General features: G+C 39.8%; 41 protein-coding genes and 1 tRNA gene (2 of these 42 cut by a window edge). 16 read left to right on the top strand and 26 right to left on the bottom strand.

Annotated elements, in window-relative coordinates:
- From M23134_RS23155 to M23134_RS23130, 6 genes are all read right to left on the bottom strand, one after another.
- Positions 1-554 carry the 5' portion of an Rpn family recombination-promoting nuclease/putative transposase gene (locus M23134_RS23155; protein ID WP_004156604.1) on the bottom strand. The gene continues 379 nt to the left of window position 1, outside the view, so the window shows 554 of its 933 coding nt (coding positions 1-554); its start codon is at positions 552-554; its stop codon lies beyond the left edge, outside the window.
- Positions 555-927: 373 nt separating this feature from the next.
- Complete coding sequence (locus M23134_RS23150; protein ID WP_004156602.1) at positions 928-1,779, bottom strand: DUF7281 domain-containing protein; 852 nt, start codon at positions 1,777-1,779, stop codon at positions 928-930.
- Positions 1,780-1,791: 12 nt separating this feature from the next.
- Positions 1,792-5,466: an ATP-binding protein gene (locus tag M23134_RS23145; protein WP_045114156.1), complete on the bottom strand. Its 3,675-nt coding sequence runs from the start codon at positions 5,464-5,466 to the stop codon at positions 1,792-1,794.
- Positions 5,450-6,028: a condensin complex protein MksE gene (locus tag M23134_RS23140; RefSeq protein WP_004156585.1), complete on the bottom strand. Its 579-nt coding sequence runs from the start codon at positions 6,026-6,028 to the stop codon at positions 5,450-5,452. Before M23134_RS23140 ends, M23134_RS23145 begins: the two co-directional genes overlap by 17 nt.
- Before the next feature lie 9 nt (positions 6,029-6,037).
- The gene (locus tag M23134_RS23135) at positions 6,038-7,234 is read right to left on the bottom strand and encodes a hypothetical protein (RefSeq protein WP_004156577.1); all 1,197 of its coding nucleotides are present in this window, start codon (positions 7,232-7,234) and stop codon (positions 6,038-6,040) included.
- A 12-nt stretch (positions 7,235-7,246) separates the two neighbouring features.
- Positions 7,247-10,402 (bottom strand): AAA domain-containing protein, encoded by a 3,156-nt coding sequence (locus tag M23134_RS23130; protein WP_004156576.1) that lies wholly within the window; start codon positions 10,400-10,402, stop codon positions 7,247-7,249.
- Positions 10,403-11,168: 766 nt separating this feature from the next.
- Here M23134_RS23130 and M23134_RS23125 point away from each other — a divergent pair.
- The 3 genes from M23134_RS23125 to icd all read left to right on the top strand — a co-directional run bounded on the left by M23134_RS23125 (position 11,169) and on the right by icd (position 18,036).
- A complete protein-coding gene (locus tag M23134_RS23125) occupies positions 11,169-13,748 on the top strand; it encodes a tetratricopeptide repeat protein (protein WP_004156574.1) in 2,580 nt (859 codons plus the stop codon).
- Positions 13,749-14,012: 264 nt separating this feature from the next.
- Positions 14,013-16,502 carry a tetratricopeptide repeat protein gene (locus tag M23134_RS23120; protein WP_004156573.1) on the top strand — a complete coding sequence of 830 codons (2,490 nt, stop codon included), beginning with the start codon at positions 14,013-14,015 and terminating at the stop codon, positions 16,500-16,502.
- Positions 16,503-16,770: 268 nt separating this feature from the next.
- Positions 16,771-18,036, top strand: a complete 1,266-nt coding sequence (icd, locus tag M23134_RS23115) for an NADP-dependent isocitrate dehydrogenase (protein WP_004156571.1) — start codon at positions 16,771-16,773, stop codon at positions 18,034-18,036.
- 49 nt (positions 18,037-18,085) lie between these two features.
- On the opposite strand, the gene M23134_RS23110 is transcribed toward icd, so the two are convergent.
- From M23134_RS23110 to M23134_RS23095, 4 genes are all read right to left on the bottom strand, one after another.
- Positions 18,086-18,778, bottom strand: coding sequence for a hypothetical protein (locus M23134_RS23110; protein ID WP_004156569.1), 693 nt, complete (start codon positions 18,776-18,778; stop codon positions 18,086-18,088).
- A 72-nt stretch (positions 18,779-18,850) separates the two neighbouring features.
- A complete protein-coding gene (locus M23134_RS23105; protein WP_198145080.1) occupies positions 18,851-19,384 on the bottom strand; it encodes a DUF5655 domain-containing protein in 534 nt (177 codons plus the stop codon).
- A gap of 140 nt (positions 19,385-19,524) precedes the next feature.
- On the bottom strand, positions 19,525-20,373 hold the full coding sequence (locus M23134_RS23100) for a DUF4249 domain-containing protein (protein ID WP_004156565.1): 849 nt from the start codon (positions 20,371-20,373) through the stop codon (positions 19,525-19,527).
- Positions 20,374-20,379: 6 nt separating this feature from the next.
- Entirely contained in the window at positions 20,380-22,725 is a 2,346-nt protein-coding gene (locus M23134_RS23095; protein ID WP_232296829.1) for a TonB-dependent receptor, read from the bottom strand.
- A 151-nt stretch (positions 22,726-22,876) separates the two neighbouring features.
- On the opposite strand from M23134_RS23095, the gene M23134_RS38745 reads away from it, so the two are divergent.
- Positions 22,877-23,773 carry a CHAT domain-containing protein gene (locus tag M23134_RS38745; RefSeq protein ID WP_157558609.1) on the top strand — a complete coding sequence of 299 codons (897 nt, stop codon included), beginning with the start codon at positions 22,877-22,879 and terminating at the stop codon, positions 23,771-23,773.
- Positions 23,774-23,853: 80 nt separating this feature from the next.
- Here M23134_RS38745 and M23134_RS23085 read toward each other — a convergent pair whose 3' ends face one another.
- Entirely contained in the window at positions 23,854-24,249 is a 396-nt protein-coding gene (locus tag M23134_RS23085; protein WP_004156561.1) for a hypothetical protein, read from the bottom strand.
- A 237-nt stretch (positions 24,250-24,486) separates the two neighbouring features.
- Here M23134_RS23085 and M23134_RS23080 point away from each other — a divergent pair, with 237 nt between their 5' ends.
- On the top strand, positions 24,487-25,527 hold the full coding sequence (locus tag M23134_RS23080) for an FKBP-type peptidyl-prolyl cis-trans isomerase (RefSeq protein ID WP_004156560.1): 1,041 nt from the start codon (positions 24,487-24,489) through the stop codon (positions 25,525-25,527).
- A 100-nt stretch (positions 25,528-25,627) separates the two neighbouring features.
- Here M23134_RS23080 and M23134_RS23075 read toward each other — a convergent pair whose 3' ends face one another.
- The 6 genes from M23134_RS23075 to mutY all read right to left on the bottom strand — a co-directional run bounded on the left by M23134_RS23075 (position 25,628) and on the right by mutY (position 29,860).
- A complete protein-coding gene (locus M23134_RS23075; RefSeq protein WP_004156559.1) occupies positions 25,628-25,930 on the bottom strand; it encodes a type II toxin-antitoxin system RelE/ParE family toxin in 303 nt (100 codons plus the stop codon).
- Positions 25,924-26,157, bottom strand: a complete 234-nt coding sequence (locus M23134_RS23070) for a hypothetical protein (RefSeq protein WP_004156558.1) — start codon at positions 26,155-26,157, stop codon at positions 25,924-25,926. The genes M23134_RS23075 and M23134_RS23070 overlap by 7 nt, the downstream gene beginning before the upstream one ends.
- A gap of 144 nt (positions 26,158-26,301) precedes the next feature.
- Positions 26,302-26,931 (bottom strand): gliding motility lipoprotein GldD, encoded by a 630-nt coding sequence (gldD, locus tag M23134_RS23065; RefSeq protein ID WP_004156557.1) that lies wholly within the window; start codon positions 26,929-26,931, stop codon positions 26,302-26,304.
- A complete protein-coding gene (locus M23134_RS23060; protein ID WP_004156555.1) occupies positions 26,915-28,255 on the bottom strand; it encodes a gliding motility-associated protein GldE in 1,341 nt (446 codons plus the stop codon). The genes gldD and M23134_RS23060 overlap by 17 nt, the downstream gene beginning before the upstream one ends.
- Positions 28,256-28,272: 17 nt before the next feature.
- Positions 28,273-28,731, bottom strand: a complete 459-nt coding sequence (locus M23134_RS23055; RefSeq protein WP_004156554.1) for a single-stranded DNA-binding protein — start codon at positions 28,729-28,731, stop codon at positions 28,273-28,275.
- 52 nt (positions 28,732-28,783) lie between these two features.
- Complete coding sequence (gene mutY, locus M23134_RS23050; protein ID WP_004156553.1) at positions 28,784-29,860, bottom strand: A/G-specific adenine glycosylase; 1,077 nt, start codon at positions 29,858-29,860, stop codon at positions 28,784-28,786.
- Positions 29,861-30,483: 623 nt separating this feature from the next.
- Here mutY and M23134_RS23045 point away from each other — a divergent pair.
- The 5 genes from M23134_RS23045 to mazG all read left to right on the top strand — a co-directional run bounded on the left by M23134_RS23045 (position 30,484) and on the right by mazG (position 35,652).
- The gene (locus M23134_RS23045) at positions 30,484-30,801 is read left to right on the top strand and encodes an HU family DNA-binding protein (protein WP_004156552.1); all 318 of its coding nucleotides are present in this window, start codon (positions 30,484-30,486) and stop codon (positions 30,799-30,801) included.
- A gap of 8 nt (positions 30,802-30,809) precedes the next feature.
- Positions 30,810-31,649: a tetratricopeptide repeat protein gene (locus M23134_RS23040; RefSeq protein ID WP_045114155.1), complete on the top strand. Its 840-nt coding sequence runs from the start codon at positions 30,810-30,812 to the stop codon at positions 31,647-31,649.
- Positions 31,650-31,856: 207 nt separating this feature from the next.
- Positions 31,857-33,416, top strand: coding sequence for an Rne/Rng family ribonuclease (locus M23134_RS23035; protein WP_004156549.1), 1,560 nt, complete (start codon positions 31,857-31,859; stop codon positions 33,414-33,416).
- A gap of 256 nt (positions 33,417-33,672) precedes the next feature.
- Positions 33,673-34,731, top strand: a complete 1,059-nt coding sequence (locus tag M23134_RS38740) for a gliding motility protein GldB-related protein (protein ID WP_004156548.1) — start codon at positions 33,673-33,675, stop codon at positions 34,729-34,731.
- A gap of 129 nt (positions 34,732-34,860) precedes the next feature.
- Positions 34,861-35,652: a nucleoside triphosphate pyrophosphohydrolase gene (mazG, locus tag M23134_RS23025; protein ID WP_045114154.1), complete on the top strand. Its 792-nt coding sequence runs from the start codon at positions 34,861-34,863 to the stop codon at positions 35,650-35,652.
- Between the two features lie 257 nt (positions 35,653-35,909).
- Here mazG and M23134_RS23020 read toward each other — a convergent pair whose 3' ends face one another.
- From M23134_RS23020 to M23134_RS23010, 3 genes are all read right to left on the bottom strand, one after another.
- A complete protein-coding gene (locus M23134_RS23020) occupies positions 35,910-38,057 on the bottom strand; it encodes a 7TM diverse intracellular signaling domain-containing protein (RefSeq protein WP_004156546.1) in 2,148 nt (715 codons plus the stop codon).
- 168 nt (positions 38,058-38,225) lie between these two features.
- Positions 38,226-40,358, bottom strand: coding sequence for a 7TM diverse intracellular signaling domain-containing protein (locus M23134_RS23015; RefSeq protein ID WP_157558608.1), 2,133 nt, complete (start codon positions 40,356-40,358; stop codon positions 38,226-38,228).
- Between the two features lie 264 nt (positions 40,359-40,622).
- The gene (locus M23134_RS23010; RefSeq protein WP_004156544.1) at positions 40,623-42,944 is read right to left on the bottom strand and encodes a tetratricopeptide repeat protein; all 2,322 of its coding nucleotides are present in this window, start codon (positions 42,942-42,944) and stop codon (positions 40,623-40,625) included.
- Positions 42,945-43,578: 634 nt separating this feature from the next.
- On the opposite strand from M23134_RS23010, the gene M23134_RS23005 reads away from it, so the two are divergent.
- Entirely contained in the window at positions 43,579-45,159 is a 1,581-nt protein-coding gene (locus M23134_RS23005) for a bifunctional metallophosphatase/5'-nucleotidase (RefSeq protein WP_157558607.1), read from the top strand.
- 61 nt (positions 45,160-45,220) lie between these two features.
- On the opposite strand, the gene M23134_RS23000 is transcribed toward M23134_RS23005, so the two are convergent.
- Positions 45,221-45,916, bottom strand: coding sequence for an arylesterase (locus tag M23134_RS23000; RefSeq protein ID WP_004156542.1), 696 nt, complete (start codon positions 45,914-45,916; stop codon positions 45,221-45,223).
- Between the two features lie 568 nt (positions 45,917-46,484).
- Between M23134_RS23000 and M23134_RS22995 the strand changes: the two genes are divergently transcribed.
- Positions 46,485-46,557, top strand: a tRNA-Met gene (locus M23134_RS22995).
- Positions 46,558-47,061: 504 nt separating this feature from the next.
- On the opposite strand, the gene M23134_RS22990 is transcribed toward M23134_RS22995, so the two are convergent.
- The 3 genes from M23134_RS22990 to M23134_RS22980 are packed head-to-tail and all read right to left on the bottom strand — an operon-like array spanning position 47,062 to position 50,673.
- The gene (locus M23134_RS22990) at positions 47,062-48,918 is read right to left on the bottom strand and encodes a DUF4153 domain-containing protein (protein ID WP_045114153.1); all 1,857 of its coding nucleotides are present in this window, start codon (positions 48,916-48,918) and stop codon (positions 47,062-47,064) included.
- A gap of 41 nt (positions 48,919-48,959) precedes the next feature.
- Positions 48,960-50,072, bottom strand: a complete 1,113-nt coding sequence (locus tag M23134_RS22985) for a YihY/virulence factor BrkB family protein (RefSeq protein ID WP_004156534.1) — start codon at positions 50,070-50,072, stop codon at positions 48,960-48,962.
- A gap of 22 nt (positions 50,073-50,094) precedes the next feature.
- On the bottom strand, positions 50,095-50,673 hold the full coding sequence (locus M23134_RS22980; RefSeq protein ID WP_004156533.1) for an NUDIX domain-containing protein: 579 nt from the start codon (positions 50,671-50,673) through the stop codon (positions 50,095-50,097).
- Between the two features lie 154 nt (positions 50,674-50,827).
- Here M23134_RS22980 and M23134_RS22975 point away from each other — a divergent pair, with 154 nt between their 5' ends.
- The gene (locus tag M23134_RS22975) at positions 50,828-51,415 is read left to right on the top strand and encodes a ribonuclease HII (RefSeq protein WP_004156532.1); all 588 of its coding nucleotides are present in this window, start codon (positions 50,828-50,830) and stop codon (positions 51,413-51,415) included.
- A 2-nt stretch (positions 51,416-51,417) separates the two neighbouring features.
- On the opposite strand, the gene M23134_RS22970 is transcribed toward M23134_RS22975, so the two are convergent.
- Both M23134_RS22970 and M23134_RS22965 read right to left on the bottom strand, forming a co-directional pair.
- Positions 51,418-52,158 (bottom strand): hypothetical protein, encoded by a 741-nt coding sequence (locus M23134_RS22970; RefSeq protein WP_004156531.1) that lies wholly within the window; start codon positions 52,156-52,158, stop codon positions 51,418-51,420.
- Positions 52,159-52,175: 17 nt separating this feature from the next.
- Positions 52,176-52,892, bottom strand: a complete 717-nt coding sequence (locus M23134_RS22965; RefSeq protein ID WP_004156529.1) for a class I SAM-dependent methyltransferase — start codon at positions 52,890-52,892, stop codon at positions 52,176-52,178.
- Between the two features lie 2,113 nt (positions 52,893-55,005).
- Between M23134_RS22965 and M23134_RS22960 the strand changes: the two genes are divergently transcribed.
- The 3 genes from M23134_RS22960 to M23134_RS22950 all read left to right on the top strand — a co-directional run.
- Positions 55,006-55,428, top strand: a complete 423-nt coding sequence (locus M23134_RS22960; RefSeq protein WP_157558606.1) for a hypothetical protein — start codon at positions 55,006-55,008, stop codon at positions 55,426-55,428.
- A gap of 270 nt (positions 55,429-55,698) precedes the next feature.
- Complete coding sequence (locus tag M23134_RS22955) at positions 55,699-56,562, top strand: universal stress protein (RefSeq protein WP_004156526.1); 864 nt, start codon at positions 55,699-55,701, stop codon at positions 56,560-56,562.
- Positions 56,563-56,895: 333 nt separating this feature from the next.
- A protein-coding gene (locus M23134_RS22950) for a DUF6089 family protein (RefSeq protein WP_075164066.1) crosses the window boundary here: on the top strand, positions 56,896-57,671 show its 5' portion. Its footprint extends 229 nt past the window's final position; the window shows 776 of its 1,005 coding nt (coding positions 1-776); its start codon is at positions 56,896-56,898; its stop codon lies beyond the right edge, outside the window.

The following is a 57,671-nucleotide window of genomic DNA, read 5'->3' as shown; positions in this document are numbered from 1 at the left end:
CAGACAAGTTGTTGTGCATCCGTCAAGTTTTTTTTATACAACGCTTTTTTGGCAGTCAACATTACTACCGAAAACGGATTATTGGGTACTTGGAGTGCTTGCTCGGTTTTTTGCAATATTTTGAAGCAAGGAAACTCATAACTGCACCGAGTATTTTCGTACTCATAATAGTAACGTTGCGGGTGATACTGGGCATTACTGTCAGTCAGTATCGACAATGCCATTACATTTTGCTGATACCTGTCTAGTATCCGATAAAAATAAATGAACATTCTTTCGGCAAAGGTAGGATCCTCATAACCTTGTACTTCTACATGCACCAAAATCCATTGCTCTGTGCCTTGTTTGGTAAACACTTTCACCAGCTTGTCGGCATAGCGTTTTTGGGTGGCGCCTTCTGGAAAAATTGACTCTAGCTCTTTGTCCAAAAACTCTACTGGCTTAGACAAATCAGCCACTTGAGTTGCCCAAGTAGGGAAAAAGTAAGCACAAAAATCTTCGAACAAGTCTTCAATGATGCCCTTCCATAAGGTGTCTTTAGAGATGTTTTTCATAAACAGTTTTTATTTGATCATTTAGTTGCCTGGTCCCTTTGTTTGTTGGGTAAGGCAAAGATGATTGAAAACAAATATTAAACAAAATGTTTAAATGACTATTTGAAATAAAGCAATGGAAGGAAAGACGCTTGACGCTAATAATGGAGCGAAATGCTTTGATGTTAAGGTAAGGGGGATGATACCAGAAGCATAAGGGATTTAGATTTCAATGCCTCTATAGCTCAATTAAAGCCCATCGAAAATAGAGAAAAAAAGATGGATGACAAGCCTTAAACACACTTTTAACCTTGCAAAGCTGGAGAAAAAAGTCGTTGCCCTTCAATCATACGATTTACCCCCGATTTGCAATGAACAATCGTTGTTTGCCCCATCAAAGGCGAATGAATACCTCTTGATCTAGCCCTTTTCTTGCTTTATGAATGCATTGGATGAGGTCTAATAGTGGCGCTTCTGTAACCAATTGGGTATCAAAGTTTTCTTTTTGCTTGTTGTACCTTTCTCTTGAGCCATGGGCAGATAATAAACTCTCGAGGTTGTTGGGGATAAAAAAACGCGCCCTTTCGCCCAAATTCGCCTTATATTCGTGGAGATAAATGCCCACCCCAGCCAAGTCAAAATCGCCAAAGTGTAAGTAATTGTTCGGGATGCTTTGCAGCCATTTCATCAGGTCTTTGCTTTGGTTTTGAGGATAACGGCTTACAAAAAGAGGGGTGATACCTTGAAAAAGGTAGGCTTGTTCTTTCAAATGTCTAAAATTCTCGGCATTTTCTACCCCCACAATGGTCACGTTTTTGTCGGGCACAAACTCCTCAAAATCATAGATAAAAGTAAAAGTTCCTTCGGTGGGTTGTATGGTCATGTTTTCACCCTTAAACACGGCTTTAATGGGGGCGTAGCTGTTCACCAAAAAACCTTGAAAAGTTCTGACACTTCGCAGTTTAGAGTCACCGCTTGCCTCTACAAGCTCGGCGCGGGTGGTAGCTTCGCCCTCTGCTACTGCTATGAAGTGAGTAAGGCTGGCAATGGCATATTGATTTTTAAGAAAAGTTTGCAAGGCGGCAGGGTTCATCAATTGAATGGTTTGCCTCACCCTGCCCCTGCGCGACAAAATGCCTTCATTGATCAAGCGCTCAACCAAAGCCCCCTTGAGCGAGCTGGCGGGCACGGTTTGCCCCTCTATCAATACAAGTAACTTTTTGGCGGTGGCTAGCTTTAGACTCATGGGCGACTGGGTTTAGTATTTTTGGACAAGGGTTTTTACCGAAGTAATGTTTCGCTCATCCTTCGAGAGCAAGTAAGTATATTTATAGTCAATGGCGTTGTAGCTAGTGGGCGAGCCGTTGATCAATAGGATGTTTCTTTGATTGGCAAATTTGAGAATCCCCGCTACATTATTGGGGTGCAATTTGCCAATCTCATCCATCATACAATGCAACTTAAAGTCTTTGAACCTGCGCGAAGCACTTTCCTTAAACACGTTCAAAAGCGTGATATTGATCATTGCCTTGGCGAGTATGTCGGTGCCCTCAGAGCCCACATTGGCGAGTTTTTGCACCCAGCCCGAATCGTTGTCGTTTTCTATGATCTTAAACCTCAAATCAAACGAATCTGAAAGCTTCAATTGATCACTTTTGCTCTGGTTGAGCTCCTTCACCAAACGCGTAAGCAAGTTGATCGCCTTTTGGTTGTCTTGTTGGGCATGGTCGCCCGAAAACAAATTAGGCGCGCCCAGTGTTGCACCTTTTTCCTCGTTAAAATCTTTGATCTCCACCATTGTGCGCATAATCTTATGGTCGCTCTCAATCACCTTCATCTCTATGTGTTTGATTGCCTTCACAAAGATTTTATTATCCGCAAAATCGTTGTTGATCTTGCCAATGATTTTGCTGATTTCTCCCGCCTTTGCGGTCAGCTCGCCCACTTCTTTGCCTATTTGGGTGATGATGTTGGCAAAGCGGTCATTGATTCGTTTTTCGTAGGTAGCTATTTTGTTTTCATTGATAAACTCCTCCAGGTCTACAGCAAAATTGAGCAAGGCTTCATCCTCTTGAGGGGCAAATCTGACCCTAAAACTAAATACATTCTTTTCGTCAAAGTGGCTTATAAAGTCATGCACCGCGCGGCTTAAACCTTCGAGCAAGTCCCGTGCTTCGTAGTGCTTGGCGTTGATCAATCGCATCAACTCTGTACCCCTTTTGTGGCTGGCGTCATCATTGTTAAAACTAGCAATTTGCGCCAGCACCTCTTCAGTGCAAACCCTTCCTTTTTTAAAAGCCTCATACTCCTCCTCATCCTTTGCCACCAAGTCTTGTTCCTGGCGCAATTGCGCCACCCGTTGTTTGGCCTCCGCCAAGTCTTCTTTCAATTTTGCCAACGCTTGCTCGTACTGGGCAGTTTGTTGCCAGAGTTTTTCGTCCAAGCGTTGCCTCTCTTCTTGCCACCCCTCTACCTTGTCAAACAACTCCCTCTTGTCCTTCTCATACTCGGTTACCTTGGCTTGGTGAGCATCTATAAAATCTAATTCTTGAGCAATCTTCTTCAGTTGCTTGTCAATAGCCCCAATTTTTTTGACATTCGCCCCTTCCGACTCTAGTCGTTGGTTTTTCTCTGCGTTGATTTTTGCCATTGCCTCGCTAATCAATGCATTGCTTTGCTCAAAGGCGGCTTGTAGCTGCTCTTGCTTGCTTGCTTTTTGCTGGGTCATCTCTGCCAGTTCCTGAGCCTTTGCTTCTTGCTTGCGAGCAATGTTGTTCTTTTGGGTTTGCTTAAGTTCACTCAATCGCTGCACAATTTCTTGCGCTGCTGCCTTGGCTTTGCTCTCCTTTTCTTCTGCCTCTTGGGTAGCTACTGCCTTTGCATTTGCGGCTTTTTGGGCAAGCTCATGTATTGCCACTTCAGCCGCCTTTATCTTTTGGGTGGCTTGCGCCAAAATGTGCGTGTTTTGGGTAATCAGTTTTTCAGCGTTTTTTATCTCAGTTTGGTATTTTTTGCGCAAACGGTTTATGTTGTCTTGCAAAGTTTTCGCGCACTGGTTTGCTTTCGCTGCCAATGTTTGCCGTGCTTGTTCGTTTTTTTTGAGTGCTTGCGCATAATCCTCTACGCTTTTTACTTGCTTGTCTATCTTACCCAAATCTAGTTTTATCCCATACACGCTTTGACTATCTTCGTTGATCAACTGAGGTTCTAAATCTTGGGCAAACAATACCCAATCTTCGTTGATCACTTTGCCTATGTTTGCTTGCCAACCAGGTTTGTTTTCTTCTAGCCAATCATACAAACTGCCCGCTACACCCGCAACCTTTGCCTCTACCCTCTCCTTTTCAGCCTCAAGCGGTTGCTGTTTTCTTTTGATGTCATCAGTTTCATTTTTTGCCTTACTCTCCACCTTTTCTTTCTCCCAACCCCACTCTTTCCTTAAGTCATTGATGGTTGCTTCGCTATCGCTGATCGTTTGCTGGGCATTGGCTTGTTCTTTTTGCAAGCCTTCCAACTCTTTTTGTTGCAAAGCCAGTTCTTCGGCAAAAAACTGGGTGTTTTCTATTTTGATTTTTTTCACCTCCCACTCCTTCACTTGCTCACGTTGGGCATTCAGCATGTACTGGGCATCGTCCATCATTTGCTGCCCTTGTTGTCTCACTTCTTCAATCAAGCGCTCATACTTGGCATTCAATTCGTTTTGCGCCTTCAAAAATTGCGCATTGAGCTCGTTTTGTTTTTTGCCTTGATTATTTTTGAGCGCTTCCTGCTTGCTCTTTTGCAGTGCCATCAATGCCTCGTATTGTGTTTCTATTTCCTGAAATTTTGAGGTAAGAATATCTCTCTCCGCTTGCCACTGTTTTTGCTCGGCAAGTTGCGCCCCTTTGTTGCCTACCCTGGCAATGATTTGTTCAATGTTTTGTTCTTTATAATGAGCTTGTTGCTTTGCCGCCGTATCAAGTTTATCATCAATCACCGCCTGCCTGTTCTTTGTCCTAGACTTGCCAGCGTCAAATTTCTCCTTGGTTGTGCCTATTGTTTGCTCAAGCTTTTGTTGGGCTTGAGTTGCCCCACGCATGTGTTGTGCCAACATGGGTTTTTGTTGGGTATTTTTATGCAACACCCAGCCCAAACTAGCCGCTAGTTTTTTCTTTGCTTGTTGTTCGGCTTTGTATGTGATGCGTGCATCTATCACCGCACGCGCTTGTTTTTCTAATAGGTTTGCTCCTGCCTTGTCCAACTTTTTCCATTTTTTTACATCATTCAGCTCAAGGTCAAAATCCCGCAAATGCCCCTTGTCATAAGTGTCCAAATCTATGCTGAGTTCCTCTTCGTTGATAGACTTAATGATGGTGGCTTTGATAAAGGCTGCCTCTAGCTTTGAGTTCAAAAATACGTTTTGTATTGTTCTGGGAATGTTCTGATATTGGGCACTCTCCAGCATGGCATATTTTTTAAAATCGCTAGACAAACCCTTGTTGTTGCCATAAATAATATTGCGGTACTCCTCATAACTATTGATCACCTTAGAGTAGCCAATTTTGCTGCCCAAGGCATCCCTTATCCCTGCCCAATCGCGGGCGTGGTTGAGCGCATCGATAAACAATGTTTTTTGGTAAGCCGAATCGATGAAACGGAAACAGGTCTTGGCTTGGTTTTTAAAAGCCAGCACACAAAAAGAGGCGTTTTCTTTGGCTACCTCAAACACAATGTAAGAGTTTTGATAAGGGAAATAGTACTCGTCGAAGCCCTTTTTCTCGCGTGGAATGCCCAACTTGGTTTTGTCGGCATTATAAAAAAACAAGATTGCCCGCAACAAGGTACTTTTGCCCGCCCCTTGGGTGCCAATCAAATGCACGTTGCCATCTACCCCCACCTCGGCATAGCTCATAGAGGCACTATTGATAAATACCACTTTATTCAGGAATCTCATTTTCTATGTCCTCCTCTATGTTTATTTTCAAAATCAACTCCTCTAGGTATTTAAAAGACGACAACACCTTATAGGTCTTTTCTATTTCGTTATGCAACTCTACAAAACCCTCTTTGCGCAACGACTCGGCAAGTTTGCCCACCGCTTCGTCGTAAGAGATGTTTTTGGGATAACGCTTTTTCAAATTGTCCAACTTGTATTTCAATTCCGCATTGGTGCTCAACCTCACCCTTATTTCGGCAGGGCTAAACCTCCACCCCACCCCAAAAGCCTGGTCATAAGTTTTGAAAAAATCAAGCAAATCAATCCACTGGTGGGCAGTCTCTATCTTTCTCTCCAAGCCCGCCTTCGACTCCTCCCTGCTGAAATAATAATATTCGTCTCCTGCCTCAAGGCAAAAGTTGATTTGCTTGAAATAGTCAAACAACTCCTCAAAATTACCCTCTTGGCTAATCACGTCATAGAGCTTTTGCATGGAGCGGTTCGAGCTATTAGAACATATAAATTGCCCCTTGCTCAATATCTCAAAAATGGGGGCGATGTGTTGGTGAATGTGGCTCATAAATAAAGGTTATTTAGGATAAACCAAGGCATAAGAAATGTTTTGGCTGTTGCCAAATTGGTGGGTAATATTAAACTCGTGCTCATATTGAGAAATGAGTTGGCAATAGATGGTAACCAACCGATCAAACGTGAGTTTTTCGGGGAAATCATATTTCATCAAAAAACCAAATAAATCGTTGCTCCCTGCCAAAAACCCATTTTTGATGCCATCTAAGTCAATAAACACCTCTTCTTTTGCTTGGCTGTTCAAGTATTTTGCCTCAATGCGTTCGGCTCGTTGCAGCTTGGGCTTTGCCTTGGTTTGGGCTTTTTTGGCAACCTTGCAAATCAACTCAAAAGCTTCGTCCGAAGTGCTCAAAGTGTTGAGCGATGCCTTAAGCGCATATTGAGGTTTTTTTTCAAAGGCAACCAAGCGTTCTTCGCTGAGCACCGCCCTTAGGTTGCTGTGGGTGTCGAGCGTAAACTGGTCTTTCAGATACTTCACCTTGCGCAACTTTTCTATCACTTGGTTTTGGTGTTTGATTTGGTTCAAAAAATCAATGATTTGCTTTTCTATCTCAAGCAAACTGTGTTGGCAATGACCGAGGCTTTTCTTTAGGTCGACAATGATTTGGTCTAGTTCAACATCTAAGGCTTTATGAAAAAACAGCTCGTGTTTGTCATTTACCAAGCTGGTGGTTTGGTTGATCAAGTTTTCAATGTCTTCCCGTTTTTTATCCAGATGTTCGAGCTTGGCTTTTTTGTTTTTGTAGTTGGGTTCGTGTTTAAAAGTCGTTTCTATGTTTCGGCGCAAGTCCATCACATTGCGCAGCGTAGTCATCCCAATCGTTTTTAGAGTACCCTTGATCACCTTAAGGTAGCCATACTTAGCGCTCTCGCGTTTTTCGTTGCCAAAATACTCTATGTTCTCCTCAATCTTCTGAATGTTGCTATGAATGAAGGCAAGGTTGACCTCTTCGTTTACTGCCAGTATTTGTTCAAAAAAATCTAAAAACTGATTGTTTATTTCCAAGTAACTCCCGTTTTGGTTGAGCACGGCATGGCTAATCAAAGACTCAATCCTTGCTGGTTGATCGTCGACCAACACCAAGGCATCGTCGTATTTGAAAGCATTGTTTTTTCGGTGGGCAAACATCTCACCGAGCAAGCTGGCTTCGCGGTGCAGTGCCTTGAGTAGTTCTTTGATGGAGGTGAAGGTTTGCATGGGGGGATTATTTTATGCTATTACATCAACTTCATTCAACTTGCTTAGTTGCATAAAGTAAGGCTGCTTCAACCAAATATCTTTATCGCCAATTGCCACAAACCTGTATTTAGCTCTTGTAAGAGCAACATTCAACAAGTTGGGTTTTTGAGATGCCCATGTGGCAGCTCCTTTTATGCGATCATCTAAACCAAGACATAAAATTACCGCATCAGCTTGCTTACCTTGGAAAGTATGCACAGTGCCAATATGGGAATCTAACCATTCAGATAACTTATCTCCATTTTCGGAAGAAGAATTGACTCTGTTGAGCCATTGAATCAGCGGATTAAACAAATCACCTTTTAATTTATAACCTATTTCGGTAAAAGGAGTGATAACAAATACATTGGGCAGGTCTCCACAGAAAGATGTTTCTCGTAATAACAACTCTTTTACTAAGTTGGCTTGTTCTTGCACAAAATGCCTACCTTGTACCTTGCCTGTGCAATGTATAAAGTTACTTTCCATCTGTAAGTTTACTTGTTTTGGTGTAGCAGTAGACAAAACCATGGTACCTTCATAAGCAATATTGTTGGCAATGCTAAACATTGGTTCAATACACCTGCGATGTACCCGCAGTGGCATCCCTATCCAAGTGGGAGGTCCTTGTATTTCGCGATAAGTACCTAAATAATTCATGCGATCTGCCATAGATTGTACAGAAAGTTCAGTACTTATTTGTTGCTCATGCAATCCAAAGTATTCTCTGAGATTATTGGTAATAACATCAGGGATAGTTACTACAGGTTCTATTTGAAACGGATCACCCACTACCATTACTCTTTTAGAACGCCAGATGGCTCCTGCTGCTGCTTGAGGAACAGCCTGACCTGCTTCATCTATAAATAACCAGGGTAAATCTTCTTTATCCAAGCCTTGGAACATACGATGAACTGAGGCAAACGTGGTAGATACCACTGGGATTACTAAAAAGAAGGTATCCCACATGGCTTTAATCATTTTGCGAGAATATGTATTGTTACCTCTCAAGTATTCAAAAAAGCCAGCAAGAGTAGTTGATATTCTACTTGATTGAGTATTGGCATGAAGAATAAATGATTCGTTAAGCTTCAACGCTGCAATAAATAACTCAGATTGTAATTTTTTGAGTTTTGGAGAATACCAAGGGCAAGCCTCTTGAGATGTTTTGGTTTCAATATTTTGCCAGAAATCATCATCAGCATAATTATTTCCTAATTTGTCTTTATCTGACTTTATTTTTGGAGAAAGTCGATTGATGGTGTTGATTTGTTGGTTGATAGATTGCTGAATTTGATTTACTTTGGCGCTCTGCTCTTGATGTTTTTGTTTGAGATCATCCAGTTTTTGTGCTGTATCTCTAAGCCTATTTTCTTTTTCTAATAAGCTGTTTTCGGTAGCTTGAATGCGTTGTTTGTAGGTGTTACGGCGTTCTTTATTAAACCAGTAGCTAAAAAAACCAGGCTTGTGTTTTTTTATCATTGCCAAATCACTGTGCAACTCTGTTCTTGTTTTTTTTAATTCTTGCTCCTTACTGACATATAGCTTGATTTCTTCTTCTAATTGAACTTTTACTTCTTTGACCTTTACTAGTTCAACTTGTTGTATTTTTTCTTGAGCCTTAGCTGTTGTCAAGGCTATATAATCTGTTCTGCATTGTTCCAAATGTTCTTTTTCGGTAGCTACTTCCTGCAATTTTAGGTTAAATGCTTTGATTGCCTCTCGCCAAGATGTATTGGTTTCAGGTTTGTTCTCTTTCAGGGTTTCCCTGAAGTCTTTACCACCTTCTTTTTTATTAAACCAAAGTTTGTTTACCAAAGTACTTCTCTTTTGTTTATTGCCTAATACAACCGAAATCAACCCCCAATTTGATGGATCAATGCAATGCTGTGCTACTTCTCTGAAGTAACCAATTTCATCTACAAAAGAACCTACTTCACTCTTTAAAGGTAATTCTTTGGAGATATTTTCTACTGCACCATTGTTGGATGAAGCCACCACCATACCCCCTTGAGTTAAACTTGAATCAGGGGAGTAAATATATAGCGAGTAATTGTCATTAATGTATACTTGACCAACATATTCAAAAGCATTGGCTGGATTAGTAATCCCTGAAAGTACTTTGGCTCTTTTAACTATGATGGCAGCAATGACATCTCGTAGAAGGGTTGTTTTACCTGTACCAGGAGGTCCATTTACAGAATAAATCCCGCTTTGGTTTCCATCAGAAAGACTATTAAAGGTATGAGTAACCGCCAGTTGCTGCATCAAACTCAGGGAGTAATCAGAAGGCCAGCATCCATCAGGATATTTAAGAGGTTGTAAGTCATCCTTTAGTACTTGAATATCTTTAGCTAAATCAAATCGTTTTTGTTGTTCGTTTAGGCTTCCTCTGATGTAGTTTTGAAAAGCGAATGGCATTTCTACATCACTTTTTAAAGCTCTTGAGATAGTTTCCAAATCATTGATGTAAAAACTATTCAACAAATCAGCATTAGAGCTATTTTCATCTAAACTCTTTTTTGTTTTTTTATATTTTTCTTCAGCTTTGATATAAATATCTTTCTTGATATTGCTTCCAAATTCCCACCCTATTGTGTCTATGACGAGTTTTTGAAAACTTAACAATAAATTACAGCTTAAAACCTTTGGGATCTTGATAAGCCTCCTTTCTTCATCTTGATGAATGGCATTCACCAATGATTCTAATTCTTTTTTTAGCTCATCATTTAGTGCCTCAAAACGTAAAGCCCAATTATCATTATTAATTTCATTTTTTCCCAACTGATTCAAGGCCCATGGAAACGTTGGTATGCCTAAAGATTCTTCCACATAGTGACCAGCTTCGTTTATTTTGAGTGAAGCATAGCAAATGTTACCTCCTTTATTTTGGTTTGGGTTATCTGATTTTGTACCAAAAAAATCTTCTACAAATTTATTTGCATGGGAAAGCTCAAATACTCCCAAGTAAATGGTGTATTCTATTTCTTTTTTACTATTCGAAGCACGAAGGTTGGCTTTCCAAGGCTCTATACCTTCAAACTTTGAAGTATTTTTGCCTCTTGGAATATTTGATGGGCTAAAATGCTCTAACTTATGCCAACAAGAAAGTAGATTTTGAAAGTTACTTAGTTGATTTGTATGCATACTCATTGCTAAGGATAAATTCGCATAAAAAAACAATATACGCCTAAATAACATATTCGCTCAAAGAAATATAAGAGCCTGAGTCTTAAATATATGGCTAGTAAAATTATTGCAAAATATAACCTTGCAAAAATAGATTGAAAGCCAATTTAATTTGTATTATTGCTACATTTGCATTTTTGATAACATCAACCAAGCTTTAAAGATTGTCACCAAAAAGGCAAAGTATACCAAGGTTTGGGTACGCTCTACAGGCAAACAGGAAGCCTTGAGGTCACCCGCGAATACTTGCTACTTGTTTGGCTTCCAACAATTTTGGGTTTTGCTGTACTGCTTTTAGGGTTTCCAATGTGTCAATCAGAATATAGCTTTTCAATTTGTTTTTGATCTTACCTGCTTCTAACTATCAAATTTATAAACAACTGAAAATAAACGCTTTACAAACTTGATAAATCCCTATGGAATACGGAATAGCACCGATATTCATCGGTATCTAAGGACTTGTCGCTTGAAGCTTGCCCCCGCAAGCGCTATCTACCACAAAACAAGGTTTAGAAAACGTATTGGCAGATTTAGAATAATCCAATGATATTTTATTAGCTAAAGATAAAATTGTAAATTTATTGTTGTGGTTGGTGTAGTAAGGTTTTTGATACTTTGATTGAAGTTTCCTGACAGAAGTTGCATTGCCTCATGTTGTGTATAACAAAAAAGCAGTTGGCTTTTATGCCCATTATATGATGTTTATCAAACCCCAATTAAACCCATGAAAACCTATGTTTTGTGTATACTGCTTTGTCTGACCACATGTAATGTATTTGCCTGGCAAACACGCAAACTGGACTCTTTGCTCAAAGTATTGGAAACTAATATTATCCATGAGCAAAAAGTAAAGGTATACGTCAAAATCGCCCGCCGTTACAATGCACTTTCCGACTCTCTCAATACTGCCCTGTATATACAAAAAGCCATTGCCTTGGCACAAAAAACAAATTACCCAAAAGGAGAAGCAGACGCTTACCACAGGCAAGCCTGGATGTTGCGACGCAAAGGGTACTATACAGCAGCCAATACTCTGTTTAAACAAGCACTCAAAATATCAAAAAAAGCAAGTTATGACAATGGCATAGCCAACGCTTATAATGGTTTGGGAGCAGTACACGACGATCAGGCTCATTATGAGGAAGCTTTGAAATATTACCAGAAAACACTGGCGATTGATCGCAAAATGGGCAATAAACGAGGGCTATCCAGCGACTATAACAACATAGGCATTGTATACCAAAAGCAAGGCAAGTACCGACTTGCCCTGAAGTACTACCAAAAGTCGATGCAACTGGACAAAGTACTGGGCGATAAAAGTGGCATGGCGTATGGCTACAACAACATAGGTATTGTATACAGTAAATTGGGCAACTACCCTCTTACGCTAGAGTACTACCGTAAGTCGTTGGCTATCAAGCAAGCGCTGGGCAATACACAAGGAGTCGCAAATAGTTACCACAATATGGGAGCAGTATATCGCAAACAAGGCAATTATCCCAAAGCATTGGAGCATTATAAAAAATCGTTGAAAATCAACGAAAAAACCGGCAGTAAAAAAAACGTTGCAAATAACTATACCAATATAGGCTCGGTGTTTCACGCATTAAACAACGACTCGCTTGCCCTGGCGTACGTAACACGTGCACTTAGGGTGTATAAGCAACTGCAAAATCGCCAAGGCATTGCGAACAATTACAAAATGATTGGAAACATTCACCAAACCGCAGGAAGGTTTCAACAGGCAGAGGTATACTATCAAAAATTTTTGGCGATGGAAAAAGAGATAGGCAACAAAGAAAGCCTGGCAGATGGCTACCTCAACCTGGGAATGTTGGCAATAGAAACAAAGCAGTACGTTCAAGCACAAAACTACCTTGAAATAGCTCTTACCATGCACAAGGCACAAGGGCGAAAAGACCCTGTATCGGAAACACAAGTGGCATTGGCTGAGGTGTTTTTTTTGCAAAAAAATTACCCAAAAGCAATACATTATGCTACTCAGGGGGTGGCCAAGGCCGAAGAGGTGGGCAACCCGGCCACTATAAGAGATGGTGCAGCCATACTTGCCAAATCCCATCATTTACAAGGTCAGCCTGCCAAGGCATATCAATACCAAGTGATTTTCAAGCAAATGTCTGATAGTCTGATTAATGTGGAAAATACCCGTAAAATAACCCGCATGGAGGTAGAGCTAGAATTTAGACAAGCAAAAGACTCTATGCAAAAAGCCAATACTTTGCAACGGGCCCAACTTGAAAAAGAGCAATTGACCAACCGCTTTCAACGCAACATCAACTGGTTGGTGCTGACGGTTTTAACTATTGTACTGGTGTTTATGTTTTTTGTATACCGGAGCCGTCAACAGCAAAAGCGCTTGAATGTACAACTGCAACAACAAAAACAAGGGTTGAAAGCTCAAAGCGAAGAACTTACCACACTCAACGAAGAGCTACTACAAAATAAAGAAGAAATAGCCGCCCAACGCGATATTCTTGCCTTCAGAAATACCGAGCTGTTGCACCATCAATACCGTATAAATAAAAGCTTCAAGGCAGCCCAGGTGATCCAACATACGTTGTTGCCTTCCGACCAACTCCTCCGGAGGTTGTTCAGCGACTATTTTGTGTTGTACCAACCAAAAGATGTAGTATCGGGTGATTTTTATTGGATAGCCGAAGTAGGCAAACGATGGGTAATGGTGGTAGCCGACTGTACCGGACACGGGGTGCCAGGGGCTTTTATGACCTTGATTGGCAGCAAGTTGCTAGACTCTATTGTAAAAATAAATCAAGTAGTGCAGCCTGCGGAGATATTGACCCAACTCAACGAAAGTGTTTTACATACCATGAAACGCAACACCGGGCAACAGCAAGAGATAGACATGATAGCCGGAATGGATGCTGTGGTACTCTCGGTGAGCAGCAAAGACAATCATTTTGAGATTGACTTTGCCGGAGCCAAAAATGACTTGTTGTACTTTGATCCTCTCACCCGCACTTTTGGCGAATTAAAAGGCTCCCGAATGTCAGTAGGTGGCTTTCAGACAAAAAGGAAAGTATTTACCCAACAACACATTTCATTGCCTGCCCATAGTATTTTGTATGCAGGCTCAGATGGTTTTCAAGATCAAAACAATGAGCAACGCAAACGTTTTGGTTATGATGCCTTGAAACAACTGCTAGAGCAGAACGTGGCTTACCCGCTGACACAACAAAAAAACTTGTTGGAAGAAGCGCTCAAAACACATATGCAATACAGCGAACAGCGTGATGATATTTTGTGGTTGGGGTTGAAGCTGTAATTTTATTTTCTTAGGAATGGTACCAAAATAAATTTACATTTTTAACGTCATCTTTCGCTGACAGAATTCGTTAAAAAAACTTGTCGTAGCGCTGCTATGCCGCGTTTTTTTGCCTCTCCTGCCAACAAAATATTTTGGCGTTACTATAGAACTTTATTTTTACACCATTCCTTAGTTTTCTTTCCAAAAATTAAAATCGCGATTAAAGTACAATGTTTGCTTGTTATTACAACAAGGTTTTACTTTGTATAAACAAAGGAGTGCATGAAAATAAGAATTTGGTTTTGGGTGTTTTTGGGGTGTATTACAGGTCAGGCTTTTGCCCAAAAAAAAGCGCGCATAGACTCCTTGAAACAGGTGCTCCAAAACAACCTCGCTGACACCCAGCGGGTAAAAGTATACAACCAACTCGCCCTTAAGCATACCCCCCCCCAACTATCTAAAATTGAACATTATACCTCGTTGGCAATCAAACTTGCTACCCAGATAAAATACCCCAAAGGCATCGTAAATGCTTATGAACATCTTGCTTACTTTGCAAAAAACGAAGCCAACCATGCTAAAGCAAAAAACATATTTGATCAAATACTCACAGTCAGCGATCAATACCAATATATTCAAGGGAAAATCAGTGCTTTTATTGGCTTGGGTTCAGTGGAGGTGGCTCAGGCAAACTACCCCACCGCTTTGCAGTATTATACCAAAGCACTCAAGATAAGTAAGGCTCAAAAACTACCCAGTTATACCGCCACAGTATATAACAACATAGGCATACTCTCTGCTAACCAGGGTAACTATGCCAAAGCCCTTGAGTATTATGGAAAAAGCCTTGAAATACGCAAAAAAGAAAAAAGCAAAGCAAATGTAGCAAGCCTCTACAACAACATGGCAACGATACATTTGCGACAGGGTGACTATGCCCTGTCGTTGCAAAAGCACCTTAAAGCATTGCAAATAAGAATCAAATCAAACGATCAATCGAACATATCAGCTAGTTACAATAACATTAGCCTGGTATATGTACGGCAAGGCGATTATGAGAAAGCCATCGAATACCAACTAAAGTCGCTCAGGCTAAAAGAAGAGTTGGGGCAAAAAATGCTCATAGCGACCAATTATACCAATATAGGTTTTGTATACAGTAAACAACATCAATACGATAAAGCTCTCAAGTATTACTTTAAGGCACTAAAGATAGAGCAAAAAAAGGGTGACAAACGTAGGCTGGCCAATTGTTATGACAATATAGGAGAAGCATACCTGGCAAAAAAAAACTATGAAAAAGCCTTGGGCTATTTGAACAAATCATTGGCTATGTGCCTAAAACTCAACGAAAAATCGTTGGCTTCTACTGTATTGGTAGCTTTGGGCAAGACACACCTGGAGCAGAAAAAATATGAAAAAGCCATTCAGTTTCTGGACCGGGGAGTAACATTGGCCAAAGAAATAGGCAAACCAGCCACACTGCAAGACGGTGCCGAAACCCTTGCCAAAGTATACAAGGCCAAAGGTGACTACAAAAAAGCTTATGAAGCGCATGTGGTGTTTAAGCAAATGACCGATAGCTTGCTGAATGCCGCCAATACTAAAAAAATTACCCGCCTGGCAGCCAATCACGAATTTCAACTTGAAAAAGATTCTCTAAAGATTCAACAAGTTGCCCTCAAAGCAAAGTTTGAAAAAGAAAAATTGACGAGTAGCTTCCGACGCAATATGAGCATTGTGTCATTATCAGCGCTTGGGTTGGTGTTGATTCTTGCTTTTTTGATTTACCGTAGCCGTCAGGCGCAAAAAAGAGCCAATGGATTGTTGATGCAACAAAAACGAGCGTTGCAAGACCAAAAATCGGCTTTGCAGAGGCAGAAAAAAGAGCTACACCAACAAGGTGAAGAACTGCTTACAATGAACGAAGAGTTGTTGCAAAACCAGGAAGAGATTACTGCTCAACGTGATGATATTGAAGAAAAAAAGAGTTTGCTTGACATCCAACACCACCAACTCACCCAAAGTGTAAGGGCTGCCCTCACCATTCAACAGGCGATTTTGCCTGCTACAGAGCATATCGCCAGGTCTTTTGAAGAACATTTTGTGGTTTACCACCCTAAAGATGTGGTATCGGGTGACTTTTATTGGTTGGGCACCATTGATAACAAAAAGGTAGTGGGCGCTATTGACTGTACCGGGCATGGGGTACCAGGAGCATTTATGAGTATGATTGGCTTTACTTTACTCAATGATATTGTGAACACTAAAAAAGAGTCTGACCCAGCACAAATACTGGAAATGCTTAGAACCAGGGTGCCCAAAGTACTTAAGCAAAGTAAAAGTGGGGACAAAAATGGCATGGATGCCGCATTTGTAGTAACAGAAGAACTGGAAAACGGGCAGGTAGAACTATGCTTTGCAGGTGCCAAACGCCCTTTGTGGTATGTAATACCTGGCAGCAAAACCTTGGGAATTATTAAGGGAGCCAATGTGTCTATCGGTTTCTCATCAAACAATACCCGAAGTATAGCGTCTCACTCTATGTGGTGTGACAAAGGTACTGTGTTTTATATCGGCTCTGATGGCTTTGCTGACCAAAACAACGAGCAAAGGGCTAAGTTTGGGAGCCACCGCCTACAACAATTGATCTACAAAATTCATTTGCATACAATGAATGCCCAAAAAGACATACTGGAACAAGCCCTTAGTGAACATATGAAAAATACCGAACAACGCGACGACATTTTGTTGCTGGGGCTAAAGGTATAAACACCATTTGAGCAATACTTGCAAACTTGACCACTGCAAGGGGTGTACGCTCACCTAAGGGAGTCATTTAGAGGGTAAATGCGTTACTTTGCTCTCCTGCTTGCAATCTGAAAGCAGGATATTGTTAAAATATAACACCGTGCTTCTTATCGCCTGTCTGATGCCCCTCCCGGTTATAATAAATCTCTGATTTGTGCAACCATTTTTGGCACAATGTTGTTACTTTTGTGCGAAACAAGAACAAATTAAATTTTAGATCCCGTAGACAATGAGTGAACAGAAAATAACCATTCAAGACGGGGAATTGAACGTTCCCAACACTCCTGTAATTCCTTTCATCGAAGGTGACGGAACTGGTCCAGATATTTGGTCAGCCTCTCAAAAAGTTTTAGACAATGCTGTAGAAAAAGCTTATGGCGGCGCTAAAAAACTTGCCTGGAAAGAAGTACTTGCCGGACAAAAAGCATTTGACCAAACTGGCGAGTGGCTACCACAAGCTACTTTAGATGCTTTCAACGAATATTTGGTAGGAATCAAAGGTCCTTTGACTACACCAGTAGGTGGTGGAATCCGTTCGCTGAACGTGGCACTGCGTCAAAAACTGGATTTGTATGCTTGTATACGTCCTGTTCGTTGGTTCGACGGAGTACCTTCGCCTGTAAAACGTCCGGAACTTTGTAACATGGTCATTTTCCGTGAAAACACAGAGGATGTATATGCTGGCATAGAATGGATGCATGGAGAAGAAGGTACCCAAAAAGTAAAAGACTTTTTGATCAAGGAAATGGGTGTAGATAAAATCCGTTTCCCTGAAACAGCCTCTTTTGGTATCAAACCTATCTCTAAAGAAGGTACCGAACGTTTAGTTCGCTCAGCCTTGGAATACACCATTAAGCAAGGACGCCCTTCATTGACGCTGGTACACAAAGGTAACATCATGAAGTTTACTGAGGGTGCTTTCAAAAACTGGGGGTACGAGCTTGCCGAACGCGAGTATGGCGACAAAGTGTTTACCTGGGCTCAGTATGACCGCATTGCCGAAAAAGACGGTAAAGACGCGGCCAACAAAGCACAAGCTGACGCTGAAGCAGCTGGTAAAATCATTGTAAAAGATGTAATTGCTGACGCTTTCTTACAGCAAATCCTTACCCGCCCTGCCGAGTATTCGGTCATTGCTACTATGAACCTCAACGGTGACTATGTATCAGATGCTTTGGCGGCTATAGTAGGAGGTATTGGTATTGCCCCAGGCGCCAACATTAACTATGTAACCGGACGTGCCATATTTGAAGCTACCCATGGTACTGCTCCCAAATATGCTGGTTTGGACAAAGTAAATCCTGGTTCAGTGATTTTGTCAGGTGCTATGATGCTTGAACATTTAGGCTGGCAAGAAGCTGCCGACTTGATCTACAAAGGTTTAAGCGGAGCCATTGGAGCCAAGCGAGTAACTTACGATTTTGAGCGTTTGATGGAAGGTGCTACCTTGTTAAAAACTTCAGAATTTGGTGCAGAAGTAAGTAAGCATATGTAATCAATCATTGATTACTCCCTAAGATAAAAAGCCAGTTATTGAATACTTTTCAACGACTGGCCTTTTGTATTTTTATTTGTTGTTCTATATAAGCTTTATACTCCGCAAAAACCTTTATATAAGAATTTTTGTCAAAATAAAAGTTTAAAGGTAGCTTCCACCAACTTTGGTAAGCACTCCAATCCCAAACAATCTTGTTTCCTTGGTGGTGTATTTTTACTTCAAAATTACCACAATCCCTATCTCCACAAATAGGGCAACAATAGAGTTGAACTCCTCTTGCCAACTCTTCTTGGTATTGGTTTTTCGCCCACGCCTCGTCGCAGTTATCAAACCAATACATATCATTGACCGAAAAAGGTTTGCCTAAAAACTTTTTTATAAAAAAATTTGCCCAGTCATAGGCTTGATTATGTGCTACAAATTCGGGAACACTTACGTGCCCTTCCAAAAACAGGTAATACTGCTCTTGCTTGTCTTGAAAGCAAATCATTTTATCTAGGTATCGTCCATTAATGACAAACCGAACCCTCAGGCGAATATCCTCTACAACATTTTTTTTTAGATACTTTACTTCTGAAATAAAACATTCTAATGTTTGGTCGGGTGCTTTCTTTTTGATGAGACGAAACTTTACATGCTCATTACACCATAACTTATTTTTGCCAGCTTGACCTGCCTCAGCATACGCTTTCGAGTAGGTCAGTTTTTGCACCGACCACTCTAGCTCAAATGTATCCATCTTTTTTACTATCCAAGACGTTTACTGAATCTTGATATCACCCCAACACAAGGAATCTCCGAATAAAATCAACTATCCCGCCTTTTCATACGCCTCTTTGAGCCAATCAATCAACTCATCGTCTACCTCATTTATATCAATGATTTTTACCCGATGGGTACACATAGTACCAAAAGGTCCAGAACCTTGCAGTCGTTCGCCGATAGGTTTATCTTTAATTTTGAGCCCCAGGTCTATCCGGGTTTTAGTAGCGGGCTTTATCAAAGCAAACTGCTTTTTGCGAATAATACTTACCCCTGCCTTTTTGGGAGTTTGGGTAATGTCGTTGCCCAAAGTCTCTATCACCTCAATCAACTGTTCATAAATAGGCAACAAAGCTTCTTTGCCCTTGTATTGTGCAGCAAGCAAATCGGTATCTTCCATAGAGCCTGCATCAGCTTTACGGGCTTTGAGCGCCACAAAGTTGGCAAAACCATGGGTAAAGCCGTGTTCCGACTTGAGGTAATCCATCATCGCTTTGTGCTTGTCTATGCCTGTTTGCTCAAGCACTCCTATCCAGTGTTCCAACGACTTCCCTGTTTTGTCTAATAATCCTTGTTCCATCATCGTTTTTGATTTGTTATTGACTAATAATACAAGTATAGCAAAGGCATTGGCCAATGTATTGTAAAAAATTAACCACTTGATGGATAAGGTTCAGCCAGGGACAATTAAGTATACCACACTTTATTGCTAAACAAATTAACTCACTCTTTTTTCAGGATTATCCGTTGCCTGGCATACGCCAAAGCAGTAAAGACCCCTACCCCCCCGGTAATGGTCGACTTTACTACTGCAGGTTGGGCAAAGGGGTTGCCATTTGCCTGACGTGCATCTTCTATGGTTTCCAAAAAATCGTAATAATCACGCTTAATGTGATATATAGCAACAAAAACAGTATCTTCACTTCTGAAGTCATAACCTGTACCTATAGTGATCTGGTTGCCTGTTTTGAACCGACCTTCAAATGAAAACTCGGTGGTAAGCTCTCCCCCTAAGCTATCTTTATTGATTATAATTCGGTAATAGTTGGGTTTGTCAGAGTCATTGTCCTGAAACTTGGTCAGTAAAAAAGCAGTGGTATCTTTATCTCTAAAGCGAGCCTCGATGGTATCTAGTTGAGGAGCTGGCAAAAAACTGGTGACACCCGTCACCAAACGCCCCTTGAGGACATCTTCTACCTTGAGCGCATAGTCGCCCCCTGCAGTAGAATCTACTATAGTACTACCTACATAGTTATAAAATTTACGGCTGTTGGCATCAAACCCTGACTCAAATTTCAACACCTCCTCTACCCCATTATGTACAATAGATACTTTTGCCTGAGGTAAAGGTGGCAACTCTACTGCCCCAAAATAATTGGTGCTTTCGGTCAGCAACAAACGATAAGGTTTGCCATGCTCCAGATAACACTCTACTACTATTTCGGGAGCATAAGGTGGTAGGTCAATGGTGATGTCTTTTTGTAAACTATCGCAGGCACTCAGCCCCATAAGAGTAAGCATGAGTACCCATAAAAAGGCAGAAAAACGGCAATTATCTTGAATGTTAAGCATACATACTTAAAATTTGAAATTGTAGGTAATAGACGGGATCACCGGAAACAAAGACACTTGTTTTGCCTGAAAACCCAAGGTTTGGTTGGTGTTAGCGTCTTTTATTTCTTCAAAAAAGATAAAATAAGGGTTTAGGCGGTTGTAAGCATTATAAATGCTAAAAGTCAAATCAGACTCGCCCCAACGCGGAAAAAACTTCCAGACCAACCCCAAATCTAACCTGTGGTAATTGGGCATGCGCAAATCGTTGCGTTGTTGAAAACGAGGCACCACTGTGGGGTTTCCGCCTACTACATCTTGCAGAAAAAACCGTCCAGGTGGCAACGAAATAGCATTGCCTGTATAATATACCCAAGCCACAGTAAACGTTAGCCGTTCGTTGAATTTATGGCTAATCACAACTGAGATATCGTGGCGACGGTCATACCGTGGAAAAAAAGGAGCGCCCCCATTGATGGGTAAATTACCATTGCTTGCGCCAAATTTGCGGTAAGTCCACGAGAGTGTATAACCAATCCAACCAGTTGTACGCCCTTCTTTTTTCTCTATATAAACCTCGTTGCCATAGCTCCAGCCACGCCCAAATACAAACTCATCCTCTAGGTTGGGATTGGCAAAGATCTGCGCCCCGTCTTTCAAGTCCAGTTGATTGTCCATGTCTTTGTAATACATTTCATTGCTTATGAGTAGCTTGCCGTCAAACAACAAAATACTGCCCCCCAGCGCCACTTGGTCAGAGCGTTGAGGATTGACCAGTTTGGTAGAAGGGTACCATATATCGGTTGGCAACGAAGCCCCGGAATTAGACACCAAGTGGACATATTGGTACATACGTGCTGCACTTGCCTTTAACGACACAGTAGGATTTAATTTATAACGTACCGAGAAACGTGGTTCAAACCCTCCATAAGTCTCCCCTTGGTTCTCGAAACCCGACAACCTTAAACCCATATTGATCCGCCAATGATCGTTGATGGTGTAATCATCGGTAATAAAAATTGCTGCTTCGTTTCCGTTCAAACGGGTTTCGCTACCAAAGTCAACAGAACCGTCAGAGCTGCCCGCCCGAAGCCTGCCCAAAGTAAAGTCGTGGTAGGTATAGTGCGCCCCAAACCTGATGACGTGTTGGTTGTTGGGCAAATAGTCAAAGTCTACCTTGGCGCTATAGTCCTGAATGTTTGCCCCCAGGCTAAAGTTGAAAATATCAAAGGTATTGGCTATTTCATACTCATAGGTGGTGTAAGACAAGGTAGTATTGGAAAATAGCCCCGAATTAAACACGTGATTCCAGCGCAAAGCTGCTGCAGTATTGCCCCACTTAAACGAAAAATCGAAGTTATCGTCTTTGAAACCAAACACATCGCGTCCTAAATAACCACTCAGAAACAGGCGATCTTTTTTGCCTAACTCATAATTTACCTTGGCATTCAGGTCATAAAAATAATAGTCAGGAATGGGGTTAAAGTCTTCATTGTCTTCATTCGCACGGTTGATGGCACGAGTAAACACATCGAAATAAGTGCGCCTTCCGGCAATTAGAAAAGAGGATTTGTCTTTTTGGATAGGTCCCTCCAGAGTGAGCCGAGACGAGATAAGCCCAATACCTCCCGCTGCCGAAAACTTTCGCTTGTTGCCGTCTCTCATTTTCACGTCCAATACCGATGATAACCTGCCGCCAAATTGTGCAGGAAAATCACCCTTGTACAAGTCTACTGCTTTGACCACGTCGGGGTTAAAAATGCTAAAAAAACCAAATAAATGAGCGGCATTATAAATTTGTGCCTCATCGAGCAACACCAGGTTTTGATCGGGTCCCCCACCCCGAACAAACAAACCTGATGATGCTTCGCCCCCAGAAGATACCCCCGGCTTGAGCTGTAAAGCTTTGATGATGTCGAGCTCGCCAAAAATAACTGGAATAGTTTTCAATTCCTGGGCAGTGAGTTTTTCTACCCCCATTTGGGTAGAGTTGAGTTTTTCGCGCAAGCCATTGGCCTTTACTACTATTTCGTCGAGTTGTTTTTGTTGGGGGGGCAAGTTGATGTTGAGTACCAGGCTTTGGCTCAGTTGGAGTGATCGTATTACTGAGGTATAGCCTACATAAGAAAACACAAGTTTTATACTATCAAGAGGTAAGTCTATGCTATAAAAACCATAAGCGTTGGTGATTACACCTTGGGTGGTACCAGCTATTTGTACTGTTGCCCCTATGAGGTCTTCGCCAGTGCTGGCGTCTTTTACATACCCACTTACTTTTACTGTGCTTTGTGCAACCACTGGGCAAATACCCCAACAGTATATAGCTACTAACATGAGTTTAGCAAGTATGCGTTTCAAATCTGAATTTTTCACTTGGTGCCATAGGTTTTAGTGTTACGCTTTGATAACAACAAAAGACTGGCAAAAGTTATGATAACGCCTTGACTTTCGCCTGTACAAACAGTTTGTTTTTTAAGTAAAATACTTAAATTGCTTACTGGCAACAGAAAAAATGAACCCAGGCATGAACGTGATTCAATATATAAAAACCTTACTGGCAAACGGGGAAATCCAACCAGCCATACAAAAAATGAATGAGGTAGCCCCCAGCACTTATCAAGAAAACGAGGCAATCGATATTGCTTTCAGGTTTAGCATGCTTATGCAGTCATCTTCCAGTATGGATACTGACAAGCTTCACCGGGAAAAATCACACTTAGTCAGCAGGATAAATGAAGTATTGGAAAGAATGAAGGATCAACTGCTTCAAAATGAAGAGATTATGGGACAGCAATATGCGTTTACCCCTCCTACAAATACTCCCACTACTGCTGACAATGCCAGTGACACCCCTTCTCAGGTGAGTAAGATTTTATTTATGAGTGCCAACCCAGCAGAAACTACGGTCTTGAGGTTAAGTAATGAAATGAGGGAAATTCAAAATACCCTGAAAAAGTCACGTAACCGGGATGACTTTCAGTTTATTATGGAACCCCAGGTAAATAATAGTATCATTAGACAAAGGATCAAAGAAGAAAGACCTGAGATTGTCCATTTTTCGGGGCATGGAGGCGCTGATGCCGGACTTGCCGAAGGCATTGTAGTCAATGGCAGCAATGGCAACCCTGTAGTACTTACAAGCAATGCACTGGGCAGGTTGTTTGAAATGGCTAAAGAGTATGTACAATGTGTAGTGCTTAACTCCTGTTATTCTAATGCACAAGCAGAGGCTATCAAGCAACATATACCTCATGTAATAGGCATGAGTGATGCCATAGAAGACACCAGTGCCCGAATGTTTTCGGTAGGTTTTTATGAGGCATTAGGGGTAGGAGAATCTTATACTGAGGCATTTAATAGTGGTACATTGGCTATAGAAATGGAAGGCTTGCCAGGGGCAGACATTCCGGTATTGTTGTAGAGGTACAGACAAAAAAAAGTCGCTCCAAACAAGTGGAACGACCAAAACCCAAAGCATTGTCCAAAAAACATTGGGTAGTATTATTTCTTTAGTCCGCGTAAGCTACTCAAAAACAAGCCAAGCCCACCTACCATCAACACCAAAATCGTCATTAGCTCAAATGCGGTCATGTGTGAGAGCCTAAACTGTACACTACTAATGACCCCTACAATCAGCATTACTACTGACCCGATAAGTAGTAGCCAACCCAGCATATTGCGGGAGTTATAAAAGATCATGCCTATACCAAACATGAACGGAATCATAATATAACCAGAAGTAAAAGTACCTACTCCTCTGATGTGGTATATGTGGTGAAAACTATACCCTACATGTATGGAATTGAGCAGCATGTAGCCACCTGCAACCAGCATAATAAGCCCTATAGCAAAACGAGTGATTTGATTATTACTTCCTGTGGGAGGTATGTTATTCATAAAGTTATTTAATGATAAAATTAGGTTTACAGGTATGAACGCAAACGTTAAAAATTAGTTTCAACGCAGTTTTGCACTAATATAATGGCTTAGTTCTGTTTAATACTGCTTTTTTTCTCCTAAATTCGCCCCCTGAATTGGTGAACCACCTCATAAAGAAATATTCTTTTGCAGAGGTTGTTGTAAAACCTCTGGTAAATAACCAAAAACTGTATTAGTTAAACATTAAATTATACAATGAGAAAGTATTATATTTTGCCTGCCCTCACGCTATTTGGGTTGCTTTTTATGACAAGTTGTGGAAAGAAGGGCAACGATGAAAACAATGATTCTAGCCAGCAGTCTTCTAAAGAAGATTTTACTGGTTTTGAGCAAACCCCCACTGGAATTTATTATAAGGTAATAAACCATAACCCCGATACAGCCAAAGCTTTTAAGTTTGATCGTGCCATCGACTTTCATTTGGTTGTAAAAAACTACAAAGATTCGGTTTTACAAAATAGCTACGAAAAAGAGCCTATTAAAAACTTCATTTATCAGCCACCCCGCTTTAAAGGAGACATCGCTGAAATCATGCAGTATATTTCTGAAGGCGACAGTGTAGTAATTGGTGTGTCAAGCGACTCTACTGCCAAATACCAGGGGCGCCCTATGCCACCTACGTTTCCTAAAGGCACCTATGTGAGGTATTTTATGAAAGTACTCAAAGTAAAACCTGCCGCAGAAGCAATGGCCGAAATTGAAAAAGCCAAAACAGAAGCTCAGCAGAAAGTACGTCGCGATGATTCTATTGCTATTCATAGCTACCTCAAAGAAAAAGGGTTGGCTGACAAAGCAAAATCTACCCCAAGCGGTTTGTACTATGTGGTTACCGAAGAGGGAACAGGTGAACGACCAGAAAAACATGATACAGTGTACACCAATTATGTAGGTAAACTTACCAATGGTAACTTGTTTGATACCAATGTAGAAGAAGCTGCCAAAAAGGGCGGAACATACCAAGGACCTAACCCCAAAAAGTACCAGCCTTTTAAGTTTATATTGGGCAGACAACAAGTAATTCGTGGTTGGGATGAAGGACTTGCTTTGTTGAAGAAAGGAAGCAAAGCCATTTTATTAGTGCCTTCTACACTAGGTTACGGGCCTCGTGCTATGGGTAAAGACATCCCTGCCAACTCTACACTGGTGTTTGATGTAGAATTGACTGACTTTAAAAAAGGTAAAGCACCTAAAGCCATGCCTAAGGGACATTCAAAAGGTGACGGACATAATCATTAAGAGACAGCTACTCAATAACTGTCTTTTTTAAACAACCAAAGTCGCATGATCATTGGTCATGCGGCTTTGGTTGTTTATGCCATTTTGCAGATATACAGCACTAACCCACCGCAGGGTCTTGCCTTACATGATAGAGGGTTTCAACCACTACTGTGTCTTCTACTATGCTGTACACAATTTTGTAAAAACCTACCGTAATAAACTTGTAAGGATCAGTTTCTGCTTTTAACAATTGCTCAGGCACCCCTTGTGGATAATTGGTATTGAGCGCTTCGGTAGCTGCCAAAACACCATTGATTGTGTCTTTGGCTCTTTCCATTGATTTGCCCGCCAAACGGGTGTAAATGTTGTACAAGTCTTTTTTGGCAGACTCTGCCCAGAATACTTTCTTTGCTGTTACCATGATGCCACCTCCGTTGTTATTTGCTGCTGACTAAACAACCTGTTTTCTTTTTGCGCCAAATTAGCGGCGTTGATACGCTTATAAAAATCAGTGGCAGACATAGGTTTTAAGTTTTTATCATCTTCGTCTTCCATTTCGACTGCTGTCACAAACGTCATCTGTTTGAGTGTTTTTATTAAGTTTTCAGCATTTTCGTAGCTGTCCACTTCCACTTTAATGTTTACCATATTTGTATAAGATTAGTAGTTATCTTCGAAAGAAGTTTACGGGAGTTAAAATAGATGAAAAAAGCAGATTATAAAAATATTTTTGCTGCAAGGACATGAAATATCTGCTGCTTATTCACAAAGACAGTATCAAAAAAGGTGGTTCTACTCTTGCCTTGCCTTGTCTACCCACTCACAGGTATTTAACATATGAATAATGTCTTTTTTGATAAACTCTATTACTGGCTTTAATGAATCGTTTTTGGTGGCAGTTCTAAAATACAAAGCTCCTCGCAAGAAATGTTTGGTAGAATCTGAAATATAGAATTGAAATTGACTGGGCACTTCGCCCGAAAGCTCAAATAAAGCAGCTGTTTTACCCTTGGGGGTTTTAATAGTATAAGGGTCAATAGAGTAGGCACGCTCCTGGTGTTTGTTGAGCAACATATGGGAGTCTTCTATAAACTCGTCAAAGGTTTTGTTATTGGGTACTTTTTTATACGTAAGCTGTATTTCAGCCTTTAACTGAGGATAAATCACATGAAACCAATAAGGCTCGGCTATTCTGGACGAATCGGGGCGTACTTTGGCATAAGACGACAGCTCGAAGGTATAAGGTGCTTTTTCCTTAAGCTTTACATACTTGTTCTTGGGTAGGTCTATCCGGTTATAGCCTTTGGGTTTGGGGCTGTATTCGCTGGTTTCGCTCCCACAGGCAGCAAGTACCCCCAGCATTGAGGTAAATACAAAAAAAGCAAGTAAAGTACCCTTATTCCAGTTAGTTGTCTGTGTCATCGTTATCTTCGTGTATTTCTACTTTTACAATCTTAATCTTACGCACTCCCATTGCCACTACTGTAAACTCAAACTTATCGTACACAATATTTTCGTTGAGTTTGGGTAAACGGGCAAAGCGCTCCAGTAATAATCCTCCCAACGATTCGCTTTCTCCTTTCACTTCGTCAAAAAAGTTGTTGTTAATCCCCAAAATTTTGCAAAAATCATGAAGCGAGATTTTACTTTCAAACAAATACGAATTTTCATCTATTTTGGTATATAGTTTCTCTCTATCTCCATCAAACTCATCGTTTACCTCCCCTACAATTTCTTCTATTACATCCTCCATAGTTACCAGCCCGGCGGTGCCTCCATACTCGTCTACCACTATAGCCAAGTGTACTCTTTTCTCCTGAAAGTCGCGTAAAAGTTTGTCTATTTTTTTGTTGGGAGGAATAAAATAAGTTTTTCTAAGTAGTTTTGACCATTTGAACGACTCGTTGGCATTAAGGAAAGGCAACAAATCTTTGACATATAGTACACCTTTGATGTTATCAATTGTATCGCTATAAATAGGAATACGAGAATAGCCACACTCTTGTATTTTTTCAAGCAACTCGCTAAAATCAGTATTAATGTCAAAGGCAGTCACCGCCAAACGCGAAGTCATTACTTGTTTGGCAGTGATAGTTCCAAAGTTTACAATACCCTTTAAAATTTCGCGTTGCTTGTGGGTAGTATCTGTCCGGTCTATCACCCCTTCCAGCCCTTTAATATCTACCGGATACCCTCGTTTTTTAATGCGTTTTTCTACTACGTTGCTCATTTGCATCAATACATACGACAAAGGATTAAAAACTTTCATTGCAATGTTGATGAGCTTAACAGTACGCTTTACAAAAAACAAACTTTTTTGGTTGGCATACACCTTGGGCAACAATTCTCCAAAAAACAAAATAGCTACTGTTACAATGACAGTAAGGGTCAAAATTACTACTCCTTGAGGGTTGCGGGTACCTACGAGTTCCCAGGTAAGATAAGTCGCAATGGATATAATGGCTACATTGATGAGGTTATTAAAAATAAGAATCGTAGCAAGAAGGCGTTGTGGTTTTTTCAACAACTGTACAATCAACTGTTCTGAACTGTTTTCACTGTCCTGACAACGGTCTAAGTCTTCAGAAGACAAAGAAAATAAGCCAATCTCAGACCCTGAAATCAATCCGGAAAGTAATAACAAAACAGCTAAAATAATAAAGTTGGCTGTATAAAAAATTAGGTTAGAACTAACCAGGTTCAGTAATATATTTATAAAAAATAAACTTTCAGTTTCAGAGTCCAAGTTACCAGCAGATTAAATTAAAAGGGAAGGTCGTCCGGTTCATCGGCATTAAAAGTCGTATCAGTGGATTCTCGCTTCGTGTTTTGGGGTTGCGCTGCAGGCTGTTGTTGCCCTCCACCTTGGTTTTGGTAAGAGCCACCCTCACCACCACTATCACTTCGAGAGCCCAACATTGTAAGGTTTTGCCCTTGTACATCTAACGAAAAACGGGTTTGACCAGTATTGTCAGTATAGGTTCGGGTAGAGAGCCTACCTTCTACATATACTTGATTGCCTTTTCTCAAATACTTCTCTACCACTTCGGCGTTATTTCCCCAAAAAGACACCCTAAACCAATCTGTTTTTGGTTCTTCCCCAGGCTTGGTATAAGCATTCACAGCAATAGAAAAGTTAGCCACTTTTCTTCCTTCAAAGTCACGAACGGCAGGGTCATCGCCCAAGTGTCCTATTAAGATAATTTTATTGTAACTAGCCATTAATTAATGTTTGGTTTTGTGGCGCAAAATTAAAATACTTTTATAAAAATACTCAAAAAAAATCTTTATTCAAATAGTTGTCAATTAAAACAGGTTTGGGCAGTGCCGCCACCTCATTTACTTCATAAAAACGCAACTTATCAAACATTGGCAAATCTTTTTGTGCTGGCTTTACTTCTATGTGATGAAATTTAGCCTGTATGCGCTGGTGGGTCAAAATATGTTTATAAATCACTGACTCCTTGCCTATTACCATTTTTTTTAGTTGAGCTTGTGGCAAATTTATCACATCCAGCAAATCAATGGCACTTAACAACTTGGGCTGTTCTTCCAGCCAAAAATCATATAGCCCACCCCAAATGTCTTGGCTTCCCCTTTGTTTCATTGCTACAAATGTTTGCCCATTGTTTTTGTAAAAAAACAGGAGGTAATGAAAGTAACGGTGCTTCACCTTTATTTTTTTTATTTTTACAGGCAGCTCCTTTTGTTTGCCCTGGGCATACGCTACGCAATGAGTTTGCAAAGGACAATACATACAGTCAGGCTTTTGGGGAGTACACTGTAATGCCCCAAACTCCATAATTCCCTGGTTGTAAGCATCAGTGTGCTCGTCGGGTAACAAACTTTTAGCAAGGGCTCCAAACTCTTTTGCACCTTTATGGCTGGCTATGTCGGTGTCTATACCAAACACCCTGGCCAATACTCTAAAAACATTGCCATCTACTACAGCTACCTTTTCGTTATAAGCAAATGAGGCAATGGCTGAGGCTGTATAGTCACCCACACCTTTCATTTTTAAGAGTTCCTGATAACTCTCAGGAAACACCCCACCCCTTTCGTGGTGTACAAACTTAGCCGCAGTGTGTAAATTGCGAGCCCGCGAGTAGTAGCCTAAGCCTTGCCAAAGTCTCAGTACATTTTGCTCATCGGCACTTGCCAGATCTTGTACCAGCGGATAAGTCTCTACAAACTTTTGATAATAGGGTAAGCCTTGTTTTACCCTGGTTTGCTGAAGAATAATTTCTGACAACCATATTTTGTAAGGGTCTTTTGTATGACGCCACGGCAAATCGCGCTTATTTTTGGCATACCAATTGAGAATACTATTGGCAAAAAGGTGTTTGTCCATCTAATTCAGTAAGTTATAAGTGATAACAACCTTGTTTTTTTCAAAAAAACAAGGCAAATATCTAAAACACTTTTAACTTTATAAGGTTTAAGAAAAAGGCTTCACTCTATTTTCATCCTGAGTTTGCACACCCTATTAGATAAAACCAGGACAATTAATTGCTTTGGCAAACCTCCCAAGGTACCAGAGTAATTATGTCAATGTGTGTGTTTTTAGGTGAAAAAATTGTCAGAAACCTCCCATTTCGCCTGGCTGTTTTGATGACCCAGACAGAGTAATGCATGATCATAAAGTTGTTTTTCAAACAGTTTGATTCACTCTAAAATATCAAAATTTTACAATATGGAGTCAAAACTTTCAGCCTAAAAATTAATGCTTTACTTACAGCGACATATTTTGGAATATTGCCATAAATAAACATACCAGCTAAAAATGACAACAAAACAGTGTCATTTGAAACTTTTTAGTAAAAATTCACTAAAATGAGCTAACTACCAAGGAATCAATTATTTTTGGCTAAATTCTTTTTTATTAGGAAATCAAAAATTAGATTTGCAAGTAATGTAAACCTATGGTTTCTAGTTTATTATATAATTCATTGTACCATTTAAACATTAGTTCAAGTGACAAAAGCGGAGGTAATTTCAGAAATAGCCGAAAAGACGGGTGTTGAAAAAGACAAAGTACAAATCACCGTTGAGGCTTTCTTCAAAGTAATACAAAACTCCATGGAAAATGGAGAAAACATTTATGTAAGAGGCTTTGGTAGCTTTATTAATAAGAAACGCGCAACCAAAATTGCTCGAAATATTTCTAAAAATAAAGCCATGACAATTCCTGAGCACTATGTACCCAGCTTTAAACCTTCAAAAGTGTTTATAGAGCGCATAAAAAACAGCGCAAAATTAAAAGCAAAAATTAGCGATAACAGTAAGAAATAATTAAAAACATGCTTCGATCACAAGTAGTGATTATTACCCTGGCCTCGGTCTTAATCTTTGGAATGTACTTACTACCTAAGGCCATTGTGAAAGGAAAAAAACAAGTTACACAACCTTCGAAAAGTAAGCAAGCGGACACTCCCAAAAATATGGGAGAAGAAACACATAACCAACCTTCACTTTCAAAACAACAACTTACCCAGCTTGCTAATTGGAAAAATGCAATTAGCAGTAGTACAAATAAAGAAAAAAAGATTATCTTTGCCGATTCAATAGCAAATTTGTTCAAAAGTGCGAACCAATTTGACAGTGTAGCGTTTTATAAAGCGAAGATTTCTGAATGGAAACCCAGTATAAATAGCTGGATGCAAGCCGGAAATGCTTATTTGTTTGCGGCGCGTTTTGCATTAAACCAGGCAAAAGTAGAAAAGTCAGTACAAAATGCCCGTGGGTATTTTGACCAGGTGCTTAAACAAAAAGAAGATTTTCTTGATGCCAAAGCACAAATGGCCCAGACTTACCTGATGGTGCCCAACAAACAAAATCCTATGCAAGGCGTACAAATGCTATTGCAGGTGATAAAAAAAGACCCCAATAACCAATTGGCTCTTTTTATTCTGGGCGAACGCTCCATGCAAGTTCGTAAATACGACAAAGCTATTGAGAGATTTGAGAAACTGTTGTCAATCAATCCTAAAAATGAGAATGCTCAATACTATTTGGGAATGGCTTATGTTGAAACAGGCAAAAAACTCAAAGCACTTGAAATTTTCAAAAACATAGAGAAAGTAAGTACTGATTCAGCAAAAGTAGCTGGTGCACGTAGTTACCTTCAACAACTAAAATAATTTTTTTCATTTTTAAACGACATATAAATATGCCTTGTGGTAAAAAAAGAAAGCGTCATAAAATCGCGACTCACAAACGTAAAAAACGTCTAAGAAAAAACAGACACAAAAAGAAATAAACACGATAGATTTATTTATATTTGATTAGTCCATAAAGCTGCGCAGTTTTATGGACATGTTTTTTCATAAACTAAAATGTAAAATACCTTGAGTAACGAATTAATTATCAATTCTACTCAAAAAGGCGAACGAATAGTCCTTCTCAAGAACAAAAGGGTTGTTGAATACCATATTGAGGAAAAAGATAATAACTTTACGGTAGGTGACATTTATCTTGGAACAGTAAAAAAGGTAGTACAGGGTTTAAATGCAGCATTCATTGATGTTGGATATGATAAAGATGCATTTTTGCATTATCTTGACCTTGGCCCCAAATTCAGTTCCCTCAACACCTTTACCAAAGACGTACTTGCAAAAAAAAATGTACCGTACAAACTTCAAGATTTTAAGCTAAAGCCTGAAATTAATAAGCTTGGGAAAATTTCCAGCATTTTTAGTCGTAACAATCAGGTTTTAGTACAGGTAATCAAAGAACCTATATCCACCAAAGGTCCTCGGTTATCTTGTGAATTATCACTTGCAGGTAGATATTTGGTATTAGTACCTTTTTCAAGTTCGGTAAATATTTCCAAAAAAATCACGAACAAAGAAGAGCGTCAACGTTTACAACGCTTAATGTCATCGATTAAACCTGCCAATTTTGGAATTATTGTCCGAACCAACGCCGAAGGGAAGGAAGTTGCAGAACTCGATAGAGATCTCAAAAGCTTAGTAGAAATCTGGGTAAATGGAATGAAGTCACTCAGAGACGCCAAACCAAGAGATAAAATAATTGGCGAAATGGATAGGGCTTCTTCTATTCTACGCGATATGTTAAACGAAAGCTTCGATAGCATAGTAGTAGATGAGAAAACTATCCATGGTGACATCAAATCTTATATCCGTAAAATTGCCCCTGACAAGGAGAAAATTGTAAAACTCCATGCGGGCAAAACTAAGATTTTTGAACATTATCAAATAGAGAAGCAACTAAAGTTACTTTTTGGGAAATCAGTTAGCTTACCAAAAGGGGGTTATCTGATTATTGAACACACTGAGGCTTTACATGTAATTGATGTCAACAGTGGCAACAAGTCTAATGTAGAGCAGGATCAGGAGAACACCGCACTAAACGTAAACATGGAAGCAGCCAAAGAGATTGCCCGGCAATTGAGGCTACGCGACATGGGAGGAATCATTATCATTGATTTCATAGACATGAAAAAAGTGGAAAATAAACGCAAAGTCTATGAATTTGTCAAAGAACAGTTAAAACAGGATCGTTCCAAATCTACTGTTCTTCCTCTCACCAAGTTTGGTTTAATGCAAATTACCCGACAAAGGGTACGTCCTGAGATGAATATTACTACTCGCGAGACTTGTGCGTCTTGTGGAGGTACAGGAAAAGTAGAAGCTACTATTTTAGTTTCTGACCTAATCGAGAGTAACCTTGAATATGTTTTGAACAAACAAAATGAAAAAAAGGTTACCATAGCATTGCATCCTTATTTATATGCCTATTTTACCAAAGGCGGACTGATGTCTAAAAGGGTAAGATGGTTATTTAAGTACGGAAGATGGGTAAAATTACTTAAAGATTCAGCGCTTCCACTGGCAAGCTTTAAGTTTTACAATCGTCATAGCGAGGAGTTAGAGCTTCAACAATAATCAAAAATAATATTCCAAATCTTAGTTTTTAGATAAGAGTTTTCCTCTTATGAAGAGACTAAGGTTTGGAATTTTGTGTTTTCAGCAACACACTTGCTACCACTCTCCATTTTTGTTTTGACACTTTGCTATAAAAATCAACTTACTTTAACACGGTGTTCAAGCAAGGCTGTTTCTATTACCTACCCTATCTGATATACTTTTGGACAATTATATTTTTTAATTGAAAGTTAAGCACTATTAATTCTTTTTAAATATGTACTCCCCTTTTTATAAAATATTTGCCCAACAATACTTTAGGATTGGTTGGTTGATTGTATGTGCAACTTTAGGTATGCTAGGTGGTTGTACCTCAGGCAAAACAGATGGTTGTGCGGATGACCTTGATTTGTCAAACATTCAGGTAAAAATTGAAATAGAAGACCTGAACCCTCAACTGATGACGCTCGACACTGAGGCAAAAGCAAAAGAGTTTATAAAAAAGAACCCTGGCTTTGCCCAAAAGTTTGCCAACTTGCAACGGGTTGGAGAGCAAAATGTAGTAAAAGCTTTGGTAGCTTTTGCCAAGGAGCCTTATATGGATTCGTTGTACACTCAAGTAAAATCGGTTTTTGGAAACTACGGCAAGCTAAAGCAAGAGTTAGTGGCTGCGTTCAAACACATCAAATATTATTATCCCAGTTTTAAAATACCTCAAGTAAAGATGGCTATGACAGGCATCGGAAGTTTTTTTGGCCGAGATATTTATATGGATGATGAAGTGATTTTTATCAGTCCTGATTATTTCTCAGGCTTAAATGCCAAATTTAAACCTAAGGAGCCTTATTATATTCAGCGCAGGTATGCGCCAGCGTACATTGTACCAGTCATTGTTCAGGCTATTTCGCGTACTTATAACAAAATAGATGTGAATGATCATACATTGGTGGCCGATATGGTGACTCGAGGCAAAGAACTACAATTTGTAAAAACCATGATGCCTTGTACACATGATTCGCTCATTACTGGTTTTACGGCTCGCCAGTTGGCTAACGTAAACGACAAAGATAACCGTAAGATAATTTGGGGACACTTTGTAGAAAAACAGGTTTTATTTGCAAAGTCGGTAAGAAAAAAACGGGCATATATGGGCGAGCGTCCTTATACTGCCGAGGTAGGAGTAGGCAAAGAGTGTCCGGGTAAAATAGGCTGGTGGGTTGGCTGGCAAATTGTACAAAAATACACGCGAAAGTTCCCTAAAAAAACATTTCAAGAGGTAATGGCATTCGATCAAAATATCCATTTATTCAATGCCTCAGCTTATAAAGGAGAATAGGCTCCTGGCTTTGATCTTTATTTCAGGCAAAAGGTTCAGTCACTCAGTGGTTGAACCTTTTGCTTTTTTCATGTGGTTTGTTTTGAGTTACATGTAACTTTGCAGCGTAGATCAATAGAAAACTTTACTATGAACAACAGAGCGGAACAACTCAAGGCTTTTGACCGATTGCTCACCATTATGGACGAACTAAGGGAGCAATGCCCCTGGGATAAAAAACAAACGATGGAGAGTTTGCGGTACCTGACTATAGAAGAAACGTATGAATTGTCGGACGCCATTCTTGAGAAGGACTTGACCGAGGTAAAAAAAGAATTGGGTGACTTGATGTTGCACTTGGTGTTTTACTCAAAAATAGGTGCTGAAACCAATGATTTTGACATAGCCGATGTGCTCAATGGGGTGTGTGAAAAACTTATCAAACGACACCCACACATTTATGGTGATGTAAAAATAAACTCGGAAGAAGACGTTAAGCGTAATTGGGAACAGCTTAAACTTAAGGAAGGAAACCGATCGGTATTGGCTGGCGTTCCTAAGTCGTTGCCTGCAATGGTAAAAGCTTTTCGGATTCAGGAAAAAGTAAGAGGGGTAGGTTTTGATTGGGATGACAAACGGCAAGTATGGGCAAAAGTAGAAGAAGAGCTACAGGAATTTCAGGAGGAGTTTAATGTGGCAGAAAACGAAAAAATTGACAATGAAAAGGCAGCACAAGAGTTTGGTGACGTTCTTTTTGCCCTGATCAACTATGCCCGTTTTATCAATATAGAGCCTGAAGCTGCTTTGGAGCGTACCAATAAAAAATTTATCAAGCGTTTTACCTACCTCGAAGCTCAAGCTCAAAAACAAGGAAAACAATTGGCTGATATGACGTTGGCTGAAATGGATGTATTTTGGGAAGAAGCCAAAAAGCTAGAGTAAATCAGTGTTTAGTAAAACTACAAAAATAACCTAACCGCAGAACGAAGTTCAAGCTCTGCGCAGCTAATCCATAGAACTTCGTCTTTGAGCACTGTGCTTCTTCAAAAACTTGTCCTGCAAGGAACTTCCGTAGCTCTGGCTACGCAAAGATTAGCTGAAGCAGAGCTCGGCACAGTACAACTGTAGCCTCGGTTTTTTTCATTGCTCAGTACACAAATACTGTTTTCTTTTGGATCACTTTATTTTTTCCGTTTTACTTAGGAGGTGAATTTGCCTGTTTTGACGCCCATTACCAGTACATCGTCTATTTGTTTGTAGGTTTTACCATTGCTGTGCATCCACTCATCAAGAGTAGCTTCAAGTATTTGCTTTTGTTCTTTCACAGGTTTGTGAGCAATGGTACCTAACAATTGCCTAAACCTTTTTTTCATGAACTTTCTTCCTTGCTCGCCGCCAAACTGATCTTGATAACCATCTGAGTATACATAAAAAGTAGTAGGAGTAGAAATATCGAATGTATGCAAGGTAAACTGCCTCTGGTCGCTTTCGTTTTTTCTATAGCCATTAATGCTGTAATTATCTCCCTTCACTTCTCGCAGTTCATTGTTTTGCACTAAAATGAGGGGATTTTGAGCACCTGCGTAATGCAGCGCTGACTTTTCTTTGTCTATTTGACATACCACAATGTCCATTCCATCACGAATAGAAGCCCCTTCGCTGTTCAAAATCCTACGTAATGCCTGGTCAAGCACATTTAATATTTGGTCGGGTTGGTATATCTTTTTTTGTACTACAGTATTGGTAATTGCTTGAAAACCCAACATGGTCATAAAAGCCCCTGGCACCCCATGCCCGGTGCAATCAGCTACTATGACAAACTGCTTTTGCTGTATTTCTTTGAACCAATAAAAATCGCCTGAAACAATGCTATGAGGTCTAAATATCACAAAATGTTCCGGCAAATATTTTTCCATGCGGTTTTCAGAAGGCAACATCGCTTTCTGAATACGCTGGGCATAAGTAATACTGCTTACAATGTCATCGCGCTGCCGCTCTAAAGAAGAGTTGATTGTCTTGATTTCTTCGTTGGCTTCCTGAAGTGCATAGGTACGCTCTTGCACTTTTACCTCTAACTCTTCGGTGGCACGTTTCTGAACATCAAGGGCTTTACGGGTAGCAGCTTCTTTTTCGAGCCTTAAAATGCGATAACGATCTGCCAAAGCCAGCGACAACAATACAATTTCGATGGCGGAGCCTATTTCTACCAAATGATTGGTAATATTGTTTACAGGCAACACACCTGCATTTCTTAAAGTAATAGAAATAGCACCTACCAGAAAAATGCTCCAGGCAACGACATAATAACGGGCAGAGCTATGCCCTTTGCGCCAAGCTACAATGCCTGCCACCAATAAAAAGGGAGAGTGTAATGATAATAAGGTATTGGTAGCAGGAGAATATATTTCAAATCCGGTGAGCAACATTGCCACTGGTGCCAACCCCATATCAATCAAAAACAAGCGGTAAACCAGGCAACTGTATTTTTTAATGTCTAAGAAATGGATCGTAAAAAGCGAAGTAGTGATGACGATCAAGCCCATAGTGAGCCGGGCTGCGTATAGATTGAGGATAGGATAATTGGGGTGCACATAACGAAATAAGTAGCCAGTAGACCCTGAAAAGATAATAAGCATACATACTATGTATAGCACATAGTAAATGTAGGTTTTGTCGCGTAATGTAATAAAGATAAAAAAGTTATAGAGCATCATTACGATGAGAATACCAAAGTAGATTCCATAGTAGAGGTTTTCTGCCTGAAAACGAATATCTAGTGATTCTTTTCGCACAAGTTCTAACGGAAATGTGAGTGGAGCAAAACTTTGGAGCCTGAAATAAACAGTAACTACTTTACCTTTGGGCAGGTCTAATGGAAATACATAACCGATATGCTCCTGATTGCCCTGTGATGACAAAGGGTATACGCACCCTGTTTGACGATGTACCCAGTCTCCTTTGTCGTTTTTGACCCAAAAACCCAAGGAGTTGTGATAAGTAATGGCGCTTAAAATTCGCCAGTCGTTATACTCTGTATCGTTGCGTAATTGTAAGCGTACCCAATAAGCCGAAGAAGTATAACCAAAGTTGAGCGAAGCTTTTTTACTTGGTGTAAAGCGTTTGCTCTTCACTTGTTCAAAAGTTAACTTTCCGCGCTTATCTTCAAGGTAAACGGCTTGTTTAGATGGTAAATAAGTTTGGTTTTGTTGCAACACAAAAGGAGCCTGTGCTTGTATTTGGGTGGTGCTTCCCCACAACAATATCACATAGCAAAAAGGTAGTATAGAATGGTGAGGAATAAGGTATTTTTGTAATAATTTAAGCCTGAGTAAAAACACGAATAGCATAAAGTAAAGTTTGATTTATATAAGAACTTGTTTAAAATTCATCGAAAATCACGCTAAACGCGAAAGTTTAAACAAACTCTAAGCCTTGTGACTGTGATTAGTAACGAACGAAAGACAATAATTATACCCGTGTTTTCCACGTTTTGTGGCTTTTTATATCTCCCTGCTTTATACCTTTACTCCTACTACCAAAATATCGTCTATTTGCTTGTAAGGAGCTTTACCGTCGGTTCCTCCTTTCATCCACTGAGTAAGTGCTTTTTCAACAGATTGCTTTTGTTGCTCCATTGTTTGTTCTGAAATACTCAGCAACAATTCCCTGAGCTTTGCCCGCATAAATTTTTTACCTTTAGGCCCTCCAAACTGGTCTTGAAAACCATCTGAATACATGTAGAATGTAGTAGGCAACGATATGTCAAAGGTGTGGGTAGTATAAGGCATTACCTCATGGTTTCTTTTACGATAACTATTGATGCTAAATATATCGCCTGGTATTAACTGAATCTCTTTATTTTGTATCAATACAAGTGGCGACTTGGCACCAGCAAAATGTAAACGTTTACGCTGTTCATCAATGACACATACTGCGATGTCCATACCATCGTGCACCGATGTATTCTGGCTTTTGAGCAAGTTGGGCAATACCTCTCCCAATGCACTCAATATTTGATGAGGTTCATGAATTTGCTCATGCACAATGATATTGGTAAGTGCTTGTGAACCTAACATAGTCATTAGTGCTCCGGGTACCCCATGTCCAGTGCAATCGGCTACAATGATAAACTTTTTATGTTGCCAAGCCTCAAACCAGTAAAAGTCGCCGGAAACTATGTCACGGGGTTTATAAAAGACAAAGTGTTGGGGCAACAACTGACACATGCGCTCTTCCAGGGGCAAAATGGCTTTTTGTATACGTTGCGCATAATTGATGCTTGCTTGTATTTGTTGGTGTTGCTCTTCTATTTCTTCTTTTTGTAATTGTACAGTATATAGGGTAGCATCTAGTTCTTCGTTGATTTGTCGCAACTCTACATTGCTTTCGCTCAACTCGTGGGTTCTTTCCATTACTTTTACTTCCAACTCTTCGGTAGCACGTTTTTGTACTTCCAGCGCTTGCTGGGTAGCGGCTTCTTTTTCTTTGCGTAAAATACGGTAACGGTCGGCAAGCGCCAATGAAAGTAACACAATCTCTATAGCTGAACCTACCTCTACGGCATGGGTGGTGACTAAGTTAATTGGCAATACTCCTGCATTACGCAAGGTAATAGAAGTAGCCGCTACTAAAAAAATCCCCCAGGCAAATACATAATAACGTGCCGACTCATTGCCTTGCCTCCAGGCCACCATACCTGCTATCAACAACAAAGGCGAATGCAAAGACAATAGATCGTTGGTAGCAGCTGAGTAAAGCTCAGTACCAGTAAGTAACATTGCCAAGAGCGCCAACCCCATGTCTATTTTAAAAACTTTATAAAGCAGTGTACTGTACTTTGGTACTTCTAAAAAGTAAATAGTAAACAAAGAAGTTGTAATTACAATAAGCCCCATAGTGAGCCGGGCTGAGTAGAGGTTGATGATGGGGATATTGGGGTGAACATAACGGAATAAGTAGCCTGTAGAACTAGAGAAAATAATGAGCATACAAAGTATATATAACACATAGTATATGTATGTTTTGTCGCGCAGGGTTACAAAAACAAACAAGTTGTAGAGTAACATTACCAGTAATATTCCAAAATAAATCCCGTAGTAGAGGTTTTCCTTTTGTAATCGCTGACTCAATGTATCTTTACGCAAAAGCTCCAGGGGGAAAGTTAAAGGATCGTAGCCTTTGAGACGAAAGTACACGATACAAGTTTGCCCACCCGACAAGCCTAAGGGAAACACAAAACCATTGTGCTCATAATTGCCCCTAGAGGCAAAAGGATAAAGCCAACCAGTTTGCACATGGCGCCAGGTATCACCTGTTTTTTTTATCCAAAAATCTAAATAGTTGTGGTAGGCAATGGAGCTGAACAGACGCCAGTCGTTGTAGTTTGTTTCGTTGCGAAACTGCAGACGAACCCAATAAGTAGAGGAGGTATAACCAAAGTTGAGAGAATGGGCGTGATTGGGGGTAAAATGTTTTTTTTGTACCTTGGTTAAGCTCAAAGCACCTGTTTTATCTTCATAATAAAATGCAGTGCTCGCAGGCAAGTAGGTTGTAGCACCTGATTTTATTGTAAAAACAGGTTGTGCTTGTACATTTAATAATACACATACAAACAAAGCTGTAATGATATACATTATGCTTACCTTCATATAAGTTGATATGGCATTTTGGGTAAAAATTTTGAAAAAAATACTGGGCAAGAATGTTACAAACAGGTGAGGGCTTTACAGATATTTGTGCAATAATCTTTCCTTTTAGAAGATTAAAACTTTAAAAAGATCTTGATAATAATACCATTCTAATATTTACGAATACGATATTATCTCTGACGAGACCAAAGATAAACAGATTTATTTTCTTTATGTATGCTTGAGGAAGCTAAAATAGCAGTGGAGTGTATACAAATAGATAAGTTAGTTTGCTACTACTTTTACTCCTATCACCAAAATATCGTCTACTTGCTCATAGGGCAACATTCCATCCAATGCTTCTGTTGCCATCCATTCACTTAGGGTAGCCCGTAATATTTGACGTTGCTTTACCATTGGTTGACTGGCTATGCTGCCCAATAATTCGCGAAAGCGTTTTTTCATAAACTTTTTACCTTCTCTTCCTCCAAACTGATCTTGAAAACCATCTGAATACAGATAAAAAGTGGTAGGCGTAGAAATATCAAAGGTGTGGGCAACAAAATTGACCAGTGCATTTTCCCTTCGGTACCCATTAATACTATGAATACCTCCCTTGATCTCCTGGGCTTTGCCTTGCTCAATAACGATTAAAGGGCTGTTGGCACCCGCACAATGCATTTTTTTTGCCTGCCTGTCAATCACACTCACCACTACATCCATTCCGTCGTGCATCGCTGAGCCCTTATTGTTCAGCAGTGTATGAAAGGTTTGATTTAAAGTCTGTAATATTTGCTCAGGTGCATAAATCTTATTTTGGATAATGATGTTGTTCAATGCCTGGATGCCCAACATGGTCATAAAAGCTCCTGGCACCCCGTGCCCGGTACAATCAGCCATTATAATAAACTGTTTGTTGTTGACCTCTTCGAACCAATAAAAATCACCCGAAACTATATCGCGGGGTTTAAAAAATACAAACGATTCAGGCAAGTATTCTTTTATTCTCTTTTCGAGCGGTAATACAGCTTTTTGAATTCTTTGGGCATACACAATGCTGTCTAATATGTCATCGTTTTGTTTTTCTATAGTTTCCAGCATTTCCTGCAAGGTAACATTTACCCCGTCTACCTCATCCTTGGCAGCAAGCAGTGCGGTATTTACAGTATGTAATTCACTATTGGCTTGATTTAATTTTTGGTTGTTGCGCTGTTTTTGTCTGTAAAAAAACAATACACTTAAAAGTAAAATTGACACCAATCCTAACCCCAGGTAAGAGATTTGTTGGTTGGCATGTTGGGCAGCTATGTGTGCAGCATATTCTTGTTGTTTTTGTTTTTGCAACAAGCGCAAAGAATCCTTTTCCTGCTCATACTCATAAAAGGCTTCAAAATCACTGAGTTTGGTTTGTACACTTGTATTCATCACACTATCGGTGGCTTGCAAACCTACTTCTTGATACTCCGAAGCTTTTTTATAATTTCCTTCAGCTTTATATACCTTTGCCAGTAATAAAGCACATTCTTTTAGGTATTCCCAGCGACTGGTGGCTTTTGCCAAGGTTACCCCTTTTACGAGGTAATCAATAGTGAGGGCGTATTGCTTTTGTTGATAGTATGCCTTGCCCAACAAGGTGTAGATTGCCACCAGTAGTTCACTCTGCTGATGTACTTTACTCAAAGTCAGGGCTTTATTTAAATGCTCAAGGGCTCGTGTATTTTTATTAAATGTGACATAGAGTTCCCCAAAGGCTTTATGAATTTCAGCTTCATAGGCTTTGTTTTGTTGTTTTTGAAAGTATTGCAGCGCTTTGCGGGTGTATTCTAAAGATTTGGTGAAATTTCCTTGCTTTCGATAAGTATCGCCCAGGTTGATATAGATATAAGCTACTCTTTTATCATTGTTTTTTTGAAACAACTTCAAAGATTGTTTGTAATATTTTAGGGCTTTGCGCTGATTGTTATCAGCAGTATATATATTTCCTATATTGTTATAACCTACTGCCAATCCGCTTATATCGCCTAAGCCTCGCTTAATTGCCACAGATTTTTGATAGTAATAAAATGCCAATGAGTACTTCCCTTGATTGTCATATATCATTCCTATGTTATTGTAACTATAGCTTTGCCCTGTTAGGTCATCGAGTTCAATATTAATGTTCAATGATTTTTTGTGGTATGCCAAAGCTGCGGTATAATCTGACTGATACATTTGCACTATGCCCAAGCCATTATAAGCGTCGGCTATTCCCCTTTTATCGGTGATTTTTTGGGCAAAACCCAACGATTGTTTAAACAAGTCAAGGGCTACCGCATAATGTCCATGTACCATCGTAACCCAGGCAAGAGAGTAGTACGCCTGGCTTAACCCTTGGGTAAAGTGCAATTTTTTGGCAAGTGGGATAGACAATGAGGTGTAATAGGCTACCTGGGCAGAATCGCTTCTTTGATAAAGACCGGCAAGCTTGTTATAAATATTTACTTTTTGAGTATCGGCTACATGGGTGTTTAACAATGCCTTCAGAGAATCGATTTTTGCTTGATTTTGCGCAATAAGCCAATTGACCGGCAACAAGAAAAGAGCTAAATATAACACCAAGTTTTTCATAACCTTCTATTTCACCACAGGCAACCAATCAACATTAAAAAGTAAAGTGTTTTGGAACAAGATCAAATTAAATAAGCAGTAGATATGGTTAATGCCAGCACACAAAGTTTTGAAATGCCGATGCATACTACACCTTACACCAATAATTAACCTTGTCGAGATTCCTAAGGTTGGTTTAGCAATCCCCCCCCAAACAAGTGCATAGTAAACTAGCGCCTCAGCCCCTAAATACCTCATCTGTATTCGTGGAGGATTGGTAAAAACCCGCAAAAGTGATGGATAGTGATGACCCACTGCATAGATTAAATTATCTGGTAGGTATAATTACTTAGGTTAAATATAATATAATCCTTGTTAAAAACAGCATAACCGCTGAAAAGACTGGATTTAATACCAATTTAAAGCATTTTAAGGCACATTTTTGCCACGATTTGTCCGTAAATCATTTTACTCGACTCAAAACAGCAAGGTAGAGCTAGGCTTGCCTCCTACTGGCTTTTTGTTTGTTATAGTACCCCAAAACAACAGTTGTGGGCACTTTCCTGACAAGGGCTTATGCAGTAGTTTCAACATATCATCAGTTATTCAAAAACTTTTGTTATTATTAGCCTCCAAAACAGACAAAAGACACAATATGATTTCTTTAAAGCAATTTATCCGAACCAACCACTCACTCAAACTTGCTTTGTTGTTATGGGCATGTATTGCTGGATGTTCGTCTCCACGCAAACCTGCTAAAACCGAGTTTATCATTCTGCAATTAAACGATGTATATGAAATAGCCCCCATTCAAGGTGGCAAGTTTGGGGGGATGGCACGGGTAGCTACTGTACGTCAGGAGTTACTCAAAGAAAACCCACATACTTTTACTACCCTTTCGGGAGATTTTCTGAACCCTTCGGTACTGGGTACCATCAAGTACAACGGAGCGCGTATTAAAGGAGCTCAAATGGTAGCTACAATGAACACCCTTGGAATAGACTATGTATGCTTTGGCAACCATGAATTTGACCTCAATGAAGAAGATTTGCTCAAGCGAATCAATGAATCTAAATTTGATTGGATATCTACCAACCTTCAGTACAAAAAAGAAGGCAAAATTCAACCTTTTTTTAAGGTAGTAAATAACCAACCACAAAACTTTGCCAAGTCGGTGGTATTGAAAATACCCAATAAAAACGGAGAAGATACACTCAAGGTGGGCTTACTGGGGCTGGCACTTAAGATAGATAACAACATAGTGGCTTATGAAGATGTAAAAACAGCGGCCGAAAAAGAGCTTACAGCGCTGAAAGGTAAAATTGATTTTGCCATATCAATGACTCATCTCGCCATTGCTGATGATAAAAAACTGGCACAGGCTATTCCTCAGTTTCCTTTGATCATGGGGGGGCACGACCACACCAATATGAAACACCAGGTAGGTACTACAAGTATTACCAAGGCCGATGCCAATGCCAAAACAGTGTATATTCACCGCATTACTTATGACCATGTCACCAAAAAAGTAAGCGTTCGGTCAGAACTCAAAGAAATTAACGAAAGTATAAAAGAAGCTCCCAAAACTGCTAAAGTAGTGAGCACTTGGCTACAACACGCTGAGACTGGCTTTAATACGCTCGGCTTTGATGTAAAAGAAAAGTTAATGGTAGTAACCGACATCCCACTTGATGGCAGAGAAGACCACATCAGAGAAGAACCTACCAATTTGGGCAAAGATATTTGCGCAGCCATGGTTGCCACGCTTCCTAAAGCACAGGCAGGTATACTCAATAGTGGTTCGGTGCGGCTAGATGACCAGCTAAGAGGGCAGGTCACTGTATATGATGTACTACGGGCGTTGCCTTATGGTGGAGATATTTATGAAGTTCAACTTAAAGGCAAACTTTTAAGCAAAATATTAACTACAGGAAAAAACAATAAAGGAAGTGGGGGGTATTTGCAAACTACTGGTATAAACTATGATGAAACTACCAAGCAATGGACAATAGGCAAAGCAGCTATAGAGCCTGAAAAAATATACACAGTGGCTATGTCAAACTATTTACTGACAGGCAAAGAAAGTAATTTTGATTACTTGACACCCAAAAACCCTGACATTGTTTCGGCTACTGAAGATAACAAAAATCCCCTCAGGGCTGATATTCGCAAGGCACTGATTGAGTATTGGAAAAAGAAAGGAAAAGACAATCTACAAGAAGGCAAAAAGAAGTAAATGAAGCCAACTTATAGGTTGATCAATTCCCCCTGAATGAGTGCTCGTTCAGGGGGTGTTGTTACAATACCTTTTGTAAATATTTCCAAATCTTATTTGCCATCATCTCGTGTCCTTCGGCAGTAGGGTGAGTCCCATCCGACTGGTTGAGTTCGGGCTTACCAGCAATACCATCCAAAATGAAGGGCACTGTCACTACTTTTCTATTGTCTTCTTCGAGATCGTCAAAGGCTTTAGTAAACCCTGCGGTATAGTCTAACCCCAGATTGGGGGGGGCTTCCATTCTTACCAATAAAATTTTAATTTTTTTATAACGTTTACGCGCAATATCAATGATCTGCTGAAGGTTTTCTTTTACTACCTGTGGGCTTACCCCTCTCAAACCATCGTTACCCCCCAATTCAATCACCAAAATGTCTACTTTTTGTTTTAGCAAAAAATTAATTCGTTCTCGTCCACCTGTAGTCGTTTCGCCACTGACCCCCGCATTTACTACCCTATAGTTGTGGTTACCCGCATCCAGTTTTTTCTGTATCAAGGCGGGATAAGCAGACTCTTCGGGATTGTCTAAACCAAAGCCAGCCGCCAGGCTATTGCCCAAAAACAAAATAGTTTTACGATTTTTTTTGCGTTCTATCTTTTGAATAGAGTCTTGCCGAGCTAAAGAGTCTTGTCGCTGTTGCTCGCGTTTTGCGGCTCCATTACAACTCCATAGAGTTAAAGTAATCCACAAGAAAATGTATGAAAGTTGGTGCATATATATTGTTAATTGGTGTGAGCAAACCCTTTGCCTTTATAATAGAGCTAAAAAGTTGCGAATATTCACTTGACTATATTTAAAAATTAGTTCGTTATTTTATCTTCAACAGTGAAACAAACTCAAAGCAGGTGAGCTTGTTCTCAGAGGATTGATAAGCTCATTTTTACGCACTGGTTTTAGTAGTTTAGTCAAAAAGCAGGGCTCAGCATACCTGTAGCTTCGATAATTTCTACCACATAAAGGCCAGTATTTTTGGGTGTTGTTATGTTTAAAAATGTAGCTCTTCACCACACAAATCCCCTCACTTTATCTCTGAATACAAGACTTTAACCGCAGGAGACTTGCCTCCAGGCTCTGCAAAGCTAAACAAGCACTTAATTGCTTTACTCAAGAAAACAAAATCTGGTAAAAAAACCTCAAAATCAGCGCATTATTTAATCAATTGCCCACAAAGATTTTCATGCGAAGGAGTTATTTTTATTTGTTTTTTCCCTGAAAGCTCATTTTTTCATTTTAAAGTTTTGGATTTTAATAAAAATGTCCTACCTTTGTCATCCAATCACATCGCGGGGTAGAGCAGTTGGTAGCTCGTCGGGCTCATAACCCGGAGGTCATAGGTTCGAGTCCTGTCCCCGCTACTAAATATTACCTGTAAATTCTTATGATTTACAGGTTTTTTTATGCCATGTTTTTTGTGTGCACAAACCAACTACTGTACTCTACCCTACTATTTTTTCGCCTCGGTTTGTGTCTTCACCATAGCCGTCAGGCTACTATTTTTTTACCCCTGAAACATCTTTCAGTATCCAAATTTTGGCGATTCGATCAGCGTGTGGGGACACTCGCTGAGGCGGTGACGGTATTTTTAAGTGATTTTTTTACTATGCTCCTCTTAGCCTGACGGCTATGGTGTCTTCACAACCGAGTTTACGAGTCTTTAGATACCGATGAATGTCGGTGCTCAGCAAAGCTAAATCGCCTCGTCGTAGCGCCTGTAAATAGTGTTTTTTAGAGTTCCGATCAGCTCGTGAAGACACGAGCTGAGGCGATGACGGTACTTTTGAAAAACCGAAGCTACAGTTTTACTGTGCTGAGCTCAACGAAGTTAAAAGCTGGGTAGAGTACAACTACTGACTCGGCCTCTAAAACCCTTCTGGCTGAGGTTTACTAAAATACAATAATAACTCTCCACTCATGCTGCGCATTTTATTCTCACTGTCTTGACGGCGGGCAATGTTCACTTGGGTAATTTGTAGTTTTGCTTTATAGCTTTTTCCAGCCTCGATTAACACCATTTCGTTATGAGGCAAAGGTTTAGAGGTGTTACTGAATTTTCTAACCAGCTTTTCCAACATAGGGTCGAGCAGGAAGTTAACTAGTGTGTCTTTTTTTTCGTGCAACAATATCCGGTTCTTCTTCCAATCAAAATATAATTCAATCTCCTTGTCTCCCAACAAGTATACTCGTTGCTTATTTACTTTAAAGCTGTTGGCTTTTTGTTTAAATTTAATAATATAATTGTACCCTTTGATATTGCGTACAGGTTCGTCAAAACGGCTTTGAAAGTTAAATTGCTTGGTATTGGCAGAAATTAAGTCAGTGACATAGTCGCCTGTTACGTTTTCGCCCATGAGGGCATACAACTTAATAATTTTACGGTGCTCAGAGTCTAACGGGCTTAACAAAGAATCGAGGTGTGGTCTGATAAAAGGTTGCAAACGGGCAAGGCGTTTTCTTTGGGCAAAAAACTGAAGGATAGAGTGCAGGTTTTTGTGATCACTCAATGACAAAGGTTTTGCCTGTGCATTTGGAGTTATTTTACCCTCTTTAAGCAATTGGCTCTTAAGCATAATTTTTTTGAATCTGCTTGCCTGGCTTCGGTCTGCTGTCATAAACACTCCCCAAGGGCCAAAAGCACTTAACAAACAAACAAAGCTTAGAGAAATAGTAATTACTTTAATGTTTTTTGCCTTGCTGATCAACAAGTATAAATTAATGCCTGCCAACCATACTGCCAGCACCAAGGCAAAATAACGTAGCTCGGTAAGGCCGTAATCTTGAATACGTTTGCCTAAACCCCAAAACAACAAAGCCAATAAAGGAAACAGACTCAGAGAAAAGTTGCGGCTGTATGCCTGAAGAGTTCGTCCTTCTTTTTGTTGGCGAATAGGGTAAATAATAAGGAAGGTAGCCATGCCTATGACCGAAAACACCAGCACCAGGTAGGTCACTAAGCCCTTGGGCAGAGTCCAACTCACTAAAATAGAAGCACCGTACACATACAAAATAGAAAGGTATACTACAATGAGTGGTAACAGTACAAATTGCACACAAAAACGTAATACACGCGGGTAAGTTTCTTCTTTTTCAAGCGCCTGGATTTCATCGGGAATACCAGCTAAAAATATAAGCGTATTGAATATACCAAAAATGGCAATAAACAATTGCAGGTATAACTTGGCTGATATGGTTAGTCCAAACAAATACCCCATAGCAAACAAGGCCAGCGATATGCCGCCAAAAAGCATGGTAGAGTATAAGCCTGACAACATGATGCGTACAGTAAGCAACAAGTTGAAGTGCCAAAAAGCGTTTACCTCATAAGTTTTGGTAAAAGGAATGTAAGACACCAACAATAAACCTGTCATAAAAAACAGGATAAAACGTATGTAGTTTTTATGGGCTAACTCTTTGGGTAACAGCAGGTAATAGGTAATAATAATGATAAAAGCAATAATTTCAATCACCAACTTACGTGACGGAGGGATATGGTGACGCTCTGCGTATATATCAGCTATAAAAAATATAAGTACCCCTAACAAACTTGCCATCAAAGATTGTCCATTGTCGCTTAAGTAGCTCCAAACATCTGTTTGTTGTTCTATGATGACCAACAAAATGACGGTGCCCATAGTAGCAGCAAGCATAGCAAAGGGATAACGTGATGAGGTGTTTCCTGCCTGAGTGAATAAATCTCTAAATGATGGCCATTTGATCATAAATATGAGGATTGGTTTTACTAACCACGTATAATAAAGGCTTAGTGGTCGTTGTTTTTAGTATCTTCTGAACTTTGCTGATCTTTAGTTTGCTGTTTTAGCTTTTCGTCGGTTTCTGTCAACAGATCGTCTAACATGGTAAACTTGTCTTCAACTTCTTCTTTCAAGGCTTTTTGTGCTTGCACCATACTCACATTGATCTCAAACCCTAGCAAAAACACCCAAGCGATTAAATATAACCAAAACATAAGGGCAATCAGGGTTCCTATAGAGCCATATAGTTTGTTGTAGTTGGCAAAATTGCTCAAGTAAAATGAGAAACCGGTAGTGCTCAACATTGCCAAAATAGAAGCTGAAATAGCCCCTAACGAGAAAAATCTCCATTCTTTTTTTCTGGCAGGAGCCAGGTTATAAATCAAAGCAATGCCTAGTAAAAATGCACTAAACAAGACAAACACCTTGAAACCTGTTAGCAGGTAATACCCTAATACCTGGTCTTTGTGCAACATTGCCCAACTAGTCCACTCATAGAGATATTCGAGTACAAACTCTACGGCAAACTCGGTCACCACCAGTACAATGACTACTATCACTAAGATAAACGCAAACAAAATGGCTAATCCAGCGGCTAATAATCGTTTACGCAAAAAATTACGCTTTTCGGCAAACTTGTAGTTACGATTAAAGGTATCCATCATCTCTATCACTCCATTAGTAGCAGTATACAAAGCCAACAATACCCCAAATGAAAGTAGGTTGGTGCGGGGTTGAGTCAATATATTGACAATGGTGTCATGGGTGTATTTATAGATTTCTCCTGGCATAAATTCAAGCAGCAGGGCGTCTATCTGTTGCTTCATGTCAATATCTTGCCCAGTAGTTACTATATCGGGAATATAGGTAACAATGTATGGAACAAAAAAAGGAATCAAAGTAAATAAAAATATAATTGCCGGAAAAAGCGATAAAGTAAAACTAAAGGCAATTGCCCTGGCTTGTTGATGAAGTGGCTTATCATTGATATTAAGCCAAAGTGTTTTGATAATACGATACCAAGATACCTGGTGGTGTTTAGATTCTGAGCGCCTCAAACGTTTGACAGTTTTTTGGTACAGTTTAGAGTTGGTAATCGATTTGATAATTTTGGCTTTCATAACAATCTTAACGGTTTCCTTATCAAATTTTTCGCAATCGGGCTACTTTAAGTAAACCTACCATGCTAATTGAGTCTGTAATCTCATTATTCATTACCATTTCAACGGCTTCACTAATATGTACTTTTTTAATTCTAAGATCCTCTGTTTCGTCAAATTCTGTTTCGCCAGGCACCAGTTCTTCGGCTATATACACTACTCCTTCTTCGTCAGTTACCGAATTAGAGGTATGCACTGTGGCAATTTCTGTCCACTGATTGGCAGTAAAGCCTGTTTCTTCTTTAAGCTCACGTTTTGCCGATTCAAGTATGTCATCTTCAAGACTGCCTCCCCCCATAGGTATCTCCCATGAGTAAATGTCTAAAGGATAACGATATTGCCCCACCAAATAAGTATACCCTTCGCTATCAATAGGTATAATGCCAATGGCTTTATTTTTAAAATGTACTGTACCATAAATTCCCGGTTTGCCCGATGCATTGACTACCATGTCTTGCGCCACTGAAATCCAGGGGTTGTCGTACATTTGTTGTTTATAAACTGTGTTCCAAGGGTTTGCAACTTTTTCTTTGGCGTTATTATTATCTGATGAGCTATTCATTATATATCATTTTTGGTTTACAAGGAAACAATCGTGTGCCATACTGTCTACTCACTTCTACACTCCAATTTAAGCAAGGTTACAATAATAACCAATTCGTTGTAAAATAATGACTAACTTTGAGGTTTGTATCCCAAACTATTAAGACAAAGGTATGTTACAATCGTCTTTTTCTAATAAATACATAGAAGCCGGAGTAGATGAAGTTGGCCGAGGCTGTTTGGCCGGACCAGTAGTAGCAGCGGCCGTAATATTGCCTCCCAACTATAAGAATGAGTTGTTGATGGACTCGAAGAAGTTGAATAAAAAAACTCGTGAAAAACTTCGTAAAACTATTGAAGAAGAAGCCATTAGCTGGGCGGTGGCAGAAGCTTCGCATACCGAAATTGACGAAATTAATATATTAAACGCCAGTTTTTTGGCCATGCACCGTGCTATAGAACAACTAGAGCCTGAGCCCGAACTTTTACTGATTGATGGCAACCGTTTCAATCCTTATAAGTTTGTTGCCTACCAATGTATAGTAAAAGGTGACAATAAGTTTTTGTCAATAGCGGCAGCATCGATACTAGCAAAAACCTACCGCGATGATTTGATGGAAAAACTTGCCGTGGAGCACCCAGAGTATGACTGGGAAAACAATGTAGGCTACCCTACCAAAAAACACCGGGCAGCTATAGAACAGCACGGGGCTACTCCTTGGCATCGTATGAGTTTTAAGTTGATTAAAGATAAAGACTAGGATTATTCTACCTCATCGTCATCTTCGTATTTATTCAACACTTGTTCCCAAAAAGTGATTGCTTGTTTTTGATGTATGCCCCCTTGGTGTGGCTCTTGAATATAAGATTCAGGAGGGGTAGGCAATGCCTCTAAACAGACATCAGAACATATATTTGCCAGTAAAGGCAATATATCGGTAGCTACTGATAAAGAAATCCAGACCTGGCGGTATTCATTATTTTTTACCTGTTTATTACATACACTACAAGTAGGTGTATAACCGAAATACTCTACTTGATTAAAAGCCTTGGTAAGGTCAGGAAAATAGGGACGATTTTTATAATTACCATATAACGCCCTTGTACTTACAGTACTATCTACCAAGTTTTTACAACGAGTAATTTCATAAGGAAACCAGTGTAAGCCATAAGAAGTATAAGGGGTAAACTCTTTGAGTGAGGTCATTTTGCCTATATGTGGAGGAATTCGCTCTAAACTACTTCCATACAAAAATAGATGAGTCACTTGAGTAAGTCGTTCGATTTCATTGGGCAGAACCTTAATTTGTCGCCATAAATCATGTGGCATCATTCGCCCTGGCGCAAACTCTGTCCACCCTTCTTCTACCGCTTGATTTATCAAAGCAAGCAACTTCTCCCAAGCATCACCACTTCTATCCTGTCTATCAGGGCGTAAAAATATTTCTTCACCTTTGCCATACTCTTCTAAATACTTAAACTCATGATCTAAAGGTTTTGTCATTGTTTTAATATTTGGTGTTAAAAATCTAATGAGTTTATCTCCCACATTCCCAGTGATTTATCCTGGTATAGTTTTCCTTCTTCACTGCAGTTTTCTTTGATTAGGTCAATGGGTTCTGGAAACGAAAAAGGCGCTTGTTGCAGGTTCAAAGGTCTCCAGCTGCCACTAGGTACATTATAATTCAATGAATAGTTGACATAAGTGGTAGTCAACAAGTATTTACTATTACTTTTTTTGAGGTTGGCTATAGCCTGACGAATGTGGGCATAAGATAAGTGAATAAAACAATCGCGACAAAGCACTAAGTCTACCTTGGGTAAAGCATCGGTTGTAATGTCTAACATTCGAAACTCTATACCTGCCTTTTGATATTGTTGTCTATTTTGCAAAATCAATTGTGACACAATGTCTGCTCCAATGTATTGTAACTCTGACAAGGTCACATGCTGCATCCAGTGAAAATCGCCACAAGGCAGGTCTAACATAGAAGAAATCGTATATTTTTTTAGTAGATGACTCAAGGCACCAATCAAAGTTTGAGTTTGTTCGAGTTCAGAGCCCCGCCCTGACAACGTTTGTTGACTTTGCCAATGGTTGGTTTGAAAGATTTGGGTAAACTTGTCTTGTAAACTGGCTTCTGGCAACGCATCGTCGGGTATAGCATAGCGCCACTTGCGGTAATGGTGCTGCCAATATGCAGGAATAATATGCTTAAGTAGTTGTCTTATTGCCATGGTAAGGGTAAATATAAGGGTTTGCAGGATATGTAAATATGCCTTTTAATTTTTTTTGAGTATCTTGCCAACAGTAACTTTAGATTAAATGTAGCCTTCGGGGTGTGTTTTCAGAGACCACACTTCGGGGCTATTTTTTTGCTTGGGTCTTTTTCAAGTAACGAAATACCGCATTCATTACGAAATAACGTATAAAAACCTCCATTTTTAGCTTTCCCCATTTTCATGAAAACAAAAAAATACAAACTTATCCCACTGATTACCAATCACTTAAAAAATAATTTCAAAGTCAAAATGCTTTTGGTATTTGGTTTGAATATATATTAATCAAAGATATTTAATAAGCTTTGTGGTTAGGAAAGAAAAACGAGATTCTGTTAGGGTCTCGTTTTTTACTTTAGTGCCCTTTCTGAAATATTCTCCTGTTTCACTGTGTATGACCAATCCACTCCAACAGTCCTTACATAAGTTGTTTATCAGGTTTCGAGTGGCATTGCTCAGGTCACCTTGCGGTAAGACCTTCGCGGAGGGTAGAGTTTATGTTGGTTACTGACACGATGGGGTGAAAAAGCTTTTATCAATGGTGTATGACGCGAAATGAAAACTACTGACGACCGACTCCCAACTACTGACTTTATGCTCAGGTCACCCTGCGGTAAGACCTTCGCGGAGAGTAGTATTGGTGCTGTTTGCTAAATGATGGGACAAGCATTCCGATAAACTATTATATATGAGGGCAATCACATTACCCCTACTAACGAAATACCGAAACCATTACGAAATAACGTACAAAATATACTATTTTGTAACTCTCCCATTTTTGATAAAACAGAATAATGAAAATTTATTTCACTGACTATCAATTACTTAAAAAATAGTTTTTAAGCAAAAATGCTTTTGGTATTTGGTTTGAATATATATTAACCAAAGATATTTAATAAGCTTTGTGGTTAGGAAAGAAAAACGAGATTCTGTTAGGGTCTCGTTTTTTACTTTAGTGCCCTTTCTGAAATATTCTCCTGTTTCACTGTGTATGACCAATCCACTCCAACAGTCCTTACATAAGTTGTTTATCAGGTTTCGAGTGGCATTGCTCAGGTCACCTTGCGGTAAGACCTTCGCGGAGGGTAGAGTTTATGTTGGTTACTGACATGATGGGGTGAAAAAGCTTTTATCAATGGTGTATGACGCGAAATGAAAACTACTGACGACCGACTCCCAACTACTGACTTTATGCTCAGATCACCCTGCGGTAAGACCTTCGCAGAGGGTAGAGTTTATGTTGGTTACTGACACGATGGGGTGAAAAAGCTTTTATCAATGGTGTATGACGCGAAATGAAAACTACTGACGACCGACTCCCAACTACTGACTTTATGCTCAGATCACCCTGCGGTAAGACCTTCGCGGAGGGTAGAGTTTATGTTGGTTACTGACACGATGGGGTGAAAAAGCTTTTATCAATGGTGTATGACGCGAAATGAAAACTACTGACGACCGACTCCCAACTACTGACTTTATGCTCAGGTCACCCTGCGGTAAGACCTTCGCGGAGGATAGTATTGGGGTTGTTTGCTAAATGATGGAGCAAGCATTCTGATAAAATTTTACACATCAGGCAGTGAAAGCTACTGACGACCGACTCCTAACTCCTGACTTTATGCTCAGGTCACCCTGCGGTAAGACCTTCGCGGAGGGTATTATACTTCTTCTCAGTCTTTGCTTCTTTCGAATTTACCTCTCTGTTGGCTTGACAAAGCACAAAAACTCATTACCCAGACCATTGTTGATTTGCTGGAAAACCAAGCATTAAACCAGTCATTTTTTTTCGGGACAAGAAGCTCAAACTATTACAAAAAAAACGAAGCTTGGTTCAATGTCAAAATGATATTGTGATTAAGTTATTGTGAAATAAAAACATAAACAACTGATTATCAACTGCATTTAAAACAGCAAAACTAACTATGTTAAAATTTAACACCTACACATAATTGGTTTTATATAAGTTTGAGCATCCTTCATAAAGAAGGAAAATTAGCTCAGGAATATGATCAAAATACATATTCATTTTTTGACACAAGTATTCCTGAATAAACATCAAAAAACAACCAAAATGAAAAAATCTTATGTACTAGCTCTTGCACTCGTAGCTGCATTGAGCGCCTGCAACAGTCAAGAAGAAGTAACCCCGGTAAACACAGCAAAAAAAACTAAACTCAACCTCCGCACAAGCACTAATGTTGAGTTTGACGAAGTAGAGGTAAAAGTTCAGGCAGTAGATGATAACGGCAACATTATATATAGTGACTATGGCTACCAGTTTGAGCCTGTAGCTTATAATGTAACCACGGGTCAATACATTTATGCTGATCCTTTACCCGGACAGCAGTATGGTGGCGACACTTTTGTTTTAGAACCAGGTACTTACCGTTTCGATTCACAAGACGGTTATTTCTCTGGAACGTCGTCTAAAACAGTTGAAATTACAGGAGACAAGGAGCAAGTACTTGTACAATTAAATTATTGGTCTGAGTAACGGTTAAACAATCCTCCAAAGTTTTTAATACCTTGCACAAAGCCTGATTCATTGATTTGAATTGGGCTTTGTGTGTGGAGGGGTATGTGGGGTATGGTGCAAATCTGATTTATTGATGTGTTGGGTTGATGAGTTATATAGTAATGTTTGGAGCGATCGAACAAAAAATAATATATTGCCTGATAAATATCATAGAATCATCCAGAATATATCACGTATTTTGGCATAGTTACTTAATAGCTGATTAACATTCTTTATAACTATCACCCAATGAAGATACTTGTACCTTACGATTTTTCCGAACAATCACAAAATGCTTTAGAAGTAGCTTTTTCTTTGGCCAATCAAAGTGCCAAAAAAAATGAGGTAAGCATTGTATTGTTTCATGTCATAGAACCGTTGATGGCAGAAGGCAGCATACACCCTGATTTTAGGGTGGATTACTCTCAGGTAGAACACTTTAATCGAATGGTAAAAGCTACCAAGGCTGAACTTGAAAACATAGCTGGTAGTGCACAATATGCAGGAATAGAGATAGACGTATTGGTGGAAACCGGAAACTTTTTGCAACAAGCCAAGCACCATGCTACTAAAGAGAATGACGTACGCTTGATTGTGGCTGGTACTTCGGGTGCCTCAGGTCTGGAAGAAGTACTGACTGGTTCAAACACCGAGAAACTAGTGCGTCACATGACTTGTCCAGTGCTTGCCATCCCTCAAAAAGTAGAAAACTTTGAAGTTAAGTCAGTACTATTTGCTACTAACCTTGAAGAAGAGCAGTTTATTGCACTTAACCGTTTGCAACAATTACAGGTATTTTGGGGAAATCATATCCATTTGTTGTATATAAATACACCCAATAATTTTCTTACAAGTAAAGAACTCAACAAGAGAAAAGAGGAATTTGTGTATAAGTCAAGGTTAAAAAATTACACATTTCACACTTACTCAGATAAAAATGAAGAAATAGGAGTATTGAATGCTTCTAAGGAAATAGATGCCGATGTAGTGGTGATTCCTACCAACCAACGCAAAGGTTTGTGGCATTTCTTTATGGGGAGCATTGCAGAAGGTGTAGTCAATCATTCAGACAAACCTGTGCTTACAGTAAACCTAAAACTGGGCTATATATAAGCCAATACCAATATAGTAAAGTCATTTTCATTTATTCAAAACAGCTCACACATCACTCCTACTTTTTTGAGTAATTCATTTATTCACAAACTGCGGTACTTGCCGCAGTTTTCTTTTCCTTCGATGAACAGCATTTTGCTCAAAAATCTCCGTTTTTCTATATAATTTTGGCTTTCGGCATCAATTTCACGTAAGTTTTTCAGGTCAAAGATATGTGCTTTAGTATTTTGGACGTTTTTTTGAAAGATATTACATCACTTTGGGTAGTTTTGTACTCAAGTTCACAGATAAAGACAATTGTCAGCTATCAGGTCAAAGTAAGGAACAGGAGATATGTGTTATAAAAGATTTTTAGGATGTACATTGATTTTATTATATGTAAGTTTCTCTCAACTTAATGCGCAACGTATATTTAAGCGCTTTACAGAGAGCTATATGACGGCTGGTGTACAACTGGGGTCAATGCATTATTTTGGCGACCTCAACCCTACCAGCAACTATGTGTCTACTGAGTTTAGCCTTACCCGCCCTAGCCTTACCCTTAGTCTTTCGCGTAAGTTTAGCGACCATTTTCATTTGCGTGCCGACCTTACCTATGGGCAAATAAGGGGGGATGATTTTAAAGCAGCAAACCCTGATCATCCTCGACACAAGTTTCGTTATGCCAGAAATCTGCATTTTCGGAACAATATTTTAGAGCTCGCTTTAATAGGCGTATATGATATTTTCCCCAGCAAAGGAAGGTTTAACCAACGTCGAATATTCACTCCTTATATATTGGCTGGTGCTGCTGTGTTTCATCACAGTCCTCAGGCCAAAACTCCGGTAGAACAGAGCAACTCTTGGGTAGATTTACAGCCTTTGGGTACCGAAGGACAACAGTCGGGTAAGCCAGGGTACGCTAAACCTTATTCACTTATCCAGCCAGCCGCAATTGGCGGTATAGGAGCACGTTGGAACATCACTCCTTTTTCATCACTATCGTTTGAGCTCGCCCTGCGTTACACCTTTTTTGATCACCTGGACGATGTAAGTGGGCTATACCCTGATATGGGTGACCTGAAAACAGACTTGGCAAGAACTATGGCCACTCGTGGGTTAGAAACTCA

The sequence above is a fragment of the Microscilla marina ATCC 23134 genome, from assembly GCF_000169175.1.
GTDB lineage: Bacteria > Bacteroidota > Bacteroidia > Cytophagales > Microscillaceae > Microscilla > Microscilla marina.
Note: the sequence above shows the minus strand (reverse complement) of the source record. Positions and strands in the feature narration are given on the sequence as shown.

Coding starts and splice junctions, on each gene's coding strand:
- M23134_RS23150 (WP_004156602.1), bottom strand. CDS start 1,779: ATGAGTCTAAAGCTAGCCACCGCCAAAAAGTTACTTGTATTGATAGAG.
- M23134_RS23145 (WP_045114156.1), bottom strand. CDS start 5,466: ATGAGATTCCTGAATAAAGTGGTATTTATCAATAGTGCCTCTATGAGC.
- M23134_RS23140 (WP_004156585.1), bottom strand. CDS start 6,028: ATGAGCCACATTCACCAACACATCGCCCCCATTTTTGAGATATTGAGC.
- M23134_RS23135 (WP_004156577.1), bottom strand. CDS start 7,234: ATGCAAACCTTCACCTCCATCAAAGAACTACTCAAGGCACTGCACCGC.
- M23134_RS23130 (WP_004156576.1), bottom strand. CDS start 10,402: ATGCATACAAATCAACTAAGTAACTTTCAAAATCTACTTTCTTGTTGG.
- M23134_RS23125 (WP_004156574.1), top strand. CDS start 11,169: ATGAAAACCTATGTTTTGTGTATACTGCTTTGTCTGACCACATGTAAT.
- M23134_RS23120 (WP_004156573.1), top strand. CDS start 14,013: ATGAAAATAAGAATTTGGTTTTGGGTGTTTTTGGGGTGTATTACAGGT.
- icd (WP_004156571.1), top strand. CDS start 16,771: ATGAGTGAACAGAAAATAACCATTCAAGACGGGGAATTGAACGTTCCC.
- M23134_RS23110 (WP_004156569.1), bottom strand. CDS start 18,778: ATGGATACATTTGAGCTAGAGTGGTCGGTGCAAAAACTGACCTACTCG.
- M23134_RS23105 (WP_198145080.1), bottom strand. CDS start 19,384: ATGATGGAACAAGGATTATTAGACAAAACAGGGAAGTCGTTGGAACAC.
- M23134_RS23100 (WP_004156565.1), bottom strand. CDS start 20,373: ATGCTTAACATTCAAGATAATTGCCGTTTTTCTGCCTTTTTATGGGTA.
- M23134_RS38745 (WP_157558609.1), top strand. CDS start 22,877: ATGAACGTGATTCAATATATAAAAACCTTACTGGCAAACGGGGAAATC.
- M23134_RS23085 (WP_004156561.1), bottom strand. CDS start 24,249: ATGAATAACATACCTCCCACAGGAAGTAATAATCAAATCACTCGTTTT.
- M23134_RS23080 (WP_004156560.1), top strand. CDS start 24,487: ATGAGAAAGTATTATATTTTGCCTGCCCTCACGCTATTTGGGTTGCTT.
- M23134_RS23075 (WP_004156559.1), bottom strand. CDS start 25,930: ATGGTAACAGCAAAGAAAGTATTCTGGGCAGAGTCTGCCAAAAAAGAC.
- M23134_RS23070 (WP_004156558.1), bottom strand. CDS start 26,157: ATGGTAAACATTAAAGTGGAAGTGGACAGCTACGAAAATGCTGAAAAC.
- gldD (WP_004156557.1), bottom strand. CDS start 26,931: ATGACACAGACAACTAACTGGAATAAGGGTACTTTACTTGCTTTTTTT.
- M23134_RS23055 (WP_004156554.1), bottom strand. CDS start 28,731: ATGGCTAGTTACAATAAAATTATCTTAATAGGACACTTGGGCGATGAC.
- mutY (WP_004156553.1), bottom strand. CDS start 29,860: ATGGACAAACACCTTTTTGCCAATAGTATTCTCAATTGGTATGCCAAA.
- M23134_RS23040 (WP_045114155.1), top strand. CDS start 30,810: ATGCTTCGATCACAAGTAGTGATTATTACCCTGGCCTCGGTCTTAATC.
- M23134_RS38740 (WP_004156548.1), top strand. CDS start 33,673: ATGTACTCCCCTTTTTATAAAATATTTGCCCAACAATACTTTAGGATT.
- mazG (WP_045114154.1), top strand. CDS start 34,861: ATGAACAACAGAGCGGAACAACTCAAGGCTTTTGACCGATTGCTCACC.
- M23134_RS23020 (WP_004156546.1), bottom strand. CDS start 38,057: ATGCTATTCGTGTTTTTACTCAGGCTTAAATTATTACAAAAATACCTT.
- M23134_RS23015 (WP_157558608.1), bottom strand. CDS start 40,358: ATGAAGGTAAGCATAATGTATATCATTACAGCTTTGTTTGTATGTGTA.
- M23134_RS23010 (WP_004156544.1), bottom strand. CDS start 42,944: ATGAAAAACTTGGTGTTATATTTAGCTCTTTTCTTGTTGCCGGTCAAT.
- M23134_RS23005 (WP_157558607.1), top strand. CDS start 43,579: ATGATTTCTTTAAAGCAATTTATCCGAACCAACCACTCACTCAAACTT.
- M23134_RS23000 (WP_004156542.1), bottom strand. CDS start 45,916: ATGCACCAACTTTCATACATTTTCTTGTGGATTACTTTAACTCTATGG.
- M23134_RS22990 (WP_045114153.1), bottom strand. CDS start 48,918: ATGATCAAATGGCCATCATTTAGAGATTTATTCACTCAGGCAGGAAAC.
- M23134_RS22985 (WP_004156534.1), bottom strand. CDS start 50,072: ATGAAAGCCAAAATTATCAAATCGATTACCAACTCTAAACTGTACCAA.
- M23134_RS22980 (WP_004156533.1), bottom strand. CDS start 50,673: ATGAATAGCTCATCAGATAATAATAACGCCAAAGAAAAAGTTGCAAAC.
- M23134_RS22975 (WP_004156532.1), top strand. CDS start 50,828: ATGTTACAATCGTCTTTTTCTAATAAATACATAGAAGCCGGAGTAGAT.
- M23134_RS22970 (WP_004156531.1), bottom strand. CDS start 52,158: ATGACAAAACCTTTAGATCATGAGTTTAAGTATTTAGAAGAGTATGGC.
- M23134_RS22965 (WP_004156529.1), bottom strand. CDS start 52,892: ATGGCAATAAGACAACTACTTAAGCATATTATTCCTGCATATTGGCAG.
- M23134_RS22960 (WP_157558606.1), top strand. CDS start 55,006: ATGAAAAAATCTTATGTACTAGCTCTTGCACTCGTAGCTGCATTGAGC.
- M23134_RS22955 (WP_004156526.1), top strand. CDS start 55,699: ATGAAGATACTTGTACCTTACGATTTTTCCGAACAATCACAAAATGCT.